This is a genomic window from Aliiroseovarius sp. S1123, from assembly GCF_023015885.1.
GTDB lineage: Bacteria > Pseudomonadota > Alphaproteobacteria > Rhodobacterales > Rhodobacteraceae > Aliiroseovarius.
In genome coordinates, this window is sequence record NZ_JALKBE010000010.1 from 1 (window position 1) to 57,671 (window position 57,671).

The following is a 57,671-nucleotide window of genomic DNA, read 5'->3' on the forward strand; positions in this document are numbered from 1 at the left end:
GGAAAGGATCAAACAAAAGACACTCGAAACGCGACGCTTGCATCACCGCCACCACGCCGCATAATGAAACCAACCAGATGAGCCAAACTCTCTATTAGTTTACGCAGCCATTGGTTCCAAAAACCCTGACGACGGACACTTCTGTTAATATGATAAGTCGACACCGCGGAGAATTTTAAGATGAATAGTGAAAAAAGCGCGAATAAGCGTTTATTTGATCGAATTGATGTAACCGGCGCCATCTCGGTCGCCGGTAAACATTATCCAATCAATGACCTATCGGTGGGCGGTATGGCGGTTCAGGGACCCCTTCTTGAACATGAGCCTGGTGATATTATGCGAGTCCAATTTGCGATTCGTCATGGAAAGCTCTATGTTAGCGGCACAATGAATTGTCTGTATATCGGCAGCAACTTTAACTCCATTGCTAGACTAAAATTTGTAGATCCCGACGAGGACCTCACGGAATTCCTCCGAGCCGCGACCCTGCGCAGCGTTTCTGGCTCAGAATACAGCGTGGGCTGGCTAGCCGAAACCTCGGCACAGGTACCCGTGTCCCAAGTCAAACCGCGCCGCATCTTTTTGAGCCGCTTTCTGTCCTTGCCCGTGCTACTTGCGGTGATGATCGTATTCTTGTTCGGCGTATTCCTGCTACGTACCACCAAGGCGGAAGCCGTCTGGGAAATGTATTATTACGAAGTTGTGTCCCCGGTGGGAGGACAGGTTAAATCGCTTAAATCGCCGCCGTTTGCTGCGGGGGAGCCCGTGTCGGAAGTCAGCGTGATTGCTGCCAACGGCGAGCCGCTGACAATACCTATTAAAACGAATGTGGCTTCCGTAGCCGTTGAGTGGAGCGTCAGCTTGGGTGATTATGTCGAGGTGGGCAACAAGCTAGGGCGCTTGTACAACATTCCGCAAAACTACGGTAGTGTTCGGGCTATTGTGACCATGAATGGCCTTTTCACCAGCCTACGCACCGGTGACAGTATTGTGTTAGAAACCGAACTCGGAGAGCTCCTTGTAGGCAAGGTAACCCAGTCGCTTAACTCGCGGCAGATTATCGAACACAATCTTGTCAATAGTAATGTTAATCTGAACAAAAAGTACTTTTTCGCCGAGTTTGATGCGGATGTGGCTAAGATAACAGGCCGTCCGGAAATCAAGGTTTTCGACACTCTTCTTAAGAATCTTGTTCGCAAAGAATGACCATTCCTGTAATCATTGAAAAATACAACGATCCGCGTGACCTGTCATGGTCATTTAGTTGGATTAATACCCTACTCTTAAACATTTGCCTGTTGGTGCTGCTCGTTACGTGGTCTTCGTATATAGCCAGCAACAGCGGCACAAATGCGATCATCCTCGGTTTGGGTGTTGTGGGCATCTGGCGCTATTCTTGGGGTCTCATCAATTTTTTTCGTGCGACTTACTTCATTCGCAGCTCAAAAAATGCCGCAAAACCTATCGCGGTTGGCAGCTATAGCTTGTCGATCATTTTGCCAGTTTATGACCAGACCGAAGGGCAATTACGCGCGGTGGGCGCTGGAATAGTGAACAGCATCCGTATGGTGCCAGGGCGCGTTCTGATCGTCTGCGCATATCGTGACGAAGCCCAGAAAGAAATGCTGTCGGAGCTTATCGAGAACGAACACGCTGTTGTGATGCACTTTGTCCGGCAGCGTGGAATGGGGAAACGAGAGGCCCTTGCCGATGCACTTAACATCGTTAAAGCATCAATACCAAATGGGCCAAAGGAATTTGTCCTCTTGATGGATGGCGATACAATTCTGACACCGGAGGCCATAGTCCGCAGTATCGGTGAACTGCAAACAAATGCCCAGACCGGTGCCATTTGCGTAAATGAAGTGCCGCTGGTGAAGGGGACCAAGCTCTTCGTCGCCTGGCGTTGGCTGCGTAGCCTCCAGCGCAACCAAACAATGTCTTCCTTCGCTTTGTCAGGTCGTGTCTTGGTGCTTACAGGTCGCTTCGCCATGTATCGGTCTGACATCCTGCTACGGCCCGAATTTATCAACCGGATCCGCAAAGATTATCTTTTACACAAGGGTGCATATATCTCGCTTTTGACCGGAGACGATAAAACAACCTGGCTGGAGGTGCTGCTAAGAGGTTTTGACGTTTGCTATCTGCCGGATGTCTTCATCTATCCCATCGAAGAGCAGAAGGAGGAGGATAGTTTTATAAAGGAAACTATAGCACTGACTAAACGTTATAGCGGCAACATGGCGCGTGCAAACCTTCATCCCGACGCTTGGCGTGGCGCTGCAGGCAAGCTGCATTTTAGATACGGGCTGCTGGACCAGCGTGTTTCAATGTGGACCAGCCTTTTGACGCCGGTCGTGCTGATATTGTTAATACTATTTGATGACTTCGACATATTCATCCTATTTTTAACCTACACATTGATTATCAAGAATCTTCAAGCGATAGCGTATTCTGGATCAAACTATAACCCAGTGTTTCCTTACCTGATATTTTACAATCAGGTAATGAGTTCGCTGGTGAAAATATTTACCTTTGCATTTCTGCATCGCCAGAAGTGGAATAACCAGAACATCAGCGTCACGGACAATCCAGCCATGCTTGCATTGGATAAGAATGCCCGATTGTCCATTCTGACCCGCTTGGGGCTGTTTGTGACTCTCTTTACGCTCGTTTATTCAGTGTTAAGGTAACAGTATGCGTCAGTTTTTAGTAATATTCGCAGCGGTCTTTTTTCATGGCACCGTAATTCAGGGACAAACATCTGCTCTGATGCAAGAAGAGATGTTTTGCGACTATGTCGGGGTGTTTGCGAAGCAGATCGCCAGAAACAAAGTGCGCGGGCTGCCTTTTTCACGCATTAATGAATTTGATTATTTCGACAGCGAGCGGGGTGCTTTTCTATCTAAAACCGCGCAGGAAATTTACCAGTTGGACCCGGAAATTCTGCGCACGACGCTGGGCATCATTTCAAGAGAGAAATTAGAGGATTGCCGCCGTGTTTTTGAGTCTGATTAAACGGTTCCTACTGATCGCGGGCCTCTCATTTGTCCCGACGTTGGGCGTTGCTTGCATCTGGTCAGACGCCCCCAGCGGGAGTGATGCGGGCATTAATATCACGTCTGGTGACTGTAGCTTTGATCAGCTTGCTGATAGCCGTTATATAACGTTGTCCGACCGTATCGCGATGCTTGCCGCCACGATACGTGTGAGCCGTGGCGCCAGCTTGCTGATTGACAACACAATTATCAAAGAACTGCGACTGCTGAGCACGCCTGAAACCCAAGCTCACATCATTGTCGAGGCGGGAACGTTGCGTATCTTGGATGTGACGATCTTGTCCTACGACCCTGCCACTGGAGGCCCGGATTTAGACATGTCTGATGGGCGTGCCTTCTTACGCGTTGAATCTTTCGTGGACAAAGCCGGACAGGCGGCCAATGGTCGGCTGGAGATGGAGCGCAGTACGATTTCATATCTCGGTTATGATTCCCGAGTTGCCGACATGGAATTTTTATCACCTTATGGAATCTCCTTAAAGGTCACTTCCGAATCTGACCTCACGAAGGCCTTTGTCACCGGCTATATCCGCGACTCGACGCTTAGCTACAACTTCCGTGGCTTCTATTCTTATGGTGCAAAAAATTTCAAAATCAGCGGCAGCAAAGTACATGATAATACGGATTATGGAGTGGATGGCCATGACGATACTGACCAATTTATTGTAACTGAAAACATCATCTATTCGAACGGGGGTACCGGGTTGATGTGCTCGCGCCGTTGCAGCGATAATATATTTTCCAGCAACATTGTTTATGGCAACGGCGCAAACGGAATCATGCTGCACGACCTCTCTTTGGGGGGGCAGATTATCAACAACACATCCTACGATAATAAGCTGGACGGAATTGTTGTCCACGACACTTACGGAACACTCATCGCCAATAACGAAATTTATGGCAATCGGTACGGGTTAAGAATTTTTGCGGGAAGCTCTTTGACAAGTGTAGAAGCCAACCGTTTCGGTGCAAATAAGACGGATATCTTCCTTAAACACGGCAATCTGGAAGCGCTTGATGACTTGTCAGACTACAATGAGGGTACTGAATGGAATGGCCAGAATATCTCGCGTCACACAGATTCACGCATATGGGGTGTCGAGGTTGTCGGTAACACCTTTGATAAACCGGCCACAATTTCGGTGCGCGGAGCCAAATTTCTGAGTTTTACAGAAAATTTATATCCTGAAGGCGTCGTCTTTGATATTAGATCTAGTGACCGCGTAATCCTTGATGGCGCGAAGGCCAAAGGCCCTGTCATCTACACTTTGCGCTCGACCAAGGATGCACCAGCTACCTACAAAATAGCACCGAGTTTAGGCGCATCTTTATCAATGACTGAAAATGATCGTGTGGTGCTTCTTGGAGACCAAAATATAGTGTCGATCGAAGCAAACGACTTTCAGCTTTATATCGATAATATTGAGCCGCCGGTATTGACACTGGCGCTAGGTGAAAGGCCGAAAATTCGTTCGGGAACTCTGATTGATTTACCTCTTGAGGTGGTTTCTGGCACAGCGGCCATCTTAAACTTCGAGAATATATCAACGTTAAAGCGTGTTTTTGCGTTCACTCTGATAAGCGCCACTTGGAAGGGCGTTAGCCTAAGAGACACACTTAGAGAATGTATGGTTGTTGGGTGGGCATTTGACACTAATTTCTCCAATAAAATAGTGCGGTATACCGTTAGCGGAGACGCGGTGTTGGTTCCCGAGGAATTGGGCGATGAAATTCCTGCCATTCTGACCTGTTTAGTGGAGAATTCAAATTAAGCCCCAAGGCTGAACTCTCAAAACTATCAAGCAAAAATAGAGTGTTACGAGGCGAGCAGCTATCAAAAGTGGTCCCGAAAGCGGTCCTGATTGTATTGGCTGGTTTCCGTTACATCTGAGCGCCAGCTGCACCATCGCAATGCCCAGTTCGTTCTGATCTGGTGCGCATGACTTCACCGCCTCACAGTCATGGACACAGCTGTGCGAATACTTGGTGTTTATTTGGCGGCGTTGATGCAGTATGTGTTTAAAAGGCGAATACCTGAACGCAGCTTTAAGGCAGCTTTGTTATTTTATGAACCTACTTTTCATGCCACATCAATCTTCTGCAGCCGATCCAGACGCTATCTTGCCCGTATATAAGGCCATCATTGCGGTCGTCACATTCGGCGTTTGGTTGCTGGGGTTCGTGGACGTTTTTGGCCAGGGTCTGTTTTCAGCTGAGCTCCATCCCGGCTTTGGGTTTTATCCTGCTTCATTTTATTTGTTCACGCTCGTTGTTGGGCTTGCGGCACTCCGGCGTGGTTATGGCCCGACCTGGCTTGAAGGTGTTGCTTCTAGGAAGGTCACTCTAGGCGTTACAGTTGTGTTATGGCTGTTGACCATCCTGCGCATGGAAGAACAGCTTTTTGAGCTTCCATATCTTGCATTTTTGGATGGTGTGTTTGGCGCGCCGACAGAGGCTTCGTTTACCTCGTTTTGGCTCATTGCCTTTTTTACGCTGCTTCACAGCCTTGATGCGCATGTCGTTCGCCGCAGGTCATCGCGCTTAGCTTGGCTGTCCTATGGCCTCTTGTGCGCCATAGTCATGCTGGCCCTACATCAAGTTGGGGACTTAGTTCTGGCCATTGGCCATCCTGACCTGGAGGGGCTCTCACTTATAGCCAGCGTCATGATTTGTAGCTTCGCTGGGTTTATTGCCTCTGAGGCACCTGCTGTTGGCTTGCTGTACGATGAGCGTACACCCAAGACCAATGCGTTTGGCCTGGCAGTCCTGGTTGTCGTTCTGGTGTGTGTTTTTGTCGTCGGTATGATCGTTGAAAGCACTTTGTATGTTTTGTCCGCAGGCGCTTTGGTCTTGGTGGGACTTCCGTTCGAGCTTTCCGCTCTTCGGTCATCGGAGCTGCAAAAGCGCATTGCGGCGGGCGATATGACACCTGAGGGGGTACTGACCAAGTTTGTCCCAGAGCGGCGTTATTTTGGGAATACTTACACTCCATCAGGCGTCTTCGGGCGTCTAACCGCCTATGCGGTCTTTGACGCACCTGAGTGGCAACGCTATGCGTTCCAAGCTGTTGTCACCTTCGCACTCGCCTTTGGCGCCATTGCCTTTGGGCGCATGGCCGACACGCCTATCGCTGTTATCTGGTGGGCCAATGGTTACCTCGCGTACTGTCTGGTGTTGCGCCCCAAAACACAGTGGTCAGCGTCAATTGCGTTGTTTTACGCCACGATCCTCTTTGTCAATCTTCTGGCGGGGAACCCGTTTGTCGCGTCCAGCCTATTGTCTGGCGTCAATGCTGTTGAAGGCGTTGTTATTGCAAACTTGACTGTCGCAATCTTTGGCTTGCGGGTTCACGGACGACAGCTCTCATCAATGCGGATATCTGTGAGCACTTACACCGCGTTAATTTTGGCGGTCATATTGGTGCATGTATTTGGCAGCCTTATTGGCGGCGGTCTTGTGACGTTTCTATTTGAGGGAAGCCTTGCGCTGAATATGGTGACTTGGGGGGCCGGGGGACTGATAGGGTCAGGCACCATTTTGATGCTCTTCTCAGGTAAAATATTGGAACAGCATTTAGGATTTAAGCGGCTCGAGCCAAGAATCCAGCGATTTGGTCTCATCGCTTGCCTTTATGTCGGCACTATCTTTGCGTTTTATGCCTTCGTGCCTGTGAACGCGCTTTTGGCAATGCCACATGTTGTCTTTGTCCTTCTCAGTTTGCCACTGGTGCTTTTGTCGTCCCTCTACCAGGCAGGAAGAGTGTTTGTCGTAACGAGCTCTATTTATTTTTATCTTCTACTGAGCCGTTTGGGCTTGGATGGATGGCTGACCCAGGTCAAGCTCACATTAGCCATCACAATTATTGCAAGTATCATAACCTTGGTTCTGGTTGCGCGTTATGTTTCTGCCAATGGGCGTGAGGCTGACAGGCGCGCGCAGGACTTGGCCCCGAATGCGCTGGTCACGCTCGATGCGCAGCGGCGTGTCCTCACGATATCGAAAAACGCACAAGAGTGGTTTGACGCCTCTGAAGCCAAGCTGGAGGGCAGGCATTTTGACGATTTATTCGAAGATTTTACGCCGCATGCTCAAGCGGTCACAGACCTGTTCCAAGCAAACCCAAGGGCAAGTTATACCGCTCAGGTGACGCGGACTTTGGCCTCTGGCGTAACTCTCAGCCTCGAGGTCACATTCCAGGGCACTGGCGATGTCTCGCTGCCCTACGCTTATGTGGCATCGCTTGCGGATGTGACTGACCTCGAGACGAGCCTTAGAGCGCTAGAAACGAAGAACCTTGAGGCCGAAGGTGCCCGTGTTGAAGCCGAAGCCTGGCTTCAGGTTCTGGAAAGAAGCCCTTCCGCAACTTTGCTGCTAGACAGTAGCTATATTATTCGGAACGCATCTCTTGGCTGGACGCGGCTGACAGGCTTTAGCCGTGATGAGACGATCGGCAGGGATTTCGTGTCCTTTTTGGCTGAAGAGGAACAAGACCGGGCCAGGGAAGCTCGGCAGGAAGCGGAGAAAGCAATACAAACAGGAGGCGATGAAGCCGTCAATACGTGGACACTACGAACTAACTCTGGCGCCAAGTTGCAAGTGACTATTATGGCCAATGCCGTTGCAGGGTCGACTGTAGAGGAGACCATGTTTGTTTCGTCCGTTACGAATATCACAGAGCTTGCGACGCAGAAGGCCTTGGCCGACACGCTCTTGAACCGCAATGCAGCGATGATCATTTCTCAATCGGACGACTGGAAGATCCAAACGTGCTCGGATGCCTGGATAAATCAATTAGGCTATACCCGTGAGGAAACCGTTGGACAGGACCTGACGGAGTTCATGGAGCCGGAAGACGCGGTGATCAGCAAGGAGTTTCGCGAAACCTTAAAGTCACAGAAAGCTTCCAAAAATATGGTCCGCAATACCCTGCGCTTCAGGACCAAAGCCGGGGAACTGCGTCAAATTGAGCTGCAATCCGTCGTCGAAGAGCTCGCAGGAAGCTTGAGCAATATCATTACGCTTGTGGATGTCACAGACATGATGCGGACCCAACATCAGCTTCAGATGCTTGTGAGCCACGATGAGCTGACAGGCCTTCACTCACGTCGTGGTCTGAAGGAACAACGTGGCGATGGAACCCGTAAAAAAGATGCTGGCGTTTACATCTTCGACCTCGACCATTTTAAGTCTGTGAACGACAGCTACGGCCACGAGGCTGGTGATGCGCTGTTGAGCGCTATCGGGCAAACCATGATGCGCTTGACGGAAACAGTCGGTTGCGCGGCCCGTCTTGGTGGGGAGGAGTTTGCAATCATCCGGCCTTGGCAGGGGTGGGAGGAAGCCAAGGAATTTGGCGAGGCACTCCGCGTGGCCTTAGAGCAGACGGTCGTCGTGAGTGGTGGGCGCACTATCAGCCGAACGGCGAGTATCGGCATCGCTAAACTGGGCACATCTGAGGTCTTATCAGATGCGATGCGTCTGGCTGACGATTTCGCCCGTGAAGCGAAGATGCGTGGACGCAATATGGTGTGTGCCGGGGAGGAAGACGCGCTGCTTGCTTTGACGTTGCGCGGGACGTTCATTACACCGGTAGAAGTACAGCTCGGCTTGGAGGCAGGTGAGTTTTATTATGCAGTGCAGCCGATTTGGAATGCCGAGCATCGGCACATCGAAGGGTTTGAGGCGCTCATTCGCTGGCAAAAAGCAGATGGACCGGCCTTACAACCGAGTCAATTTGTAAAGCTCTTTGATGAAGTAACGCGTGACCCTGCCTTTGCCGCGTTAAACACCGCTATGCGTAAGGATGTCCTCGCGAAGCTTGCGGATTTCCCGGATGCTTATGTCAGCTTCAATTACCAGCTTGAGAAATTGGCTTACGCTGGAGCCGCAGAAGAGTTGGTTGGCATTTATGAACTCACAAAGAATTTTGCCGACCGCGTCATCATGATTGAGCTCTCCGAAACGGCTTTATCGCAGCGTGCCAACTTCGACGTGCTCCGGGCGGAACTTAGTATCCTCGCCGAGTACGGCTTTATTATCGCGCTCGACGACTTTGGGATGGAATCGAGCAACCTCAACCGTCTAAAAGAACTACCCATTCATGTGGTAAAGTTTGACAAGGGTCTCATTGATGATTTGGAAACGTCGGAAGCGACACGCGAGATACTCAAAGGCCAAGCTCTGACCCTCAGGAATTTGGAGGTAAAAGCGATTGTGGAGGGTGTCGAGACAGCTCAACAAGCGCAGCTGCTCGTGCAGTATCAGCTGTTCAGACAACAAGGTTATCTGCATGCCAGGCCGATGCGGCCTGAGGAGGTTGCGGGGCAGCTCTCCAATATTGGCGCGGAAGTGGCAATGGGAGAGAGTGCCGCAAATGTTCAGGACATTTTGTAGCCTCACTGGCCATAAGCTCATACAGGAGGGGGCATGCATGGAACCTCATGATCGTGTATACTTCTTTGTGCGATGCAATAGATGTGAGTGTGAAGTGGTCCGGCAAATTCGGACAGCGTGCTAAGATGTATCCAACTTGATTGAATGGATACAAGAATGACAAAGCGACGGAATTTTTCAGACAAGTTTAAAGCGACTGTGGCCCTTGAAGCATTGCGCGGAGACAAGACGGTGCAGGAGATTGCATCGAAGCGCCAGCTGCACCCTACGCAGGTGAGCACGTGGAAACGGCAGGCGATTGAAGGCATGGCCAACGGTTTCTCGGACAAGGTCAAAAAGGCTGAGAACAAAGACGGCGAGATCAAAGAGCTTCATGCCAAGATTGGTCAGCTGGCGGTGGAAAATGGTACGGGGGCTTACGCGGCCCCGCCGGGGCCACGGTCCCCGTAGCTTTGTCACAAGGGCTGAAGCGATGAGCCCGTCCACTGCCCGGCAGTCGATACGCAGTATCGATGAGAGGGGGAACGCCGCGAGATGATCCGCAAGGACAACACCGACCTTAGCCTGACGCGCCAGTGTAAGCTGCTCAAGATCAGCCGTTCCTCAATCTATTACACGCCTGTTGGCTTTGATCAGGCGACGATTGATCTGATGCATGAGATTGACCGGATATTTACGAAGTATCCGTTCTTTGGCAGCCGCCAGATCGCGGCATATCTGCCCCAATCAGGGTACTGCGGCTCTCCAGGGCAGGGAACTCAGTACTTTCAAGCACGATGCCAACCAACGTGGAGCTCAACCGGCATATCGCGTTGGAGAAAACCGGTTCCTTATCCTGGACAGGTCGGTCGTACCCGTCGTGGATGTAATTGCGCGGCATGCGAAGGGAACAGAGGGTGAAAGGAGAGATTTTCTTGAAAACGCGGATCGTATCGTTGCTGACGCCATCGAGCAGGCCCTAATTGATGATGGGCGATTAAATGAGCTTATTCCGTCCACCGACCAAGTTGAAACGGTTGAGATGGAATTTGAGAAGGCATGGGCAGAAACACAGGAATGGACTGACCGTGTCATCGAAATCAGGAAGTGGACCAAACCAGAAATCGAAGTCCTTGAAGGGTCGGGTACATCGTGGTTGCCAGATGACGTCGATGCGATCGTTGGCGAGATCTTAGGCACCATCCCTGAAGAGGAGTTGGAGTTCGTACTGCAGAAACTCCAGAAAGCTCAGGAGAATGGGGACAATGAGATCCAGCTGGAGCAGGGCATTGTTCCAGTTACGGCTTTGGTAATCCAAGCAGTAGAGCGGCGCCTCGAGCTCTATCTTAATCGGAGCATTCAGAATCAAGGCGAGGACGCAGAAGTTACGGCCTTCCTGCCCGTAACGCATGATAACTTTTGGGAACTCGAGTTCCGCGAAAGGTTGCACGAAAGGGTTTTCGCGACGGATAAAGGGTTGCCCGCTACACTGAAGACATCTTTGCATCCGCATCAGAAATCCGCATTTGATTGGCAAGTTTCGGCATGGGAAACGGGCCTTCCCGGCATCCTAAATGCCGATGAACAAGGCCTTGGAAAGACCGTTCAAACTCTTTCCTTCTTGGCTTGGTTGAATGAGCGAATGACGAATGGTGAGCTGCCCATCAAGCCGTTTCTCATCGTCGCTCCCACATCGTTGTTGAGGAATTGGGAAGATGAAGCCAGGAAGCACCTTTTCCCGGGTGTTTTCGGAGAACCGGTCCGTCTCTATGGCCGGGAGCTCAAGGCATGGCGCGTACAGGGCGCACGCGGACGTGACATTCAGGACGGACGCTCGAAACTGGACCTCTCTGATCTGATCGACTGCTCAGAGCCACGCCTCGTGATTACAACCTATCAAACCTTGGCAAACTACGCGGTGACCTTTGCCCAAACGCCTTTCGAGGTTGCCGTGTTCGATGAGATCCAGAATCTAAAGAACCCATCAACCTTGCGTTCGAATGCTGCGAAGGCGGTCAATGCAGAATTTCGCATCGGTTTGACTGGTACACCCGTTGAAAATGCTACCCGGGATATCTGGGCAGTCATGGATCAACTCTTCCCAGGTGCGCTTGGGTCACTCAACGATTTTCGGATTGCTTTCGACGTTCCCAAGCGAGGGAATATGCAAGAGCTACATCGCGCGGTTTTTTCTTCAAACAAAGGGTATCCGGCGCTGGGAATACGGCGAACCAAAGAGGAGGCTGCTTCGGATCTACCTCCGAAAGTAAGGGTGCTTCATCCGCGCATTATGCCTGAGATCCAAGCTCTCCGATACGACGAAGCTCGCAAACCTGGGCAATCGCTTTTCGGATTGTTGCACCATAGGAGCGAGAGTATTGCGGATGTCTTGTTGGTCGATCTCCTCGATCGGAACCCGCCCAAGTTTCGGTAGCACGTGTATATTTAGGGGAGACAACCATCGCCCAGCTATACCGCCACCTTTGAGTTCAGCCTGACGGGCTTTGAATGCTGCTTCTGTTACGCTGGCTAAAGTGTGGTCACCCCGATCCGCTTCTTTGCGAATTCGAGCACGCTCTTTGATGGGATCTTTGTTTGATCGGACCACTGAGCGCCAACGATCCGCTTCTTCCCGGGCTTCAGCGAGGGACACATTGTATAGACCGCCAAGCCCCATCTCGCGGCGGCGACCGTGTACCGTGACGCGAAGGAACCATTGTCCCGCTCCACCATCTCGTTTGTGCAGCCACAATCCTCCCCCATCATTGTACTTGCCAGGTCCTAGACTTTTGATTTGGGTTACTGTGAGTTTGTTTCTGACGCCCATTCTATCCACCGAAATATCCACCTTTAGTAAGTAGATGCTATCGGACTGCATGAGAAGAGATCAGAGGAGAGTTTCGTCTAATGATCAGAAAACATGTGGAAAAAAGGATGATATTGGATGGTATCAGACTAGTCGAGGATGCTGTGTGGGGGCACCATTTTCAGACAGAATTAATCCTGTGCGAGTGTCGATGGCGTGACTGCTGACCGTTGATAGATTCAGGGACATATCGCAGGCAGGTTTAGAGCTTTAGCGCACGCGATACGGTCATGTGAGATATTCGACTAGTCGTGGATCGAACCGCCCCGCCATCAATCATGTCGGTTTGGCATAGCATTCACACAAGCGATCACCAGCCACGATTTCGTTTTTCAAGCAGAGTTATTCCTGTCGTGGAAAGCTATCCGCTGATCTCTGCCTTGTAGGCAGAGGGCGTAATGCCAAACTTGTTTTTGAAGAGACGAGAGAATTGCGCTTGGTCCGAAAACCCAAACCGATACGAGACTTCCGCGATCGGAAGCCCTGGCGCCGTCGCCAGACGATCCCGCGCTGCGATCAGGCGTTGATCGCGGATCTGCTGGCTGACCGTGCCATTCACATCCTTGAACAGGTCATGCAGATACCGTTTCGAAATCCCGCAGCTTTCGGCGATCAGATCGGGGGACAAGTTCGGGTTCTTAAGGTTCTCGCGAATGAATTTCTCGACGCGGGAAATATGCGCGGTACGAACTGCAGAGAGGTTGCTTGAGCTCGCGTCGACCGTCTCGTCAAGGGCAAGTCCGAGCAGTTCCAACAGCTGGCGCCCCACGGTTTCACCCGCGGCCGCCCCGAAATCCGAAAACTTCGACTGGGCCTGATCCACCATCGAGGCAAACAACCCGGCAGTGCCGGACGTTGCATTGTACACCCTCGCGCAAAACCGGTCAGGCTGGCGGACCCGCTCTTCCAAGGCTTTGCGCCCGACCTTCAGGACGAACAGGTCATTAGGGTTCTCATAGAGGAACCGATAGGGCTCGTCGCCACGTTCAAGAATGAAACCGCCCGGATCACACCGCACTTCGCGCCCCAGCTGGCGGAACTCGACAGAAGTCGCGCGTGGCAGGGTGATCAGATATTCCTCTTCCCGCGCCTCGCGGATATGCGCGCGCCGCCGTTCATAGCTGAGCGGATCAGACGTCAGCCGGGACAGACCCACATGCCCCATCGACATCCGGCTTAGCTGCCCATTGAAATGAATGGGATCACGGAACTGAAGTTCCAGCGGAAAATACGCATCATTTACCACCGCGTTCCATTTGCTGGAGCGGTGCTGCGGCTCTGTCGTAGCCGTCGAGAATGTGAACTCGGCGGTCATATGCGTCTCCTCCCAAGCCTGACCATAGCCAAGCATCCCAATAAAACAAAGGAATTTGGGTGTTCTGCACTCTGCTGCAAACAGTTCTGCGCTGAACGGCAAATTGTTCTGCGCAAAGATGCAAACGCTTCTGCACTCAGCGCCAAGACCATCCCGGCAAGCCGCGACAAGGTGGGATTACAAGTTCGATGTGCAGGAGGAGCACGCCGGATCGAGAGGAAAATCGCTCTTATCAGGCGGCCCCTTTGCGCCCATGCAAAGGACCAGAACGAATGGCTAATAGACAAGTTGACCCCATCACGCTTTCCGTGGTGCGCGGAGTATTGGAAACCACACAGCGCGAAATGACGCTGGCCCTGGAAAAGACCGCGCGAAGCTCGGTTTTCAACTTGGCGCATGATTATTCAACGGCGCTTTTCAACCACACGCCCGAGATGATCCTGCAAGGTCAGGATATTCCGATCCACCTCGGCTCGCTGATCCCGGCGATGAAATCGGTCGCAAATTTCTTCGAGGGCGACATCCACGAAGGCGATCTGATTTTGCACAATGACCCTGCCTATGGCGGCAGCCACATCATCGACACCTGCATGTACTACCCGGTGTTCTATGAAGGCGAGCTGGTGTTCTGGACGGTCTGCAAGGGTCACCTGACGGACATCGGCGGGCCGGTGCCTGCGGGCTACAATCCCGAAGCCAAAGAGATCTTTGCAGAAGGGCTGCGCATTCCGCCAATCAAGCTGTGGGACAAGGGCGTTCCGCGTGACGACATCATGAACATGCTGCTGACCAACATGCGTGCACGCCGCGACCAGGAAGGCGACTTCAATGCGCTGATTGGGGCTTGCCAGGTAGGCGCCCGCAACCTGACCGCATTGATGGACAAATACGGTAAGGACGTGGTGCAGGACTGCATTGCCGAACTGCTGGAAATGGCGAATGCCCACATGAACGGTCTGATCAGCCAGGTGCCCGACGGAACCTATTCGGGGACCGCCATTCTGGAAGATGCAGGTCACGGCTTTGGTGATTTCGACATTACCGCGACCGTCACCATCAAAGGTGACAGCTGTCATATCGAAATCGAAAGCCCGCCACAGATTCCGTATTTCATCAACTCTTACGAGGGGAACAGCTACTCAGGTGTTTACTTGGGCCTGATGATGTTCGCCCAGTTGCCGCCGCCCTATAACGAAGGGCTGTATCGCAACGTGACGGTCGACATGGGCAAGAAGGGCACATTGTGCAATGCGCAGTCGCCCGCGCCGCACATGAACTGCACCACCACCCCGATGGAAACGCTGACCGATGCGGTGCGGCTGGCCTTTGAACAGGCCGCGCCCGATAAAGTCTCGGCCAGCTGGGGCCATGCCAACGGCTGCAACATCGCCGGGTGGGACAGTCGCCATGACGAGGAATACGTCACCATGGTGCTGGCCTCGATCATTTCGGGGGCAGGGGCCACGGCCAGTCAGGACGGTTGGCATGCCTGCGGACCTGAGTGCTGCTTCGGCGCGCTGACCTCGGGCGACATTGAGATGCTCGAGCACTCTTATCCGATCATCATCCACGAATACGGGCTGATGGAAGACAGCGGCGGCGCGGGCAAATTCCGTGGGGGATCCGGCACGCGCTGGGCGGTCGAGCCGCTGGACACCGACATGACGCTGGTCACCTTTGGCGAAGGCCGCCGCATTCCGGCCATGGGGGCCGCTGGGGCGAAATCCGAAATGGTGCACAAGAAGGTCGGCCGTCTTGAAATCACCCGCGACGGCGAAACCCAGATCATCACCGACAACGTGATCGAAACCATCAAACCCGGCGAAATTGCAGCGAACCTCAATCCCGGTGGTGGTGGGTTCGGCAACCCGTTCGAACGCGACCCGCTGAAGGTGGTCGAAGATGTGCGCAATGGCCTCGTGTCAATCGAAGGCGCGCGGTTGGACTACGGCGTGATCATTGCCGACGCCGACACCCTGACCATCGACGAAGCCGCCACGGCTGCCGCCCGCGCGGCTGCTTGATCCCCTGATTTGAAAGGAAATACCATGCGTACCCAATATCGTCTGGGCATTGATGCCGGCGGCACATTTACCGACTTCATCCTCGCTGACAAAAAAGGCAGCACGCAGATCTTCAAGGTGCTGTCCACACCAACCGAACCGACCAAGGCCATCAAGAACGGGCTTGCTTTGATCACCGAGGAAACCGGGCTGACGGCTCAGGAAATCGTTTCGAACTCGGACCTGTGCATCAACGGCACCACGGTGGGTCTGAACGCGCTGATCACCCACACCGGGGCCAAGACCGGCCTGATCGCCACCAAGGGGCACGAGGATTCCATCGAGATCCGTCTGGGTCACAAGGAAGACGGCTATCGTTATGATCCGGACTATCCCCCCGCGACCATGCTGGTGCCGCGTCACTTGCGCAAAGGGGTCAGCGAGCGGGTGATCTCGGACGGGACGGTCAAGACACCGATCAACGAGGAAGACGTGCGCGCGGCCTGCCGTTACTTCATCGCCGAAGGCGTTGAATCGGTTGCCATCAGCTTTGTCTGGTCGGTGCTGCACCCCGACCACGAAAATCGTGCCGCCGAGATTGTGCGCGAGATGATGCCCGACGTGCGTTTGACAGTCGGCAACCAGCTGTATCCGCAGGTCCGCGAATACACCCGCACCTCGACCGCCATCGTGAACGCCTATCTGGCACCGATCCTGCAGCGCTATGTCGAAGCGATTGACGCCTATTTCCGTGAACTCGGTTCGCAGCATCCGGTGCGCTACTTCCAGTCGAACGGTGGTTTGGCGCTGGGCAAAGTGGTCAGCGACCAGTCGGTTTACGCCATCAACTCCGGCCCGGCATCTGCACCACAGGCGGCGCTTGATGTGGCCGAGCCCTGGGGTGACAAGAACATCATCACTTGTGACATGGGCGGCACCTCGTTCGACATCACCCTGACCAAGGACGGGCAGGCCAACGTCAACAAGAACATCGACTTCCTGCGCTATCGTATCGGCATTCCGATGATCCAGGTGGAAACACTGGGCGCCGGTGGCGGCTCGATCGGTTGGATCGACTCGATGGGTCTGATGCAGATGGGGCCGCAATCGGCTGGATCGGAACCCGGACCGGCCTGCTATGGCCAGGGCGGTGAAAATCCGACGACGACCGACGCCAACCTTGTGCTGGGATATCTGAACGCCGATGGCTTGGTCGGCGGGCGTCTTCCGCTGGACGTCGACAAGGCGCGCGCGGCGATTAAAGCGAACCTTGCCGACCCGCTGGGCATTTCCATCGAGAAAGCCGCCTATGGTATGTTCACCATCGTCAACAACAACATGGTCAACGCCATCCGCCGGGTGTCTGTCGAACGGGGCTATGACCCGCGTGATTTCGTGCTGATGGGTGCCGGTGGCGCCACTGGTGCACATATCACGGCATTGGCCCGCGAGATGGGGATCTCGAAGGTGCTGATCTCGAAACTGGCCTCTGGCCTATGCGCCTACGGGCAGATCATTTCGGACGTCAAATACAACTACATGGCGCCCGCACCGATCCGTCTGGAAGGGGGGGCGGCTGCAAAGAAACTGGATGACCTGTTCACCTCGCTTGAGGCGCGCGGCAGGGTTGATCTGGCGGGCGATGGGTTCGCCGAGGACCGCATCTCGATCCGTCGGTCGCTTGATATGCGCTATGTCGGTCAGGTGCATGAATGCACGGTTGAGATTGACCCGTTCGAAGTCACCGAAGCCACGATTGAAGACATCAAGGCCGCATTCCACGCTCGCCACAAAGAGCTATACACCTATGACGAACCGCATAACGCGGTCGAGATCGTCAACGTGGAAAGCACCATTGCTGGCCATGTGGACAAGCCCGAGCGCATGAAAATCGCCGCAGGCAAGGGGGCGCATGAAACCCTGAAGGGCACCCGCCCGATGGTGTTCAATGCCGATGGCATCGCGCAGGACACGCCAGTTTATGACGGGTCCGCGATGGGCGCCGGGGACACGCTGCACGGACCCGCCGTGATCGAAGAGGTCACGACCACCATCGTGGTTGAACCGGGCTGGACCGTCAGTTTGCACGACACGGGTGTGTATGTGGTGACTGCGGATGCCGCTGCCGCGCAAGACCAGAGCGTTCAGCAAAAAGAACTGGCCGAGGTCTGATGATGGCGCGGCGGAACGAAACGGTTTCCTCCCTGGCGGCGTCCGGGGTGACGGTGGCCTTCGGTGGGTTCAAAGCCCTAACCGATGTCACGCTAAAGATCACTCCGGGCGCTGTTCATGGGCTGATCGGGCCAAACGGGGCTGGTAAGACCACAATGGTCAACACGTTGACCGGGTTTCAGGCACCGACCACGGGCACCGTGACGCTTGGAGGCAGGAATGTCGGCACTTTGCCGCCGCACCAATTGCGTCGGGCCGGATTGGCCCGAACCTTCCAGGCAGGCCGGTTGTTCACCGGTCTGGATGTTCTGGACAACCTTGCCGTCACCGGCGTTGGGCTGGGGCACTCTCGCGCGGCTTCAGAAGCCGAGGCGTTGCGGTTGCTTGACTGGATGGGGGTGTCCCATCTGGCCGAGCAACCTGCGGCAGGGCTTCCCTATACGGATGAGCGCCGCGTTGGCATTGCCCGCGCGCTCATGTTTACCCCTGACTTCCTTCTGCTGGACGAACCGGCGGCGGGAATGTCCGAAGCCGAGGCTGCCGATCTGGCCGCGCTGATCAAACGCGTCGCCGAGGAATTGAACATCGGTGTTCTGCTGATCGAGCACAATGTTGGGTTGGTTCTTGCTGTCTCGCACCACGTCTATGTGCTCGATGCCGGACAGGTGATCGAGGAAGGCGACCGTGAGCTTATTCTGGCCAGCCGAAAAGTACGCGATGCCTATCTTGGCGCCGATAGCGAGGCCGCGTGATGACCAAGCTTGGAGTATTTGACCTTGAGGTGCGCTATGGCAAAGTTCCGGCGCTTGGCGGAGTGACGCTGCACCTTCAGGAAGGCGAACGTCTGTTCGTGTCGGGCCCCAATGGCGCTGGCAAGTCCTCGCTGCTCAAGGCCATCGCGGGCGCTGTGTCCAGCAGCCACGGGCGGGTCGAGCTGGACGGCGACATCATCACCGGAAAAAGCGCCGAGGCGATTGCGCGATACGGCCTGTCGATGGTGCCTGAAGGGCGCGATATCTTCAGCACCCTGACCGTCGAGGAAAACCTTCGCGTCGGCACCGGTATCCGCGCCGACAAACAGGCCATTGAAGGTGACATTGCCGAAATTTACGACGCCTTTCCCATCTTGGGTGAACGCCGCCATGCCAATGCCGGGGCGCTGTCGGGCGGGCAGCAACAGATGCTGGCCATCGGGCGTGGGCTGATGACCAACCCGAAACTCATGATGGTGGACGAGCCCTCGCTGGGGCTTGCGCCGAACATCGTCGACCAAGTCTATGACACGCTTGTCGCCCTGCAAAAGGAACGCGGTCTGACGCTGTTGATCGTGGAACAAAGCTCGGCCCGGGCCGCGCGGGTTGGCGGGCGCATGGTGCTTTTGCGTGGAGGTCAGGTTGTGGGCGACGGTGACGCGTCCGAGTTTGCCGAGCGCGACCTTCTGAAAGAGGCCTATTTCGGTCAAGCCGATCAATCCAAATCTACGGAGCAAGTCCAATGAATGCTGTACCTCAGCTGTTCTTCGATGCGGCCTCGCTGGGTGGGATCTATGCCATGGCGGCACTGGGCATCGCACTGATCTTCGGCGTGATGAACTTGGTGAATTTTGCCCACGGTGAATACATCGCCTTTTGCGTCTTTGCCTTGATCGTGCCGTCGTCGGATGCGGTGGCCGTGATGTTCTTGGGCAAGGCACCGGCAATCCTGCTTATTCCTGTCCTGCTGGCGCTTGGGGCGCTGATCGCGGTGGCCTCGGAGTACATCGTCTTTCGACAATTGCGTAACGCCAATCCGGTCGCGATGATGATCTCGTCCTTCGCCCTTGGTTTCGTTATCCAGAACACCTTGTTGGCTGTCTACGGCAGCCGGCCCAAGGCGATCAGCCTATGGCCTGACCTCAACACCCCGATCTCGGTGGCCGGAGCCTCGGTCCCGCTGTTGCAGCTGATTGTCATCATCACCACGCTTCTGGTGGTCAGCGCGCTGGCGCTGTTGCTGAAGAAAACCCGCGTCGGCCTTGAAATGCGTGCCGCAGCCGAGAACTTCACCATGGCACGGCTTTTGGGGGTGCGCGCAAACGTCGTGATCACCGGAGCCTTTGCCCTATCTGGCGCCTTGGCGGCGGCCGTGGCGATGATCATGGTCACTCAGACCGGTGTGGCGGATGTCCGCATGGGCGGGCAGATCATGCTTGTGGCCTTCATCGCAACGGTGGTCGGCGGTCTGGGGTCTCTGCCCGGCGCGGTTGCGGCGGGTTTTCTGATCGGGGCCATTTCAGTCGTATTGCAAGCCGCATTGCCGCTTGAGGCACGGCCGTTTCGCGATGCTTTCCTTTACACGCTGGTGGTCGTCATCTTGCTGGTCCGCCCGCAAGGCTTGTTCGCATCGGCCTCTGCCAAACCGAGGGTTTAATCATGATGGACGCACATCGACAGAACCGACTTCGCGCATTGACCACTCCTGTAGTCCTCATTGCGATCCTGCTGATCTTTGTCCTGATCGTGACAGCCACGGGCGACAAATCCTTGGCGCGAATGGCAGCACAAACCCTGATCCGGGTGATCTTCGTGGTCGGGTTGTGGATCTTCGTCGGCAACTCCGGTGTGGTCAGCTTTGGCCATGCAGGCTTCATGGCGATCGGGGCCTATTGCTCTGCCTGGTTGACGCTGCGCCCACAGATGAAGGGCATGTTCCTGCCCGATCTGCCGCATTGGCTGGCCTCGGCCGAATGGCCGCATCTGCCTGCGACGGTGGTCTCTGGCCTGCTGGCGGCACTGATTGCCCTGATCGTGGGTGCCGCGATCCTGCGCCTTTCGGGCATTGCCGCCTCAATCGCGACCTTCGCATTTCTCGCCATCGTCAATACCGTTTATTCGAACTGGGAGGGCGTGACAGGCGCGACATCCTCGGTCGTGGGTTTGGACCGCTACGCAGACGAATGGGTTACGCTGGTCTGGGCCAGCGTTGCGGTACTTGTCGCCACACTCCACGCCAATTCGGCCTCGGGACTGGCGCTTCGTGCAACCCGCGAAGATGAGGTCGCCGCAGCAGCGTCGGGCGTGAACATGTATCGTCACCGACTTTTGTCGCTGGTGATCTCGGGCTTCTTTACCGGCGTCTCTGGCGTCCTTCTGGGCCATTCATTGGGCGTCTTGAATCCCAACAGCTTCTACCTTGGCATCACCTTTATCACCCTCGCGATGCTGGTCGTCGGCGGCATTGGCAGCCTATCGGGCGCAGTGATTGGCGTCTTGGTCCTGTCGGTGCTGATCGAAGGCCTCGTCCGTTTCGAGCGCGGGGTCGAAATCGGTGGCGCCAGCTTTGCGCTGCCCAGCGGGGCTCAGGAAATCCTGATTGGCATCATCATGATCCTGGTGCTGATCATACGCCCGTCCGGCTTGACCGGCGGTCGCGAGCTTCGCCTGCCGGTACTTGGGGGGCGGGTACGACATTCCAAACAAGAACCACAATCTACCAACTGAGGAGAAAACTGATGAAACGATTAGCGACTGCGATTGCTATGAGCCTCGCAACGGCTGGTGCAGGTCTGGCAGATGATATTACCGTCGGCTTTGCCATTGCCAAATCAGGCTGGCTTGAAGCCTATGATACGCCTGCCACTACGGCGGCCCGTATTCGAATTGACGAAATTAACGCCGCGGGTGGTTTGCTTGGTCGACAGATCAACTGGATTGAAGCCGACACGAAATCCGATCAGGCCCAGTCCGCCAGCGCAGGTCTGCAACTGATTGACGAAGGCGCCGATATGTTGATCGTCAACTGCGACTATGACTTTGGCGCACCGGCAGCCTTGGCAGCAGAAGGGGCTGGATTGAATTCGTTCTTCCTGTGCGCTGAAGACATCAAGGCGGGCATTCAAGGCGTCGGCCCGAACAGCTTCTCAGCCTCAGTGCTGGCAGCAGTCCAAGGCGCGACCATGGCCGAGTGGTCCTTGGGCGAACGTGGGGCGAAAACGGGATATGTGCTGCTGGATACCACAATCGAATACAACAAAGGCATCTGTACCGGCTTTGACTGGATGTTCCCCAATGCCGGTGGCGACATCGTTGGTCGTGACACCTTTAAGAACGGTGATGCCTCGATCGCCAGCCAGATCACCCGGATCAAGGCGCTTGAGACCGAGCCGGACGTGATCATGCTGTGCAGCTATATTCCCGGTGCAGCCTCGGCCGTACGGCAGATCCGTGCTGCCGGGATCAACTCGCTGATCCTGAATGGTTCGGCGGTCGATGGATCCTATTGGCTGAACGCCACGCCGAACCTGTCAGGTTTCGTGGTGCCCGTGCAGGGCTCGATCTACGGAGATGATCCGCGCGCGGACGTCGAAGCCTTCAACATGGCTTATGAGAAAGCGACCGGCAGCCGCCCTGCCAGTCAATACGCCTATCCCGGCTATATCCTGATCGACCTGTGGGCCAAAGCGGTCGAGCGAGCTGGTAGCCTTGATGGGGCCGCGGTCACAGCAGAGCTTGAAAAGATGCGTGACGAGCCCACGGCATTCGGCCCGCGCAGCTTCTCGGATGAAATCCACCATCAGAACTCGGCCGAGATGCAGATCATCGAGATTACCGATGGAACGCCTGGGGTGGCTGGGAACTGGAGGATCAGCACCCCCGTCCCGTTGGACGTCCTGCTGAACTAACCTGACTTCGTGTTTCAGGTGAGAAACTCAGACGTCCCTTGCGTGAAGCGAGGGGCGTCTTTTTGCTGGAAGTAATCAGATTTGGTGCCCTCGCGAGGCAATGTCGTCGGGGTTATCCGTCGTTACGCGGCCTTGTCTGAGTGTTCAGACCGCGTCGCACGGCCGGGACAAGAACGACGCCGGCAATCATCAGCAACAGTGCAACAGATTGTGGTCTGGCCAGTAGGAAGCCAAGGATATCGTCGTCAGATATCAGGCGCACCTGATGAAAGGATCGCTCGGCAGTTTCTCCGAGGATCAGCGCAACGGCCATGGGTAAGATTGGAAATCTGAACGTCAGGAATACAAATCCGATAACCCCAAGGGCGACAGCGACCAACACATCGCCGAATTGCTCGGCGATTGCGTAGACACCGCAGAGCGCCAGCACGATTACGAAGGGAACAATCAGGCGGGTGTCGATCCTGGTCAGCACGATAAGACCGCGTGACAGGACTAGTCCAAGCAATGAGGCGCCGATGGCCGACAGTGTAACCGCGACGATCAACCCGTAAATCGCGGATGTTTCATCCCGAAGCATCATTGGTCCCGGCTCGATCCCATGAAGGACGAGTATGGACAGGAATACTGCAGATTCTGCGCTTCCGGGTATGCCGAAGGCTAGGGTTGGAACCAGTGATCCACCATCCTTCGCGTTGTTGGCACTTTCGGGCGCAATGACACCGATGATGTTGCCGGTGCCAAAGCTTTCGGGTTCGTGCGACACGGATTTGGCAGCAGAGTACGCCAGCAACGAAGCGACCGTGCCCCCGACGCCAGGCAGGATGCCGATGGCCGTGCCGATAAAGGACCCGCGCAGTACGACGGGCCAATGCCCGAAGGTCGACCTGATCCCTTGTTTAAGGCCCGAGACACGCTGGTTCGCGGCGCCCGATGAACGATCGATCCTGCCAGGGGTACCCGCCAGCCAAAACATTTGCGCAAGGACGAAGAGCCCCGTCAGGGCAGGGACCATCGGGATGCCATCCCACAAGTAGGTGTTGCCAAAGGTGAACCGCTCGTCGCCTGTGATGACATCAAACCCGATGGTTGCCAACAGCAGGCCAAACCCGGCCGAAATGAAGGCGCGCAGCAGCTTGTCGCCCGAGGCCGCAGCAATGGCGGCAAAGGCCAAGATGGCCAGCAGCAGTTGCTCGCCCGGGCCGAATGCCAGAATGATCTGCTTGGAAAAGGGGATGATGGCGCACAGCGTCACAAGGCCGATCAGGCCCCCAAGGGTCGATGCTGTGGCTGATGCTCCAATCGCCTCGCCTGCGCGTCCTGCACGTGCCATGGGGAAGCCGTCGAATGTTGTGGCCGCGTTTGGGGCGGTTCCGGGCACCTTCAGAAGAATGGCCGAGATCGACCCACCAAACGATGTTGCCCCCATGATGCCACCTGCAAGATAGATCGCATCCAATGGCTCCATCACATAGGTGAATGGAAGCACCAAGGCTAACGCGATCACGCCGCCAAGCCCGGGAATGACACCAAAGGTGAATCCGATGACGATCCCAAGGCAGATGTGGATCATAGCCCCTGGGCTGGCAGCGGCAGCAAAGGCGTCAAGCAGGTGGTCGAACCCCACGGAAAGCTCCCCCATTCATCTGGCCGGCTGTTCTGTTTTCAACAAGAGCCGTCGACCCGTTTCGCGTGCGTCTACTGGAACGCGGATGCGAAGCTTTGCATCACGTCGAACTGTTCATTGATGGCCCGAGCCGAGCTGTCAGCATCCATGTAGGTGACTGGACGTTTCGTCGAGGCAGACCATTCGGCAATCGACGCGCTGGTTGCGGCAGCTTGAAACGCAGCATCCAGCTTCGCGAGGATCTCGCTTGGGGTGCCGGGGGGGGCACCGATCATCCGAAGCTGCGCCAACGATGACAGCCGGTTTTGCCCGATCTCGGTGGTTGTCGGCACACCGTCAAAAAGCGTCGTGGTGCTGAAGGTCAGCCCGATGCGAATATCGCCGGACTCGATGAACTTTCGCGCGGTATCCACGCTTGCAAACATCCCGTCCACTTCCCCTCGGATTACGGCAAGTGTCGTTTCGGTTGATCCCTTGTAGCCAGGCACGACGGTGTACGCACAGCCAAGGCTTTCCATCAGGATCACCGCGATGGTGTGGCTAGAGGATCCGGCCCCGGTCGTGGCCAATTTGGCAGGCCTGCCCAACGCGCAAAGATCATCGGCCGAGGTCAATCCGCCAGATGCGGACAACACAAGCGTATAGGGCGAACGGGTCAAGTTCGAGACCCACGCGATGTCGCGCAGATCTACATCCGGCCATTTCCCGGTCACCCCTGCGATGACCATGCCGGGAATGTTGAACATGCCGATAGTATATCCGTCGGCGTCGGATTTCATCATGGTCTCGATCCCGCGGCGTCCGCCTGCGCCTGGAATGTTGTCGACAATGATGTCTGTCCCCAACGCCTTCTCTAACTCGGGTGCGAACAATCTGGCAAAAGTGTCGAACCCCCCACCAGGGCTATAGGGTACGATTAAGCGAACTGGTTTTTCGGGCCAGTCAGCCTGTGCGGGTGTGCCGATCAGCGTCATGGCACCTATCAGAAGCAGCGTTGCCCATGTCGCAAATTTGGTATTCAACATACGTTATTTCCCTATTTATGACTATCTTTATGGCGTTCCGCTTAGAACCACATTCCCCGGAATAGCCTGACCCCCAAGCCTTGCTCGAAGAAGCCATACAGGATCAGGGCGGTCAGCGCGGCGGTCAGTGCCGCCGCCGTTGAACTGCGTCGCCCGATCCAGATGCTGTGCGCCATGACAAATACGACGATTGCAGTCAGTAGGCCAAGCAGCGCTGCAATCGCAGCCGCGCAGAGTGTCAAAAAAAGCGTCTTCCATCGGGCATGAGGCACCTCAGGTGCGTCTGCCGTGCGGCTGTCCAAGACCGGATTGCGTAGGCTAAAAACGGCTTCGAATAGGCAAAATCCGATCACCAGCATTACAACACTTCCCGGCCAACGACCTGAGGTCTCACTCAGGCCAAGCGACAGCACACCAATCACGCAGGCAAACGCAGCTATCAAGAGCGGCAGAAAAACCTTTGACATGATTGGGTGTTGCAAAATGTGTCCCTCGAGCGTGACGCTGTCTGCATGCGCAATACCGCAGACACGCCGTTGGGGCATCTTGTCTGCCGATGCGACCAAAGGCAATTCCTAACTGGGCATCTACCCCGGGTGGGGGCACGCGAATTCGGAAGTTTGATTATTATGTGCGCTTGTTCCATCACCTGTGCTAATAGCTTGCCCCGTAGGGAAAACTTCTATTCTTTTGCACCATGACCCTGACCAGCCCCGAACGCTTCGACCCTGACCCGACCACCCTTGGTCAGTTGATCCGAACTCACGCAGCGCTCTATCCCGACGCGCCCGCTTTGCTGACGCGGGATGCGCCAGCCATGACCTATGCCGAGCTCGCGGATCAGATCCGGGACATTCGTGCAGCGCTGAACGATTTGGGCGTTGGTCGGACAAACCGTGTGGCACTTGTCTGTCATAAAGTGGCAGATGCGGTCGGGGCGTTTCTTGGGATTATCGATACGGCGTCCGTCGCGCCCCTGAACCCGAAATTATCGCCTTATGAATTCCGCGCCGCTCTGAACCGGATCCCGTTCGATGCTGTCATCGTGCATGAAGATCTGACAGAGGTGGCCGCGCTGATCCGGTCGGAAGGATATCCTCTGATCAGCTTGGCATCGGTGCCGAAAGGTATCACGGGCCAGGTCACCTTGTCGGGGCAAGTGATCGGGCCATGTAATGCGCCTGGGGCTGTTCAGCCCGAGGACGAAGGCACCGTCCAGATGACCACGGGCACAACCGGCAAGCCGAAAGGGGCTATCTCGACCCAAGCCGTGATGGCCGGACGGGCACAAGTTCAGGCCGCAGCAAAAGGAGAGGCAGCGCATACGGTGGGCATCTTGTTTTCGCCGCCTTATGTCTCGGCCCTGTTCAACCGCGTTGCCGGGGCGCTGGTCGCCGGTGGTGCACTGGTCCTGCCCAACGGGTTCGATCCTGACCGGGTTTTGCAGGACATGGTCGATTTCAAGGTCGGCTGGGTTGCCGGGGGGCCAACCTTCCTGCGCGAACTCGTCCGGTTGGCCCACGAGGATCCTGAAACCGCCAAGCATCATGCGCTGCGCATCGTGATCTCATCGACGACCAAGCTGCCCTTGCCGTTGCATAAGCAGATCGAAGAGACCTTCGGTGTTCCATGCCTCGAACAATATGCTTCGACCGAAACTGGGTTGATCACCATCTCGCCGCTTCCCCCGGCACGCCGCATTCCGGGCAAGGTGGGCTTGTCGCTGCATTACGCGCTTCAGATCCATGACGATGCGGGCCATGCCCTACCGCCCAATACCCTGGGCCAGATTGCCGTGCGTGGGTCCAATCTGTTCTCGGAGTATTACGATGATCCCGAAACGACCGCATCCTCCATCCGGAAGGGCTGGTTCTACACCGGCGATATGGGGCAGTTGGACGATGATGGGCAGCTGGAGCTGATCGGACGCAAGAAGGAACTGATCAACCGTGGCGGCGAAAAGATCTCGCCCTTCGAGATTGAAGAGGCGATTCGCTCCCACCCGGCCGTGCAGGACAGCATCTGCTTTGCCATGCCGCATCGGACGCTTGGGCAGGTTGCCGCGGCAGCCGTTGTGCCAACGCCCGGGCAGGACGTGACCGAAGACGACATCAAAGCCCATCTGCGCACCCGGCTGGCCGCGTTCAAACTGCCCACCCCGTTGTTCTTCGCTGAAGATATCCCGTTGGGGCGGACAACCAAACCCAACCGCATCGGGGCGCCCGAATACTATGGACTGCTGTCGGATACCGCCAATCCAGAATCCGCTACACAGTCAACAAGGTCACCGGAGTCAGGGCTCGAGCGCACAATTGCCACGCTTTGGGCCGAATGCCTTGGCGTAGACGCCGTGTCTCTCACAGAGAATTTCATCGAGGCGGGCGGGGATTCCCTACAGGCCATGCGGCTTCTTGGGGCGATCGAGGAAGTCACGGGGATCTGGCTGGCGACAGACGTGATTTTTGAGCAGGGTGCGACGGTAGCGGGGATGGCTGCGATGATCCGACAACAGCGCAAGGCAACTCTTACGCCTTCGCCCCTGCAACCCGCCCCGCGCTGGACGGCGAAGCGTGTGGCGAAGGGCGTGCTGAGACGGCTGCGCGCTGTTGGCAAGGCGGTGCGTTCCCCTGAGGACGCCAACGAAACGCAGCTCATCGCGGAAGGTGTCGGGCTTGAGGATATCATTCAGCGGCTCAATCTGATGACACGGGATTGGCCGGGCGAGCGGTTGTCTGACACGCTGCCGGTCTACGGGTTCAACCTGTCCGGATCGCGTGCGCCTTTGGTGTGGTGCTTCAACGACTCGCATGAACCCGTCGTTTTGACGGCGGGTTTGGACCCTGATCAGCCGCTGATCGCGCTGCGTTCATTGAATTTCGTTCTGGGCGAGAAGTCCCATCGACAGGGGTATCTGGATGATCTGGCCGCGCTTTATGTGCGCTGTCTGCGGGACGCAGGCCAAACTCAGATTGCCGGGTTCGGCGGGAATTGCGGTGCGGGACCCATAGCGGAAAGAATGGCGAGGATTTGGAATGCTGAGTGCGCCCAGCCGGTTAATCTGATTTTGCTGGAAGCAGAGCCGTCGCAGCCCTATGCGGGTCCGCTGCACATGATCTTTGGCCGTGACAGCCATCGGTTTAATCCGTTTTTCACTCGGGATGATCCGGTCTCAGAGTGGCAGAAAGTTCACAAATCCCCCAGTTTCGACATCATTCCCGGCGACCACGGCGAGTATTTCGAACCTGATACTGTGGGCGATTTGGCGGGTTCGATCGACGCGGCGCTGAGGGTGCGCGGGGCGCAAGCAATAGTTACTTTTTCTCAAAAACAATGATGGCCTCGCCAATGCGCACTCCGTATCGCGAAACGTAGGCGCGGTTCAGCACGCGATCATCACTCAGCATCCACATCCAGTCATCGAAATCGACACGCATCGTGCCCTTTCTGACAGGTAGATCAATACGATAGGCCCAGTTGAACGTATCACCATTTTCGCGACCCGTTGCTGTGCCAATGACCCCCGGAGCGGTGCCTTGCCATGTCTCTTCACCAGTCTTTTCAAGCGTCCAGATGCGCTGCTCGGTTTCGCCGTCGTCATAGGTGAAATCCTCGACCAAGGTCAGCGTCTGGCCATCCCAGTCGCCTGTGATCTCAACATCGAACCGGCGTTGCACCGTCCCAAACAGGTCTTGAAACTGACCGCGGGCGACGGATTTCCCCTCAAAGAACTCCTCAAGATTAAGCTCGCGCTCCGAGAGCGGGGGATCTTGCAGTTTCGGTCGCCCCGCGCAGGCAGACAAGGTCACAGCTGCCACGGCCAGCGCTGCGAATATGCGTTTCTTTCTCGTCAGCATGGTCTTGTCCTCTTGCTTCGCTTGGGATCAACGGGTTGGGTCAGGTCGCATGGTCGCGACAAGTTCGGCAACCTTGATGCCGAACTTGCGCATTTCAGAGCGGTTTAGGATCACGCCGCTATCGGTCATGTAGAGCCAGTCGGTGACGCTAAGCGTATGGCCCCCGGCCTCGGCAGGCAGGACGATGTCATAGGTCATCTTGATCGTCGACCCGGACACCGTACCTTGTGCTGTGCCGACGATGTCATCGGCGGTCGCGGTGAAGGTGGTGTCGTCTATCTGTGTGAGGAACCATTTGCGCGCCTGAGTACGACCGTTGGAATAGGTGAAATCTTCGGTCAGGGTGCCGTTGCGACCCTCCCACTGGCCGACCATGCGGGCGGTGAAACTGTTGGTGACGCGGCCTGTGGGGCCATAGATCAGCCCCTCGGACAGGATTTCGCCGGACAGGTGTTCAGTGAGCGAAAAGGCGGGGCCGGTGTCGGCATAGTCCGCAGGCGTCTGCGCCTTGAAGCTGAAGAACATGTGGCGGGTCAAGGTGGCCACAACGAATAGGGCAAGGATGGCTGTGACGAGTTTCATTGGGATTGGTCCTCTGTAGGCAGCGCAAGGACCATGGCCAGAGCGCCGAGTTTCAGAATGCAGGGGATGATGGCGTATGAGATGTTGAGCGCAGCAAGGGCGTCTGAGCTGTTGGTGCCACCGGGGGTAAAGCCGTTTCGTTCAAGCAGCGGCAGGGTTGCGAAGGCCGCCAGCGCAAGGCCGAGCTTTCCGGCAAATGACCAGATGCCGAAGGCAAGCGAGGGTTTCAGCCCCGCGCGCGTCAGCACGACCGAGAACATGGCAGGCAGGATCACCATATCCGCGCCAAGGGCCGCACCGGAGGCCACGCAGATCACCGCGAACCCGATCAGGTTTCCGGGCGCCAGAAACGCCGCACCGATAAAGCCCAGAATGGCCAGCGGCATGGCGATCAGCAGCGTGCGTTTCGGGCCGACGGCATGGGCGATGCGGGTCCAGAGCGGCACGCTGACCCCGGCGCTGAGGAAGAACAGGATCAAGAGTGGTCCGGCCCGGTCAGGAAGCTGCAGGCGGTCTTCGACAAAGAACAGAAACAGCGTGGATGTGATTGCGACAGGCAGGCTGTTGACCAAGGCCAGCGCAAGCAGTTTCAGCGCGCCCGCCTGACCAAGACCCTGAAGGCTTAGGCGGTCGCCCGGAAGGGGCGTGCGGCGCCAGATTGGAAGGGTCAGAAGCGCGGTTGCGATGGCCAGCGCGCCCAGAAACACGCCGAAACTGGGATAGCCCTGCGCGCGGGCACCCATTGCGGCAAGAAGCGCCGGGGCCATTGCCGCAAGGATCACGCCGCCCAGCATGCCGACCTCTCGGTACGCGGCCAGCGTCATCAGGGCGCGCGGGGTTGGGCTGTCTGCCAATGTCGCGCTTCGACCATACAGCAGGATCATTCCAAGGCTGTAGGCCGAAAACAGCAGGATCAAGATAAGGACAAGATCGGTCGTGACACTCGGGCCGGGGGTAAGGGTGAAGAGCAGGGGGAAGCCGATTGCAAGGCCAAGCGCGGCGGTTACGGCAAAGACGCTTTGCGCGCGCGGCCAGCGGTCTATGGCCCAGCCGATCAGCGGGTCTTGAACAAGGTCAACCAGACGGATCGCCAGCAGAATTGCCCCCACCGCCCCAAGCCCCAGCCCAAGGTTTACCGAGGCAAACCGGGGCAGGTGGATATAGAGCGGGATGCCAGCAGCGGCCAGCATCAGGGCATAAAGGCTGACGCGCGGATAGGTCATCCGTCGCTCCGAAGCAGGCTGGTGAAGCGACGCGAGCGTGTGTTGTCGCCCAGAAAGATCCCCATGAAACGGGCTGTGATCTGGGGGTGGGATAGGGTGCAGGTCCGGGTGTCATTGCGCCAGAAGGTTAGCTGATTGGGGCCATTCGCCACGGCGTTATAGCGATCCCCGTTGCGCACATCAAAGAAGCATCGGTTCAGCTGCGCGCGCACTGGCAGGGTGCCGCCGGTGCGCTCAAATTCTCGCATCGTGCCTTCAACAAGATCATAGGCCGTTAGGTCGCGCAGATAGGTCAGCTCCAGCGCGAAGTCCTTGCTCCAGTCAAGAGGTGCACCAGAGGGGGTGAATAGCCGCGCCTTATAGAGCGGAAAGCCAAGGAAACGCAGCGTGGCTTCACCCCGCAGTTCGGCATCCGGCAGGGCCGAGCTGACAGGGGACGCCTTGGCGGCGTGGCCCACCAGTATCAGCAGGCAAAGAAGCACGGGCCTAAGCATGGGCTAGCTCCACTTGGACGACATTCGTGTGACCCACGGCGAAAGAAGCCGCACAGATCTCGAGGTAATATTGCCAGTTGCGAAAGAACGCCTCGCCGTAGCCCAGTTCGGCGATCTTGTCCTTGCGTGCGACCAGACGTTCGGACCAGATGCGGCAGGTCCTGGCATAGTCTTGGCCAAAGGCGTGGTTGTCGTTGACCTTCAGGCCCGCGCGCCCGGCCTGGTTCGCGATCACCGAGTCAGACAGCAGCATACCACCCGGAAACACGTATTGGCGGATATAGTCCGAGGACGCCTTGTAGGTGTCAAAGAACGTGTCCTGCACGGTGATGGCTTGCAACAAAACGCGGCCACCGTCGGCAAGCTTGTTCTTCAGAACCGAGAAATAGCTGGGCCAATAGCGCGCGCCCACAGCTTCGATCATCTCGATCGAGACGATGTTGTCATATTGGCCGTCGATGTCGCGGTAGTCGCGCAGCTGGATATCCGCGCGCCCATCAAGGCGGCTGTCCGCGTAGTTGTGTTGATTGCGCGAGATGGTCACGCCGGTCACGTCACGGCCTGCATCGGCGGCAGCCTCGGCAAATCCACCCCAGCCGCAGCCGATTTCAAGTGTCCGTGCCCCATCGCTGAGACGTGACAGCGCGCGGTCATTCTTGTTCTTCTGGGCACGGGAAAGATCGTTGTCACCTTTGTCAAAAATGCCCGACGAATAGGTCATGCCCTCATCCAGCCACAGCGCGTAGAACTCGTTCCCGACATCGTAATGCGAGCGGATGTTCTTGCGCGATCCGCGGCGCGAGTTGGCGCGCATGATGGTGTCGACCAGACGGAATTTTGCCTGATTGAAGGGGCTGGCCTTGTCGAACGCGCCCAGTTGGTCGCGGTTGCGCATGGCCAGCGCCACAAGGCCCTCGACCGATGGTGTGTCCCACAAACCCTGCACATAGGCTTCGCCTAGCCCGACCTGACCATGCGCGGCCAAAGCGGACACAGCAGACCAGTCGCGGATCACCATCTCGGCCTCGGGGCCGGATGTGCCGAACTGGAAACGTTCGCCTTCCGGGGTGCGCAGGGTCAGCTGGCCGTCATGCAGACGCGCGCAGGTCGACAGGAATTGAGACTTCAGTTTCTTGTCCGCAAATCGCATGGGGCTCTCCTTTGGTGGTGTGGCGGTTGTTCAGGGCGCGCACGATGCGCATGGCGCTGGCGATGCCGTCTTCGTGGAACCCGTGACGGTTCCAGGCGCCGGCAAACCAGGTGTTGTTGTTGCCCTGCATGGCGCGGATGTCTTGCTGTGCCTTCAGCGCGGCGCGATCAAAGACGGGATGGGCGAACTCGACCTCGTCATAGATTGCGTCGGCGGGGATCTCGGTCGATGGGTTCAGAGTGACGAACAGCGGATCGTCTTCCGGGATGTTCTGCAGGCGGTTCATCCAATAGGTGACGCCGATGGCCCCATTCTGCGAGCGGTAGGCCCAGCTGGACCAGCAGTCGCGGCGGCGGGGCATCTGGGCGGGGTCACAATGCAGGACCGCTTTGTTGGGCTGATAGCGGATGGCGCCAAGGGCGGCGGCCTCGTCAGGGCGGGCGTCGCTGCCCAGAATGGCCAGTGCCTGATCCGAATGGCAGGACAGGATCAGTTCGTCGAAACTTTGCGCGGGTGCGTTTTGTGCGACAAGGCTGACGCCAAAGGCGCTGCGCGTCACGCTCTCCACTGGGGTGCCGGTGCGCAAGGTGACACCGCGCGCGATCAATGCAGCCTCAAGCCTACGGACATATTCGATGCTGCCACCTTTGACGGTCCACCACTGATGCTCGCCTGCGCCCGCCAGAAGTGCGTGGTTGCGGAAGAAGCGGACCAGCGATTTCGCGGGGAATTCGTTGACCTCGGCCACGGGCGTTGACCAGATCGCACCGCACATGGGCATTAAGTAGTCGTCGCGAAAGGTCCGGCTCAGGCCCAGTTCGTCCACCAGATCCCCGATGGTTTTGTCGTCGTCGGTCGCGGCGGCCTCGGCACGTTTGCCGAAGCGCAAGATGTCGACGATCATGCGATAATAGCGGGGGCGCAGGAGGTTGCTTTTCTGTGCAGTGATGGCGCGCAGGGTGTTCAGACCGTATTCCAAACGCCCATTGTCAATACTGGCCCCAAAGCTCATCTCGCTTTTGATGACGGGGACGTCGAGTTCGCGGAACAGCTGGGTCAGGAAGGGATAGGTGGCGTAGTTGAACACGATAAAGCCGGTATCGACCGGTTGATCTCCGTTCTTGCCGGCCATGACTGTGCGGGCATGACCGCCAAGGCGTGGGGCGGCCTCGAAAAGGGTGACGTCGTGATAGGGGGACAGATAATACGCGGCAGAGAGGCCCGAAATGCCACCCCCGACGATTGCAATTCTTTTCCGTGGTCCCTGTGTTTGATCGAACATGCCAACCCCTTTTTCGCGTTTGTTATGCAGGGATTACGGCCGGGGCGCGGGGCTGGATCACAAAAAGCTGCAATGTTCTTGGATTAAAGTGATCCGACGCGTTTTCGCGCGCGTAGAAGAAGTACCATGATTAGTCACATCCAAGCCAAAACCCATCACGCCCGCAGGGGCTCTTTGAAGAACGCATTCACCTATGGGGTGGACTTTGTTCTGACGGACCTGTCGGACACGGGCACGCCGTGGCTTTTGTCGCGCAACCGCTGGAACCTCTGGTCGATCTGGGATCGCCGCCACGGCGGACCGCGCGATGACGGGCGTGGTGTCGCGTGGTTTCGCGAGGTGCTAAAGGGGCGTGGATTTGATCCCGAGGGGGCCGAGCTTCTGCTTCTCACCCAGCCCAGCTTTCTGTGGTTCCATTTCAACCCGGTCAGCTTCTGGGTCGCGCTGGTCGACGGCACGCCCCGCGCGTTTGTTGCCGAGGTCAACAGCACCTTTGGGCAGCGCCACTGCTATGTCTGCGCGCACGAGGATTTCGGGCCGATTGACGCGAAAGATCGCCTGACGGCGCGCAAATTGATGCATGTCTCGCCCTTCCAGAAGATCGAGGGGCAGTATCACTTCAATTTCGGCCTGACCGAGGACGCGGTGAACATCCGGATCGACTATCGGAACGGAGACCAAGGTGTGCTGGCGACCCTTGCTGGGAAGCGGAAGAAGGCCACCAGCGGGTCTTTGCTGTGGGCCGCATTGCGCCGTCCGTTTGGGGCGGCGCGGGTCGTGGCGCTGATCCATTGGCAGGCGGCTATCCTTTATCTGAAACGCGCGCCGTTCCTGAAGAAGCAACCGCCCGCAGAACAGCTTGTGTCTGATGGTAGAGCGCTGAACAAATGACCTGTTTTTCTGGCAAAACGTACTGGCTTGTTGGCGCAAGCGAGGGGTTGGGACGTGCACTGGCCCAGCAGCTCAGCGCCAAGGGTGCGCATCTTATCCTCTCGGCTCGCAATGAAGATCGGTTGGAAAGCCTTTGCGAAGGTCTTCCGAACGCGCGGGCCTTGCCGCTGGATGTCACAGACCTGACCGCCGTACGCGCCGCCGCGCTGCAGGCCGGGACGATTGATGGCGTGATCTACAACGCGGGTGCCTACGTGCCGATGCGCGCGACCGAGTGGGACAGCGCCACCGCGTTGACCATGTGTGACGTGAATTTCACCGGCGCGATGCGGGTTCTGGGGGAAGTTGTTCCCGACTTTGTGCAACGCGGCGCGGGGGACATCACCCTCGTGGGATCGCTTGCGGGCTATCGCGGCCTGCCCGCCGCCATCGGCTATGGCGCCAGCAAAGCGGCCCTCGTCAGTCTGGCCGAGACCATGCGTTTTGATCTGAAAGACACGGGCGTGATCGTGCGCCTAGTAAATCCTGGCTTCATCGAAACGCGCCTGACCGCGAAGAACAACTTCAATATGCCGATGCTGATGAAGGCCGAGGATGCTGCAACCCGTGTGCTGCGCGCCATGACCAAGCGGCGGTTCCGCACCGATTTCCCCGCGCCGTTTTCGTGGTTCATACGACTGTTGGCCTATCTTCCAGACATTCTGATCTACCGCGGAAAATAAAACGGGCACCTTGAGAACAAGGCGCCCGAAGCTTTGCGATAGGCCGGTTGGTTTTAGTGGCAAGCGGGGCGAGTGCCCGGCAGAAGAACCTTGTCGATCACGTGAATGACGCCATTTTCGGCCTGGATGTCGGCGATGATCACATTGGCCATCTCGCCCGTACCATCGGCAATCATCACGCCGTCAGAGCCTGCGGTGATGCACAGACGCTCGCTGGCCAGAACCGGTTTGAAGTAGTTCGACCCAGTCGGGATCATGCCTGCCGTCAGCTTGCGGTCATCAACGTGATACAGAAGCACGTTGGTCAGCTGTTCTTTGTTTTCGGGCTTCAGCAGGTTGTCCACGGTGCCTTTGGGAAGGGCCGCAAACGCATCGTTGACCGGAGCATAAACGGTGAAGGGGCCGGGGCCAGACAGGGTCTCGGCCAGACCAGCGGCTTGAACGGCAGCGACGAGGGTCGAGAAACGTTCGTCGCCAGCAGCGATGTCGACGACGGTATTGGCGGTGGCGGCACCGGCAGACAGGGCAATTGCGACGGCTGCGGCGGCAGATTTCAGGGCGGTTTTCATAAGGACTTCTCCATGTTGATGCGCGTGTGGCGCGTAGATGTATCTGTGGTTCGTATGGAGGTTACGCGGGGGAAGTATTGCCGGATCACGACCTCACGAATGCGTGAAGGATTGTGAGTTAAGCATTTGAAACAAAAAAAGAACCGCCGAAGTTCGGCGGTTCTTTCATACAGATTTTCTGGTCGCGTCAGATGCGGAAAATTGGCTGAAGAATACGTGGCAGGAAGGCATTGAAGCGCAGTCGTGCATCCGTTGCGGCAAGGCAGATACAAGGATCGCCTGCGTCAGCGATCGGGGTGTGCTCAAGATCTTCATCCGCGATTTCGACATCGCCGACCCCGAACCGCCCGGTTTCATCACTGAAGCTGCCCTGCAGCACCAAGGTCATCTCGAGCCCGTTATGGCCGTGATCCGGCACCGCCTGCCCGGGTGGGATATACAGCAGACGCACCGATCCATGCGCATCTTCGGTCAGTATGTCCTGACGTACGCCCATCCCAAGCGTCTTCCATTTCAGCGCACGACCTTTAAGCGCCTCCATCACCGGGCCGGGATAGATGCCCGAGCGATCATAGACGGGTTCGGGGACGAAAGGCGCGTCCAACTGGGCAAACAGGTTGTCCTTCAGCGACGACGACACCGGCACGGCGTCACTGTCTTCCAGGACAACACCGCCCACAGTTTGATGCGCAGCAAGTGCCACGCGGCAGTGGTCGCAAAGCGAAACATGGCTGGCAACGACCACGGCGAAAGCATGGGGAAGCGTACCGGCGGCATAGGCGGCCAGCATCGCGTCGGGGATATGATGGGTCACGGCGCTCATTGTTTTAAGTCCTTCAGCTCGTGTCTCAGTCGTTCCATTCCAAGTCGTATTCGTGATTTTATGGTTCCCAGTGGCAGGCCGGTTTCGGCGCTGATTTCTTGATGCGTCAGCTCGCCCAGATAGGCCTTTTCGATGATTTCGCGCTGTTCCGGCTTGAGATTGGCAAGGGCCTGTCGCAGCAGTCCTGCCTCTTGTTCAAGCCCGACAACTTGACTGGCATCAGCCTCGCTTCCCGGATCTTCCTTCAGCTCTTCGGGGACGGGCCGGCTTTCCTTGCGCGTGATGTCGATCTGGCGGTTCCGCGTAATCTGATAGATCCACGCCGAGACCTGTGCCCGATGCGGATCAAACTGCGCGGCCTTGCGCCAGACCGTCAGCATCACATCCTGTACGATCTCTTCGGCCTGTGCCGCACCGATCCCGGACTTCATGATGAAACCCTTCAGGCGCGGTGCGAAGTAATCAAACAGCTTTGCGAATGCCTCGCGGTCCTGATGGTCGCGGATGGCGATCATCCAATGGGTTTGGTCGGAATAACCGATACATTCTGGCGGCACAGATTTTGCCTCGTTAAAACGCGCGCCAGTCGCCGGCGCGCTTGATGTCGTGAGTTCTATGATTTCCTGTACCATAACACGCTTACGCGCGCGCACTCTATTTGGATCTCTTTTTTTTGGCGAGCGTGTTCTGTGTGGCGATGAGGCCCGGCGGGCCTAGTGAAAATCCCGGCTGGGGAACAGGCGTTTGGCCTGATCGCGCGGGTGCATGGCACGCGAGGGATAGCGGGACTGTTTCGGCGTGTCGTCGGTGCGCGCGCCCTCGGTCGTTAGGGCTTCGGGCATCGGGTGGCCCAACTCGTAGAGCTTATAGGACAGGTCGGTGATCTCTTGTGCGATCAGGTGCACGACGATGCCTTCGCGTTGCAGATAGCCCGTGACCTGCAATAGCCGCGCCCCCATGACGATGCGGCGGTGGCGTTCATAGACCTTGGGCCAGACCACCACGTTGCTGACGCCGGTTTCGTCCTCCAGCGTCAGGAAAATCACCCCGGACGCGGTGCCGGGACGCTGACGGGTGATAACAAGGCCGCAGACCGCATGGCGGCCCAGCGGCACCTGTTGCAGGGTGTCATGGCGGGTCAGGCCGGGGATCTTGGGGCGCAAAAGCTCCATCGGGTGGGCGCGCAGGGTCAGGCGGGTGGCGACATAATCTTCGACGACCTCTTCGCCCAGATGCATCGCGGGCAGTGTGACCTGTGGTTCATTGATGCTTTCGCCGTCAATCGGGTCATTGAACAGGGGCAGGGGCTTGGGGCTTTGGATCGCTTTGACCTGCCACAGCGCGTCGCGCCGGGTCAGGCCCATATCGGCGAAGGCGTCGGCCTCGGCCAGCCGTTCCAGCGCGGCGGGGATTAGGCCTGCGCGCAGCCACAGCGCCTGCGGGTCCGGGTATCCGTTGCCGCGTGCCGCTACGACCCAACCCGCGTCTTCCTCGCGAAAGCCTTTGATCTGGCGGAACCCCAGCCGCAGCGCCAGCGTGCCGTCGGGACGGCGTTCCAGCCGATTGTCCCAGTCCGAGTGGTTCACGCAGATGGGCCGCGTTTCCACCCCATGTTCGCGCGCATCCCGCACGATTTGCGCAGGCGCATAGAACCCCATGGGTTGCGAGTTCAATAGTGCGCAGGCAAAGACCGCCGGGTGGTGGCATTTCATCCAAGCCGAGACATAGGCGAGCATCGCAAAGGCGGCTGCGTGGCTTTCGGGGAAGCCGTAATCGGCAAAGCCTTCGATCTGGCCAAAACAGCGTTCTGCGACGTCTGTGCTGTAGCCGTTTTTCAGCATCCCGGTGATGAACTTGTCGCGGTACTGACCGATGGTGCCCATCCGCCGGAACGAGGCCAGCGAGCGGCGCAGGTGGTCGGCCTCTTCCGCGGTGAAGCCCGCGCCGACGACAGCGATCTGCATCGCCTGTTCCTGAAACAGCGGTACACCAAGGGTGCGGCGTGTCACCTCTTCCAGTTCGGGGCCGAAGGGTTCGGGTTGTTCAAGTCCTTGGCGTCGCTTGATAAAAGGTTGAACCATGCCGCCCTGAATGGGGCCGGGGCGGACGATGGCGACCTCGATCACCAGATCATAGAAGGTCTGCGGCTTCATCCGGGGCAGGAAGTTCATCTGGGCGCGGCTTTCGACCTGAAACACCCCGACCGCATCGGCGGCACAGAGCATGTCATAGGTGGTTTGGTCTTCCTGTGGGACGGTGGCGATGCCCAGATCCTGCCCTTCAAATTCACTGAGTAGGGCAAAGCTTTTGCGCAGGCAGCTGAGCATCCCCAGCCCCAGAATATCCACCTTCAGGATGCCCAACGCGTCGATGTCATCCTTATCCCAGCAGATGACGGTGCGGTCCTCCATCGCGGCGTTTTCGATCGGGGCCAGCTCGTCCAGCCGCCCGCGGGTGATGATAAACCCGCCCACATGCTGAGACAGGTGGCGGGGAAAGCCGATGACCTCGCGGATCAGATGAATGGTTTGCATCAGACGGCGGTCTTCGGGATCAAGGCCAACCTCGCGGATACGGTCGGGATCGACGCCACCATTGCTCATTCCCCAGATTTGGCCGGATAGACTGGCGGTCACGTCCTGCGATAGGCCCATCACCTTGCCGACCTCGCGGATTGCGGCGCGGCTGCGGAAGTGGATGACCGTGGCGCAGAGCCCGGCGCGATGGCGGCCGTATTTCTGATAGATCCACTGGATCACCTCTTCACGGCGCTCATGTTCGAAATCCACGTCGATATCCGGCGGCTCGCCCCGGTATTTCGAGATGAAACGCTCAAACACCATCGAGATCATGTCGGGGCTGACATCGGTGATGCCCAGTAGGTAGCAAAGGATCGAGTTCGCTGCCGACCCGCGCCCCTGACACAGGATGCCCTGCGATTTGGCGAACTGCACAATGTCATGGACGGTCAGGAAATAGGCTGGGAAATCCAGCTCTTTCACCACGGCCAGCTCTTTGGCCATGAGCGTGCGCGCGCGGTCCGGCACACCGTTAGGATAGCGCCGCGCCAGCCCTTCCTGCGCCAGCCGTTCCAACCGGGTAAATGGGGTCTCGTCCTCGTCCTCTTCATGCGGGTATTCATAGGACAGTTCGCTCAGATCAAAGCTGCACCGGTCGGCAATCTCAAGCGTGCGACGGATCGCGCCGGGGTGGTTGCGAAACAGGCGGATCATATCGTGGGCGGGCTTGATGCGGCGTTCGGCGTTGGGAAGCGCGCGGGTGCCGATCTGGTCGATGGTGATATGCTCGCGCATGCAGGTCAGCACATCCGCCAGCTGTCGGCGGCTGGCGTGATGCATCAGTACATCCCCCACGGCCACCATCGGGGCCGAGGCCCGGTGCGCGAGATCGGCACAGGCCGTCAGATAGGCCTGATCGCTTCCGTCATAGCGGGGCGCGGCCCCCAGAAAGACGTGATCGGGAAAACAGCGGCGCATCTGCTGGATCTCGGACACGGCCTGCCGCATCCCTTTCTGGGGTAGGGCGATCAGGATCATGCCCTTGCACGCCTCCAGCAGGTCCTTGGTGTAAAGGATGCACTGCCCTTTCTCGGCCCGGCGCTTGCCCAAAGTCAGCAGGCGCGTCAGGCGTTGATAGGCGGCGCGGTCGCGGGGCAGGGCGACCCAGTCCACCGTGCTGTCTTGCAAGATCAAGCGGCATCCGGCGATCAGCTTGGGCAGCTGGAGGGCATCCGGCTTGGCAATCGGCGTCTCGGGACCGGTTTTCTGCCGCGAGGACGCATCCACCCGTTGCTGAGACTGGATCGTCACCGCCGCGTCGGCCTCTTGCCGCAGTTGCTTCAGGGCAGACCACGCGCGCACCACCCCGGCCAGCGAGTTGTGGTCGGTGATGGCGATGGCCGACAGCCCAAGCTCGGCCGCGCGGACGATCAATTCCTCAGGATGCGAGGCGCCCGTTAGGAAGGTGAAATTCGTGGTGACGCAAAGCTCGGCATAGGCGTTTCCCTGTGTGTGCAAGCTACGCAAATGGGGCGGCGGCGGGGTCATGCGAATTCCCCCTGTACGAACCAGCCGGGGTTTTGCGGCGTATGGAACAGCCAAAGCCGCCGCCCTTGCGTGGTCTCGACCCGCCAGTAATCGCGCAGGCCCGCGCGCCAGTTTTCGTCCTGAAACCACCATTCCGGCGCGATGCGTTCCGGTCCCGTGGCGCGTCCTGTGGTCAGCGACATGCGCCGCCAGCGAAAGCGTTTGGGGGGCTGGGGGCCGTGGGCGGAAATGGGTTCGGGCGGGAAGAGCGTCAGGGGGCGGGGTTGCGAGCAGGCCCATGTGCCGCCGCGCGGGACCTCGGAATAGGCGACGGGGGCGATCAGGAAACTGCGTTCGGGGATGTGGCTGTCGGCGGGCAGGAAGCGTTGAATGTTCTCAAGCCCAATGCGCGCGCCGATCCGGGTGACCAGATCCTCAAGCTGCCCCGCGCTGCCGTTTTGCGTGGTCGAGGCATGGGTGATCTGCTGGGCGCGCAGGGGCTCGACTTGCGTGGCCTGCAGGCGAAGCTGGTCAATGCCAAAACCCGCGTCAACCTCGGCCAACCCACGTTCAAAGAGCGGCAGGATGCGTTGGGGGTCATGCAGGGCGCGGGCCAGCCGGAGTTCCACGTCCTGACTGTCCTGATCCACCCGGCGCACCGTGACTGTCAGCACCCGCGCGCCCATCTCGTGCGTTTGCAGCTTGGCGCAAAGCTGATCCAGCAGGCGCGAGACGCCCGCCATCACGTCCCCGATCAGGCCAATGGGTTCGGGCAGGGTCATGCGGACCCCGAAATGGGGCGGGTCGGCCAGTGGGGTGATGTCCTCGGGCTGATGGCCAAGGGCTTGGTCCAGCCGCATCAGCACATCCGTCCCAAAGCGTCGCGCAAGGGGCGCGCGGGCGGTGCTGGCCAGATCACCGATCTTGCGCAGGCCCAGCCGTTCCAACGCGGTGGTGGTCTTGTCCCCCAGCCGCAGCGCCGCCACGGGCAGCGTTTGAAGCACGGGTAAGGGATCGCCCACAGGGGCCACGCCTTCGCCAAAGTGCGCCAAAGCCCAAGACGCCCCCCGCGTGTCCGCCAGCCCAATCTGCACCGATAGCCCCGCGCGCATCAGGCGCATCCGCATGTCGGCCAGCATCCGGTCTTCGCCGCCGAACAGATGGGTCGCGCCGGTGACATCCAGCACCAGCCCATCACGCCCCTCAAGCCCGACCCACGGGCAATAGCGCGTGGCCCAGCGGCGCAGCAGATGTAGGAAGCGCTCGTCCTGCGGCAGGTCCACTGGGGTCGTTTGCAGATCAGGGCAAAAGGCGCGCGCGTCGGAATAGGGCATGCCCACGTGCAGCCCCTGTTTCAGCGCCTGATGGTTCAGGCAATACAGCCGATCCGTGTTGCTGATTTTCTGGGTCAGGGCAAAGGGGCCATCCAGCGGGCAGCGGCGCAGAACCCGGTCACTTGCCAGCCGGGGGAACCACAACGATACGACGCGACGCCCGATCCCATCGAACATACCAAACACCCAATGTTCCTGATTTGTTCTTTTTAAGCTCCCACCGATGCAGAGTCGAGTCTTCGCCGCCATATTCCGGATCAAAAACTGGCGCGCAGTGCCAGCGTGTCTCGGCCGCATTGCTGCCCATGTCTTCGGAAATCAGCGCCAAGCCGGTGGACTTCCCATCGCGGGCGGCTAGTTGCAGGCGACGGCCCTCGGTCAGGCCAAGGGGCTTGTGCAGCGCCATCACGACAAGCGGTACAGCACCGTCGCGCAGCGCCTCTTCCGCGACGGCCAGCGATTGCATCTGGTCCTTGGTGTTGCACAAAGCGAAATCAGCCGGGTCGATGAAGGGGGCAAAGCCGTTGGGGTTGATCTGGGCTGCATCCCATCCGCCGCGCACCCACAGGCATGGCCCGCCCAGCCGCGCGGCCAGCGCGAAGGCGAAGACCGGCGCGCCGGGGCCGTACACTTCATGCGTACGGGTCTTGGCAGGTGGGAAGTGAGGCGGGCCGAGAATCTGCATAGAGGCAGAATAGCATCACGTCGCTGAAAGGAACATACGAAGAACAAAACCGCCCGCGGCACGGGGTGCAGCGGGCGGAAAATGTGTCAGCGGTGATCAGCGTGGATCAGTCCAGGAACGCCTTCTCGACCACATATTGCGCAGGCTTAGAGTTCGCGCCTTCCTCAAGCCCGTATTCCTCGAACATCTCTTTCAGTTCCAGGTTAAAGGCCAGATTGCCGCAGATCATCGCGCGGTCGGTGTCGGGGTTCAGAGGCTCAACGCCCAGATCCGCAAACGCCTCGCCCGAGCGCATCAGGTCGGTGATGCGGCCCATCTTGGGGCTCTCTTCGCGGGTGGTGGTCGGGTAATACTTGATCTTCTTCCAGAAGCCTTCGCCGATCACTTCGTTCAGCAGCTCGTCTTCTTTCAGGCTTTCGATCAGGTTCGCACCATAGGTCAGCTCGCCCACTTCGCGGCAGGTGTGGGTGATGATGACCTCGTCATAATCTTCGTAGGTCTGCGGTTCGCGCAGAAGCGAGGCGAAGGGGGCAAAGCCCGTACCAGTGGCGAAGAACCAAATGCGTTTGCCCGGGATCAGCGCGTCATGCACCAGTGTGCCCACGGGTTTCGGGCGCAGGATGATCTCGTCGCCCACTTCCAAGTGCTGCAGCTTCGAGGTCAGCGGCCCGTCCGGCACTTTGATCGAGTAGAACTCCAGCTCTTCATCCCAGCTGGGCGAGGCAATCGAATAGGCGCGCAGAAGAGGCTTCTGTTTACCGGTCTTCGGATCCGGGTCGCCCATCAGGCCGATCATCACAAACTCGCCCGAGCGGAAGCGCAGGCTGGCAGGGCGCGTGCAGCGGAAACGGAACAGGCGGTCGGTATAATGTTCAACTTCGGTCACCGTCTGCGCGTCGGGCAGGGTCGGGACCGGTTTTACTTTGGTTTCAGCATCCATAACGGGCGTCACTTCATTCATCAGCGTAAAGCGAGGCACGGTGCCTCGCCCTTTCTTGTCTGTGTGTATAGGAGGGTTGCGAAGGGCGGTCTAGCCGGTCATCCGCGACCTATAGTCATAGGCTTTCCAGTCCGCCCGGTACTGCCAGTCACCTTCCGGCTGACGCTGGGCCAGCTCGTCCGAGATCTCGACCTCGTCAAAGCCCGACCGGCGCGCCATCGCGTATTGGTCCGAGATCACATGGCCATGGGCACGCAGGCGACCCTCAAAGCCCAGAAGGCGCAGCTGACGGCCCAGCGTGAAGCCGCGGCCATCCGCGAAAGACGGGAAGTCGATGCGGATGGCGGGCACGCCCACCATCAGATCGGCCAGAGCCGCCGGATCGGTGTCCGAGGCAATGTGCAGCCCACGCGTGTCATTGGCCGCGCGCTCTTCGGGGGTTGCGAACCCTTCGGTCCAGTCGTCACGGGCAAAGCCGTTATCGGTTACAATCACGCTCATGCTTCTGCTCCTACGCGAACCATTTTCCCGTCGACAAAGTGAATGCCGCATTCCGTCTTCTCGGCCCCGCGCCAGCGTCCGGCGCGCGGATCTTCACCGGGTTTCACGGCCGATGTACACGGCGCACAGCCGATCGACGGGAAGCCGCGTGCGACCAGCGGGTGCTTGGGCAGGCGGTTGTTGATCAGGTAATCCTGCACGTCCGAGGCCGCCCAATGGGCCAACGGATTGACCTTAAGAAGACCGTCTTCAGCTTCGAAGAACTCCAGATCCACGCGCTTGCCGCCCTGAAAGCGTTTGCGCCCGGTGATCCAGCCGTCAAATCCGTTCAATGCACGGTCCAGCGGCTCGACCTTGCGCAATTCGCAGCAGGCATCGGTGTCAGCCAGATGCAGGATGTTGTCCGGATCGCGGGCGAACAGGTCTTCCGCGTCCGGGTGAATAACCCGCACGTCCGTCAGGCCCAGTTTTTCGGCCACTTCGACCTGATAGTCGAGCGTTTCCTGAAACAGCATCTGCGTGTCCAGGAAGATCACCGGAACGGTGCGGTCGACCTTGGCCACCAGATGCAGCAGCACGACGCTTTCCGCGCCAAAGCTCGAGACCAGAGCAAGCGAGCCGATGGTGCTGTCCGACAGCGCCCGTTCCACGACCGCGGTCGCGGAATGGTGCTTATAGCGATCGTTCAGACCGGCCGCGCGTTCTTCCGCGGGGGGAAGGGGGATTTCAAGCGGCATTGGTCTTATCCTCTTCCGGATACAGGGCAGCCTTGAACGGCGCTTCGCCCAGACGGCGATAGGCGTCGATGAAGGTCTCGCCCTCGTCCTCGCGCAGCTCAAGATAAGCGTGCACAAGGCGTTCGATGGCCGGTACGATCTGGTCATAGGCAAAGCCGGGACCTGCCCGTTTGCCAATCACAGTGTCCGGGCCGGCGTCACCACCCAAGGTGATCTGATAGTTTTCGACGCCCGCACGATCCAGACCCAGAATGCCGATATGGCCCAGGTGGTGGTGCCCACAGGCGTTGATGCAGCCCGAGATCTTGATCTGTAGATGGCCGATATCGTGCTCGATCTTCAACTCGTCGAAACGCTCGGCAATCTCTTGCGCGACCGGGATCGAGCGGGCTGTGGCCAGTGCGCAGTAATCCATGCCGGGGCAGGCGATGATGTCCGAGATCAGACCAGCGTTCGCAGTGGCCATGCCATGCGCACGCAGCGCTGCGAAGATCGCGGGCAGGTCCGAACGGTGGACATGCGGGAAGATCACGTTCTGCTCGTGGCTGATGCGAATGTCGCCGTGGCCGAACTCTTCTGCCAGATCGGCAAGCACGCGCATCTGGTCCGAGCTCGCGTCGCCCGGCGTGGCCCCATGCGCCTTCATCGAGATCGTGACGATCCCGTAGCCGTCCGCGCGGTGGTCATCCACGTTGGTGTCGCTCCACGACCGGAAGATCGGGTCGGCGTCGCGTGCGGCGTGGTAGCCGTCCAGTGAGGCGGTCTTGAACTCCGGCGCTGTGAAGTCGGCAGCGATGCTGGCGAAATGCTCTTGATCCACACCCGAGAAGAGCGGGCGCAGTTGCGCAAAACGTGCCTCGACCAGATCGTGGATCTTGTCGATCCCGTTCTCCATCGTGGTGATCTTGATGCGCGCCTTATACTTGTTATCGCGGCGGCCCAGCGTGTTGTAGACGCTGACGACGGCCTCGACATAAGGCAGCAGATCTTCGCGCGGCAGGAAGTCTTTCAGGACCTGACCCACAACCGGCGTCCGGCCAAGGCCGCCACCGACGAGGATCTGGTAACCAACCACTCCGGCCGCGTTCTTCACGATGCGGATGCCGATGTCGTGCGCCTTGGTGACAGCACGGTCGGCCTTCGATCCGGTCACCGCCAGTTTGAACTTGCGCGGCAGGAACTGGAATTCCGGGTGGTCGGTGGACCACTGGCGCAGAAGCTCGGCAGTGGGGCGCGGGTCTTCCACCTCGTCCGCGGCAGCGCCGGCGAAGTGATCAGCGGTCACGTTGCGGATTGTGTTGCCCGAGGTCTGGATGGCGTGCATGCCCACATCTGCCAGCGCGTCCAGCATGTCCGGGATGTCCGACAGGCGCGGCCAGTTGTACTGAATGTTCTGGCGCGTGGTCCAGTGGCCATAGCCCTTGTCCCAGCGTTCGCCGATCATCGCCAGCTGGCGCATCTGATTGGGGTTGAGCGAGCCATAGGGGATCGCGACCCGCAGCATATAAGCGTGCAGCTGCAGATAGACGCCATTCATCAGGCGCAGCGGTTTGAACTCGTCTTCGGTCAGCGCGCCCGAGATGCGGCGGCCGACTTGCTCGCGGAATTGAGCGACGCGGTTGCGCACGAAGCTTTCGTCGAAATGGTTGTAATCATACATTGGCCACGGCCTCCGGTGCCGATTGCTGTGTCTGTTTGCCATGGAAGCGGTTCGACGGGCCGGTGGCACGGAACGCTTCGCGGAAATGGGTGGGGATCGGGCCGGTCGGACCTGCGGCGGCATCCGCCAGATAGGGTCCAACGGCGATGCCGGGTTCGTCCGTGGCACGCGCCAGCTGGGCGTTTGCCTCGGCCTCGTCGTCGATCAGCCAGGCCATACACATGTCGCGTACCCACGACCCGTTACGGGCCATATAGATCACGTCACCTTCGATCAGATCGTTGGCGGTTACCACTTTGGGGCTAAAAGGGCGGGGCATGGCATGTCCTTTCCGGTTGCGTTCGTGCTCTATATAGGACATTTTCCCATTATTCCGCGAGGTGTCGCGGCAAATAAGGAATGTTGTTTCGGTTTGCGCGTCAGTTGGAACGCTTGGACCAGAAGAGGGGAAAAAGCGGAATGTCTGTTCGGCTGGATGAGATCGATCGGAAAATCCTGCGCGAGCTTCAGCGCGATGCGGGGCAGTCTTTGGATGTGATTGCCAAGAAAGTGGGGTCGTCAAAGACCCCTGTCTGGAACCGGATTCGCAAAATGCGCGAAAACGGGGTGATCGGGCAGAACACGATGGTGATGGATGCCGAAAGCCTTGGATTTGAAGCCTGTTTCTTCGTTCTGATCCGCACGTCCGAGCACGAAGCCGACTGGCAGGAGAAGTTCTTGTCCGCCCTTCGCGCGCGCCCCGAGGTGATGGAAGCGCACCGGTTGGCGGGCGAGATCGACTATATCCTGAAGGTCCGCGTCGAGAACGCCCGCGCCTATGACGAGTTCTATCAGGCACTGATTTCCGAAGTGAAAATCTTCAACGTGACCGCGCTGTTGTCGATGGAAGAGATCAAGTTCTCGACCGAACTGCCGATCTGAAGTGCTTTCGGTGGCTCACGTCGTGAGCCTCAGGGGCTTTGCCCCTTGCGCCAAATCTGCGATTTGACGCTACCCCAAGATATTTTCGGCAAGAGGAAGGTGTTAGGTCTTTACCATCAAGGCGGACAGCCCGTGGAAGTGATAGACATTTCCATATTTCGGCGGCGCAGTGATGGTCAGGTTCGGGCAACGGTCGAACAGGATTGGAAGGGCGTGTTTCAGCTCTAGTCGGGCCAGAGGTGCGCCAATGCAGAAATGCACCCCGGCACCGAAGGCGGTGTTCTGTTGGGTGCGACGGGTCGGATCAAAGGTGTTGGGATCGTCCCACATATCCGGGTCGCGATTGGCCGCGCCCAGCAGCAGTCCAATCTCGTCTCCGCGCTTGAAAGCCTGCCCATAAAGTGTCGTGTCTTCATAGACATGGCGGGTGAACATGTGCAGCGGCGGGTCGAAGCGGAGGGTTTCCTCGATTGTTGCGTCAATGGCGTCTGGGGACAGCGCGGTTACGGGAGTGCCTTGTTCCAGAAGGGTTTTTATAGCTATCGCCATGGCGTGTACGGTGGCTTCATGGCCCGCGTTTAAAAGCAGGATACAGGTCGAAATTAGCTCGTCGGTGGATAGTTTCTCACCTTCTTCCTCGGCTTGTATCAGCTCGGTAATCAGATCGTCGCGCGGGTCTCCGCGCCGCTGGTCCACGTAGTCGCGCATGAAGGCGACGAAGGCTTCGGTGGCGGCAATCGCCTCGTCCTCGACCGCGCGGGTGCGGCGGGCTTGATACATCGAGACCATGGCATTGGACCAGCGCAGCAGGTCATCGGCGCGGGTCTCGGGGACGCCCAGAAGGCGGCAGATGATGATCACAGGGATACGGGTGGCAAAGGTGGGCAACAGGTCGAATTCGCCTGCGGGGAAGGCGTCAATTAAGTCGTGGGTAAGGGTTTCAATCTCGGGGCCTAGCGCTGCAATCCGGCGGGAGGTGAAGGCGCGCAGGACCAGCTTGCGCAGACGTGTGTGGCGGGGGGCTTCCAGTTCCAGCATCGAATGGGCCTCGACCGCGTAGAACGGGGCCAGATGGTCGGGGAATTGTCGCGGCTCGACCGGCTCGCGTCCGAAGCGACGGTCGCGCAGCAGCGCGTTCACGGCGCGAAAGCTGACCGCCATGGGCAAGTCGTAATCTTTCCAGAAAAACAGGTCGCCTTCCGCGCGGGCGCGATCATAGAAGGCATAGGGGGTCTGGATGAATTCGGGATCCGTGGGGGATTGGGTCAGTCGCTTCATGGGCGCATGTTCCTTAAAGCGGCTGGTCAATGCAAGAGGCCTTTCCTATGCTGACCTCATGTTGCGATTTCTGCATACGAAGTGGATTTTTCCCTTTCTTCTTGGGACGCTGGTGATCAGTGCCGGGGTCTGGGCGGTGGCGTGGCGGGCGGCATTGACACCGCTGTCCGAGCAAGCCTCGTCTGAGTTGGAACTGGCCTCGGACCAATTGACCCGCCATCTTTTTCGGTATCGCGAGCTGGCCGTCATATTGGCCCGCCACCCTGTGCTGCAGGCACGGTTAAGTGGAGAGATCACAGAGCCGCAAACGGCGGATGGTCTGTTGCGGGCCATGGCCGATATGACCGGCGCGCATCAGCTTTTGCTGGTGGACGGCAGCGGGCGCGTGTTGGCTGCGTCCCATCAGACCCAGCAGAAATTGGACCCTACAAGTGCGATGCTCCACCGTGCTCTGACAGGTGCCTTGGGATCAGAAGCCGAGTTTCAACCTGCGGGCAACGGCAGTCTGCGCCGCGTGTTTTCCTTTGCGGCACCTGTTCTGGATAAAGGAGATCAGAGGCAGGGTGCGGTGATCGCGCGCACCAACCTTTTGGATTTTGAAGAGAATTGGCCCTCGACTGCGTCAGCGTTGTTTTTCACACTGAATGGCGAGCGGGTCTTTGTCTCGAACCGCTTGGATCTGGTCAGCGTCTCCCGCCCGGCCGAGCGGTTTTTGAACAGCAGCGCCAGCCACTGGGCGGGGCACGAGGTTTGGACGATCGCGGGAGGGCCCTATCTTCCTGACCGCGCACTCCATCTAACCCGTGATCTGTCGACCGTTGGGTTGAGCGGTGAGATCCTGCTGGACACGGCGCCAGCTGAACGCAGCGCGGCCCTTCTGGCGGCCATCGCTGCTGCGATATGTCTGGGAATCGGGGGACTGCTTTTGGCGGTCGGTGAACGGAGGCGAGCGCTTGATGAGCGGTTGCGGATTGAAGCCGCCGCCAACGCACGGCTGGAGGCGCGCGTGGCAGAGCGCACACAGGCGCTGTCCGAGGCCAACCTTGATCTGCTGCGCGAAAACCGCGAACGGCGCGAGGCTGAGGCTGCATTGAAGAAGGCACAGGATGATCTGGTGCAGGCAGGCAAACTGTCGGCGTTGGGGCAGATGTCTGCGGGCATCAGTCACGAATTGAACCAGCCGCTGATGGCGATCCGCAGCTTCTCGGAAAACGCTTCGTTGTTTTTGCAGCGTGGGCAAGCTGAACAGGCCGGGCAAAACCTGACCCGGATTTCCGAGCTATCGCACCGCATGGCGCGGATCATCAAGAACCTGCGCGCCTTTGCGCGAAACGAGAACGAGCCAACCGGCAAGGTTGATCTGGGGCAGGTGGTGTCGACGGCCGTGGAACTGACGGAACCGCGGCTCAAGGCAGATCGGGTCACGCTGGACTGGGTGCCTCCGGCGACGCCAGTTTATGCCAAGGCGGGCGAGGTGCGGTTGTCTCAGGTCTTTGTGAACCTGATCAACAATGCAGCCGACGCTATGATCGGGCAAGAGGATCGGCACATTCAAATTGCCGTCAATGCCGGAAAAACTCTGTCCGTGATGGTGCAGGATAGCGGGCCGGGCATCGAAGACCCCGACCGAATTTTTGAGCCCTTCTTCTCGACCAAGCAGGTGGGGGACGAGGGCATGGGGCTGGGGCTGTCGATCTCATACGGGCTTGTGCAAAGCTTCGGGGGTGATATTCGCGGGCGCAACTGTGAAAGCGGGGCGATGTTCACGGTCGAGCTGCCCTATTGGAAGGACGCGGAATGACACAGACGGTGTTGTTGGTCGATGACGACATGATGGTGCGTGAAGCGCTGGGCCAGACGTTGGAGCTGAACGGCCTGAGGGTGACTGCGGCGGGCAGCTATGTCGAGGCCAAGGACCACATCCAGCCCGACTTTCCGGGCGTCATTCTGTCGGACATTCGCATGCCCGGTAAGGATGGCTTTGCGCTGTTGCAGCAGGCGCAAGAGGTTGATCCGGATTTGCCGGTAATTTTGTTGACAGGCGAGGGGGACATCCCGACGGCTGTACGCGGCATGACCGAGGGCGCTTTTGACTTTCTGGAAAAGCCCTGTGACCCCAACACGCTTCTGTCGGTGATTGGGCGGGCGCTGCAGACCCGGGCGCTGGTGTTGGAAAACCGGGCTCTTCGCGCCAAAGCGCAGACCGGCGATGCGGCAGCGCGGCTTTTGATCGGGGAAAGCACACTGGCAGAAGAGTTGCGTGCGCAGGTTCGCGCGGCAGCCACCACCAATGCCGAGGTCCTGATCTGTGGCGAGCCGGGCTCGGGCACGTCGAAGGTGGCCGAGGTTCTGCACCTTCTGTCCGGCGATGCCACGCGGCCTTTCGTCAAACTGGCGGCGGCCGGGTTATCCGCAGAGGACCTTCTGGCCGGCGTAGACCGGGCCGAAGGTGGGACGTTGTTCCTGGACGAGGTCGGTGCGCTGGATGCAGCGGTACAATACCAACTGTTGGACCTGCTCGAACAACCCGGCAATTGGCGCTTGGCCGCTGGAAGCTATCGTGACCTTGAAGCCGAGCATCAGGCGGACCGCTTCAATGCGGACCTCTACTACAAGCTGGATCTCTTCCGCATCCGCATCCCAGCCCTGCGCGAACGGAAAGAAGACATCCCGCTTCTGTTCCGTCACTATGTTTCGATCTCGTCCGAACAGGCGGCTCTGACGCCGCCTGAAATAGGGCAGGATGCGATTGCGCAGCTTATGGCGCAGGACTGGCCGGGCAATGCACGTGCGTTGATGAATGCAGCCATGCGTTTTTCCATGGGGCTTGGCTTGGGGCAGATGGACAGCCCTCAAGATGACGCGGGTCTGGGTCTGGCCGAGCAATTGGCGCAGGTCGAGCGGTCGCTGCTGATGGACGCTCTGAAGCGTCACGGCGGCGGGGCCAGTGCGGCGGCAAAAGAGCTGAAACTGCCGCGAAAGACCTTCTATGACAAGCTGGCGCGGCACGGGATTCGGCCCGAGGCGTTTCGCAGTTGACTGTGCGGAATTCCGCACAAACCCCACATTCACCTGTGTGACTTTCCGCCCATGCTGCAAGTGCAATGCGGTTATGCTTGCAGCGTAACACGCGGCAACATGCAGTAAACAAACGAAAAACCCAACATTTGTTGAGTTTTCATCTGTTCCCCTTGGCGACGTCACGAACCCGTGAGCCTATAGGGCAGTTGCCCATTTTGCGGCGCTTACTCTATCTGTCTGGGAGGACACCACATGAAATTCCTGACCATTGCGGCTTCGGCCCTGGCCATTGCAGCCTCTGTCACCACCGCGCAGGCGGCCTGTGACGACGGCGAGATCGTGATCAAGTTCAGCCACGTGACCAACACTGACAAGCACCCCAAGGGGATTGCTGCGTCGCTCTTGGAACAGCGCGTGAATGACGAGATGAACGGCAAAGCCTGTATGGAGGTTTTCCCGAACTCGACGCTCTACAACGACAACAAAGTTCTGGAAGCAATGCTGCAGGGCGACGTTCAGTTGGCTGCACCGTCGCTGTCAAAGTTCGAGAAGTTCACCAAGAAGTTCCGCATCTTTGACCTGCCCTTCATGTTCAATGACATCGATGCGGTCGATGCATTCCAAGCTTCGGAAAGCGGCCAAGCGCTTCTCGACAGCATGCAGCGCCGTGGCCTTCAGGGGCTGGCCTATTGGCACAACGGTATGAAGCAGATGTCGGCCAACAAGCCGCTGGTTCTTCCGACCGATGCCGCAGGCCTGAAGTTCCGTGTTCAGTCGTCGGACGTGCTGGTTGCCCAGATGGAAGCCATCGGCGGCAGCCCGCAGAAAATGGCCTTCTCGGAAGTGTATGGCGGCCTGCAGCAGGGCGTTGTGGACGGTCAGGAAAACACCTGGTCGAACATCTACGGCAAGAAGTTCTTCGAAGTTCAGGACGGCATCACCGAGACCAACCACGGTGTTATTGACTATCTGGTTGTGACCAACATCGACTGGCTGGAAAGCCTTGATGCGGGCGTACGCGATCAGTTCCTGACCATCCTGTCGGAAGTGACCACCACGCGTAACGCTGAATCGACCGCCGTCAACGAAGCAGCCAAGCAGTCGATCATCGACGCTGGTGGTGAAGTCCGCCAGCTGGACGCAGCACAGCGTCAAGCTTGGGTGGATGCGATGAAGCCGGTATGGGCGCAGTTCTCGGACGATGTTGGCCAAGAAAACATCGACGCGGCACAAGCCATCAACGCTGGCTCGTAAGCCATAGAAAACTCTCCGGGACGCGCGAAAGCGTCCCGGAACACCACTGGTGTCGCGGTGCCCAAGGCGGGCCCGCATCTTTAGCAAAAATTCTGCGGGGACGAGGACATGCAACACAAGCACACCTTCGTGGACCGAATCGAGGAGACGCTGATAGCGACGCTCCTTGGGCTGATGACCGCGATTACATTCGCAAACGTCATTGCCCGTTTCGGGTTCAATTCAAATATTCTCTGGGCGCTGGAACTGACCGTGTTCCTGTTCGGTTGGCTGGTGCTGCTGGGCGCTTCTTATGCGGTAAAGAAACACAGCCACTTGGGCGTCGATGCGATCGTCAATATGGTACCGCCCGCCGTGGCGCGTGTTCTGGGACTGATTGCAGCGGCCGCATGTGTCCTGTTTTCTATTTTCATGGTGAAGGGCGCATATGACTACTGGGCCGTGTTCGCCGACCTGCCGCCCACCTCGGGCCGTTGGTTCCCGACGGGCTTCGAAGATAAGTTCCGCTCGCAATCCTTCTACGAAGTGCAAGATGTGCCGATGATTGGGCTCTTTGCGTTTCTGGAAGACCTGATCAACTACGGCGAAAGCTATGAAAAGCTACCGAAAGTCGTGCCTTACATTGTTCTGCCGATCTCGATGATCCTGTTGCTATTTAGGTTCCTGCAGGCCTCGCTTGCGATCTGGAGCGGAAAAACTGACCGGTTGGTCGCAAGCCACGAAGTCGAGGACGAGATCAAGGAAGTTCGTGAGCAATTGGGGGAGCATGACTAATGGAAGTCGTAATTCTATTTGCAATGGTGATCGGTCTTCTGCTGATCGGTGTGCCAATCGCAGTCAGTCTGGGCCTCAGCTCGATCCTGTTCCTGCTGTTCTATTCGGACGCCACACTGGCATCGGTTGCAGGCACGCTGTTCGAAGCCTTTGAAGGGCACTTCACCCTGCTGGCCATCCCGTTCTTCATTCTGGCATCAAGCTTCATGTCGACGGGTGGTGTGGCGCGACGGATCATCCGCTTCTCGATCGCATGTGTTGGCCACCTTCCGGGCGGTCTGGCGATTGCGGGTGTGTTCGCCTGTATGATGTTCGCCGCGCTGTCTGGCTCTTCGCCGGCAACCGTTGTGGCCATTGGTTCCATCGTGATCGCTGGGATGCGCCAAGTTGGTTATTCCAAGGAATTCGCCGCAGGTGTGATCTGTAACGCAGGTACGTTGGGCATTCTGATCCCACCGTCGATCGTGATGGTTGTTTATGCCGCTTCGGTTGAAGTTTCGGTCGGCCGGATGTTCCTTGCGGGTGTGATCCCCGGCCTTCTGGCTGGTTTCATGCTGATGGTGACGATCTATGTCATCGCGAAGGTCAAAAACCTGCCCAAAGGCGAATGGAAAGGCTGGGGCGAGATCATCGAGTCAGGTCGCGACGCCGGTTGGGGTCTGTTCCTGATCGTCATCATTCTAGGCGGTATCTATGGGGGTATCTTTACCCCAACCGAAGCCGCAGCCGTTGCCGCGGTCTATGCCTTCCTCATCGCGACCTTCGTCTACAAGGATATGGGTCCGCTCGCTGGGGCTGCCGCCGGGGTATCGGCTGGCAACCTCGAGGCTTCGACCGGTGAAAAGATCAGCCTGTTCAAGAAGCCGCAGGCGCTGATCACCTCGATGTTCCACCCGGACACCAAGCACACGCTGTTCGAAGCGGGTAAGCTGACCGTCACGCTGTTGTTCGTGATTGCCAACGCGCTGATCCTGAAGCACGTGCTGACTGAACAGCAAGTGCCGCAGCAGATTGCGGGGGCCATGCTGAACGCAGGCTTCGGTCCGGTCATGTTCCTGATCGTCGTCAACGTCATTCTGCTGATCGGTGGTCAGTTCATGGAGCCGTCGGGGCTGCTGGTCATCGTGGCACCCTTGGTGTTCCCGATTGCCATCGAGCTGGGCATCGACCCGATCCATCTGGGCATCATCATGGTGGTGAACATGGAGATCGGGATGATTACGCCACCTGTGGGTCTGAACCTCTTCGTGACCAGTGGTGTCGCGGGAATGCCGATGATGTCAGTGGTGCGCGCCGCACTGCCCTTCTTGGCCGTGCTCTTCGTCTTCCTGATCATGATCACCTACATACCGTGGCTATCGACCTTCCTGCCCAACACCTTCATGGGGCCGGAAATCATCACGAAATAAAAAAACAGCGCCGGGCCCCAAAAGGTCCGGCGCAAACTTATCCACTCGCTACTTCGACCTGTTTAAAGAGCGAGCGTTGAGATTTTCTGAAGAAAACCTGACTTAAGACTTAAGCTTGCAGGTATTGATCCCGAAGATCGAGTACACCGGGCAGGATCCCAGCGCACCGGTGGCCAGGGGGACAACGCCGATCAAAGCCCAGACCGGGCCGCCTGCGAAAAAGTACCACCCCAACAGGGCAAGACCTGCAACAACGCGCAGAATTCGATCCAGATTACCTTCGTTACGTTTGAGCATGATAAACTCCTTTCCTTATCTGACACCTTGCTAACAAGGTATCTGCGGAAAGGCATGTGACGTGGTCACATACGGTGATTAAAAAGCTGTTCCGCTGACGATTTTGTTCAGCGCCTTGCGATCCAGAACCGTCACAACCCCACGTTCATGCGCCACCGATCCGGCATGCGCCATCTTGTCTAACCTGCGCGAGATCACCTCGCGCGCGGTGCCAATCGCGGTGGCCATCTCGGCTTGCGTCATATGCAGACATCCGTCTGGGCCAGAGCGGTCGAGGATCAGCGCGGCTAGCCGTGCCTCCACGCTCATGAAGGACACGTTCTCGATCAGTTGCATCATCGACTGCATGCGTTCGGCGAAGGCGCCAAAAACCAGCCGTCGAAATCCGGGCGAGCTGTCCAGAAGCGCAAAGAACACGTCGCGTGGGATCAGGACCAGACGGGCGGGGGTCTCGGCCGTGGCTTCTGCGGTATAGGCGTCGCCACCTAAGAGCCCCAGCGTTGACTGGATGCAGCTTTGGCCCGGCGCCACGCGGTAGAGAAGAATATCGCGCCCGTTGGGGCCGATCAGGTTCACGTCGACCTGTCCTGACAGCATGACGACATAGCCTTTCACGGCCTCGCCGGGGCAAAACAGGATGGCGCCCTTGGGCACCTCCATCGGGGAAAGCGTATCCAGAAGCGCGCGGGCTGGAGCATCCAGCCCGGCGATTTGATCTGTGTGTTCGGTCCAACTCATGAGGGTAGGCTAGACCGAACGCGCCTTAGCTGCGACCGCGTTTTTCAAAACGCGGCAACATGGCCGAGAAATCCATGCCCAGACCATCTTCGTTCTCGACGAATTGGGTATAGAGCTCGGTTGCGGCCTGCCCCATCGGGGTATCGGCATCCGCCGCCTCAGCCGCTTGCTGGCTCAGACGCAGGTCTTTCAGCATCAGTTCCGCAGCAAAGCCGGGCTGGTAGTTGTTGTCGGCAGGCGATTGCGGACCCACACCGGGGGCTGGGCAATAGGCATTCATGGTCCAGCTGTACCCCGACGAGGTCGACACGACGTCGAACATCTTCTGGCGATCCAGACCCAGCTTGTCGGCTAGCGCGAAGGCTTCACAGGTGCCGATCATGGTGATGCCTAGGATCATGTTGTTGCAGATCTTGGCCGCTTGACCCGCTCCGCTGTCGCCGCAATGCACGGCTTTCTGACCCATGATGTCAAAGAGGGGCTCGGCCTTGGCAAAGGCTTCCTCCGAACCACCCGCCATGAAGGTCAGCGTGCCGCCCGATGCGCCGCCAACACCACCCGACACGGGGGCGTCTACGGGCAGCAGACCTGCTGCCGCGGCCTGTTCCGCCACCGCACGCGCGCTTTCGACGTCGACAGTCGAGCAATCGACGAACCCGGTTCCCTTGTCCATCGCCGGGACGATTTCATTGGCCACCGCGCGCAGGATCTGGCCGTTGGGCAGCATGGTCACAACAACATCTTTGCCAGCAGCCGCTTCGGTACTCGATGCGGCCAGCGCCACACCTTCGATCTGAACCGGGGCCATGTCAAAGCCGGTGACCTCGTGACCGGCCTTGGCCAAGTTTGCGGCCATCGGGCCACCCATGTTGCCCAGTCCGATAAATCCGATTTTCATGAGGTTCTCCCTAGAATGTCAGTTTCTTGTCGCCCAAAGGGGCAAGCATATGTTCGACTGCCTCTTGCGGCAGGTTTTCCATGTCGTACTCCCAGTTCGGGTTACGATCTTTGTCGATCACGGCGGCGCGAATGCCTTCCACCAGATCGGAGTGTTCCAGCGCACGATAGACGAAGCGGTACTCTAGTTCGAGCGACGTGCGCACGTCACGGGTTCCCGCCATCCGGTGCAGCATCTCGACCGTGCAGGCCATCGACAAGGGCGAGTTCCGGCCCAGAAGCTCAAGCGTGTTCTCGGCAAACTGGCTGTCTTCGGCGCGCAGAGACGCCACGATCTCGCCCAAACTTCCGCCGCCGAAATGGGCGTCGATCATCGGCTGCATCGCCGACAGGTTGCCCGGGATCGGCGGAATTGCGGCCTCGTCAATGTGGCTTGGGTCGCCAGTACGGATCAGGTCCGCCTTCAGCGCGTCCCATTCGGCCTGACGGA

At 58.2% G+C, this 57,671-nt stretch carries 49 protein-coding genes and 1 pseudogene (1 of these 50 running past the window's edge); 23 read left to right on the top strand and 27 right to left on the bottom strand.

Annotation, left to right across the window (positions count from 1 at the left end; translation table 11 throughout):
* Positions 1–180: 180 nt before the first annotated feature.
* The 7 genes from MWU53_RS14890 to MWU53_RS14920 all read left to right on the top strand — a co-directional run bounded on the left by MWU53_RS14890 (position 181) and on the right by MWU53_RS14920 (position 11,865).
* Positions 181–1,206, top strand: a complete 1,026-nt coding sequence (locus MWU53_RS14890; RefSeq protein ID WP_247094444.1) for a PilZ domain-containing protein — start codon at positions 181–183, stop codon at positions 1,204–1,206.
* Positions 1,203–2,693, top strand: a complete 1,491-nt coding sequence (locus MWU53_RS14895) for a glycosyltransferase (RefSeq protein ID WP_247094445.1) — start codon at positions 1,203–1,205, stop codon at positions 2,691–2,693. Before MWU53_RS14890 ends, MWU53_RS14895 begins: the two co-directional genes overlap by 4 nt.
* 4 nt (positions 2,694–2,697) lie before the next feature.
* Positions 2,698–3,018 (top strand): hypothetical protein, encoded by a 321-nt coding sequence (locus tag MWU53_RS14900; protein WP_247094446.1) that lies wholly within the window; start codon positions 2,698–2,700, stop codon positions 3,016–3,018.
* A complete protein-coding gene (locus tag MWU53_RS14905; RefSeq protein ID WP_247094447.1) occupies positions 2,999–4,831 on the top strand; it encodes a right-handed parallel beta-helix repeat-containing protein in 1,833 nt (610 codons plus the stop codon). Before MWU53_RS14900 ends, MWU53_RS14905 begins: the two co-directional genes overlap by 20 nt.
* Before the next feature lie 310 nt (positions 4,832–5,141).
* On the top strand, positions 5,142–9,452 hold the full coding sequence (locus tag MWU53_RS14910) for an EAL domain-containing protein (RefSeq protein ID WP_247094448.1): 4,311 nt from the start codon (positions 5,142–5,144) through the stop codon (positions 9,450–9,452).
* Positions 9,453–9,608: 156 nt separating this feature from the next.
* On the top strand, positions 9,609–9,902 hold the full coding sequence (locus MWU53_RS14915) for a transposase (protein WP_247094449.1): 294 nt from the start codon (positions 9,609–9,611) through the stop codon (positions 9,900–9,902).
* A gap of 205 nt (positions 9,903–10,107) precedes the next feature.
* Entirely contained in the window at positions 10,108–11,865 is a 1,758-nt protein-coding gene (locus tag MWU53_RS14920) for a DEAD/DEAH box helicase (RefSeq protein WP_247094450.1), read from the top strand.
* Between the two features lie 147 nt (positions 11,866–12,012).
* Here MWU53_RS14920 and MWU53_RS14925 read toward each other — a convergent pair.
* Positions 12,013–12,309 (bottom strand): annotated as a pseudogene (locus MWU53_RS14925) (Arm DNA-binding domain-containing protein); the annotation flags it as partial.
* A gap of 349 nt (positions 12,310–12,658) precedes the next feature.
* Positions 12,659–13,612 (bottom strand): helix-turn-helix domain-containing protein, encoded by a 954-nt coding sequence (locus tag MWU53_RS14930; protein WP_247094451.1) that lies wholly within the window; start codon positions 13,610–13,612, stop codon positions 12,659–12,661.
* Positions 13,613–13,884: 272 nt separating this feature from the next.
* Between MWU53_RS14930 and MWU53_RS14935 the strand changes: the two genes are divergently transcribed.
* The 7 genes from MWU53_RS14935 to MWU53_RS14965 are packed head-to-tail and all read left to right on the top strand — an operon-like array spanning position 13,885 to position 22,447.
* Positions 13,885–15,636 carry a hydantoinase B/oxoprolinase family protein gene (locus MWU53_RS14935; protein ID WP_247094452.1) on the top strand — a complete coding sequence of 584 codons (1,752 nt, stop codon included), beginning with the start codon at positions 13,885–13,887 and terminating at the stop codon, positions 15,634–15,636.
* 24 nt (positions 15,637–15,660) lie between these two features.
* Positions 15,661–17,787, top strand: a complete 2,127-nt coding sequence (locus tag MWU53_RS14940) for a hydantoinase/oxoprolinase family protein (protein WP_247094453.1) — start codon at positions 15,661–15,663, stop codon at positions 17,785–17,787.
* A 47-nt stretch (positions 17,788–17,834) separates the two neighbouring features.
* Positions 17,835–18,539 carry an ABC transporter ATP-binding protein gene (locus MWU53_RS14945; protein ID WP_247094454.1) on the top strand — a complete coding sequence of 235 codons (705 nt, stop codon included), beginning with the start codon at positions 17,835–17,837 and terminating at the stop codon, positions 18,537–18,539.
* Positions 18,539–19,285: an ABC transporter ATP-binding protein gene (locus MWU53_RS14950; protein WP_108856815.1), complete on the top strand. Its 747-nt coding sequence runs from the start codon at positions 18,539–18,541 to the stop codon at positions 19,283–19,285. Before MWU53_RS14945 ends, MWU53_RS14950 begins: the two co-directional genes overlap by 1 nt.
* On the top strand, positions 19,282–20,196 hold the full coding sequence (locus MWU53_RS14955) for a branched-chain amino acid ABC transporter permease (RefSeq protein ID WP_247094455.1): 915 nt from the start codon (positions 19,282–19,284) through the stop codon (positions 20,194–20,196). Before MWU53_RS14950 ends, MWU53_RS14955 begins: the two co-directional genes overlap by 4 nt.
* 2 nt (positions 20,197–20,198) lie before the next feature.
* The gene (locus MWU53_RS14960) at positions 20,199–21,266 is read left to right on the top strand and encodes a branched-chain amino acid ABC transporter permease (protein ID WP_247094456.1); all 1,068 of its coding nucleotides are present in this window, start codon (positions 20,199–20,201) and stop codon (positions 21,264–21,266) included.
* 11 nt (positions 21,267–21,277) lie between these two features.
* Positions 21,278–22,447 carry an ABC transporter substrate-binding protein gene (locus MWU53_RS14965; protein WP_247094457.1) on the top strand — a complete coding sequence of 390 codons (1,170 nt, stop codon included), beginning with the start codon at positions 21,278–21,280 and terminating at the stop codon, positions 22,445–22,447.
* A gap of 112 nt (positions 22,448–22,559) precedes the next feature.
* Here the strand turns inward: MWU53_RS14965 and MWU53_RS14970 are convergent, their stop codons facing one another.
* From MWU53_RS14970 to MWU53_RS14980, 3 genes are read right to left on the bottom strand one after another with little or no spacing between them, the layout of a single operon-like run.
* The gene (locus tag MWU53_RS14970) at positions 22,560–24,089 is read right to left on the bottom strand and encodes a tripartite tricarboxylate transporter permease (RefSeq protein WP_247094458.1); all 1,530 of its coding nucleotides are present in this window, start codon (positions 24,087–24,089) and stop codon (positions 22,560–22,562) included.
* Between the two features lie 56 nt (positions 24,090–24,145).
* Positions 24,146–25,099, bottom strand: coding sequence for a tripartite tricarboxylate transporter substrate binding protein (locus MWU53_RS14975; protein WP_247094459.1), 954 nt, complete (start codon positions 25,097–25,099; stop codon positions 24,146–24,148).
* A 41-nt stretch (positions 25,100–25,140) separates the two neighbouring features.
* A complete protein-coding gene (locus tag MWU53_RS14980; protein ID WP_247094460.1) occupies positions 25,141–25,566 on the bottom strand; it encodes a tripartite tricarboxylate transporter TctB family protein in 426 nt (141 codons plus the stop codon).
* Between the two features lie 230 nt (positions 25,567–25,796).
* On the opposite strand from MWU53_RS14980, the gene MWU53_RS14985 reads away from it, so the two are divergent.
* Positions 25,797–28,433: a non-ribosomal peptide synthetase gene (locus tag MWU53_RS14985; RefSeq protein ID WP_247094461.1), complete on the top strand. Its 2,637-nt coding sequence runs from the start codon at positions 25,797–25,799 to the stop codon at positions 28,431–28,433.
* Here MWU53_RS14985 and MWU53_RS14990 read toward each other — a convergent pair.
* The 6 genes from MWU53_RS14990 to MWU53_RS15015 are packed head-to-tail and all read right to left on the bottom strand — an operon-like array spanning position 28,411 to position 33,684.
* Entirely contained in the window at positions 28,411–28,953 is a 543-nt protein-coding gene (locus MWU53_RS14990) for a DUF3833 domain-containing protein (RefSeq protein WP_247094462.1), read from the bottom strand. The genes MWU53_RS14985 and MWU53_RS14990 overlap by 23 nt on opposite strands.
* Positions 28,954–28,980: 27 nt before the next feature.
* The gene (locus MWU53_RS14995; protein ID WP_247094463.1) at positions 28,981–29,535 is read right to left on the bottom strand and encodes a DUF3833 domain-containing protein; all 555 of its coding nucleotides are present in this window, start codon (positions 29,533–29,535) and stop codon (positions 28,981–28,983) included.
* Positions 29,532–30,758: an MFS transporter gene (locus tag MWU53_RS15000; RefSeq protein WP_247094464.1), complete on the bottom strand. Its 1,227-nt coding sequence runs from the start codon at positions 30,756–30,758 to the stop codon at positions 29,532–29,534. Before MWU53_RS15000 ends, MWU53_RS14995 begins: the two co-directional genes overlap by 4 nt.
* Complete coding sequence (locus MWU53_RS15005; RefSeq protein ID WP_247094465.1) at positions 30,755–31,252, bottom strand: hypothetical protein; 498 nt, start codon at positions 31,250–31,252, stop codon at positions 30,755–30,757. Before MWU53_RS15005 ends, MWU53_RS15000 begins: the two co-directional genes overlap by 4 nt.
* Positions 31,245–32,402, bottom strand: a complete 1,158-nt coding sequence (locus MWU53_RS15010) for a cyclopropane-fatty-acyl-phospholipid synthase family protein (RefSeq protein WP_247094466.1) — start codon at positions 32,400–32,402, stop codon at positions 31,245–31,247. Before MWU53_RS15010 ends, MWU53_RS15005 begins: the two co-directional genes overlap by 8 nt.
* Positions 32,341–33,684 (bottom strand): FAD-dependent oxidoreductase, encoded by a 1,344-nt coding sequence (locus MWU53_RS15015; RefSeq protein ID WP_247094467.1) that lies wholly within the window; start codon positions 33,682–33,684, stop codon positions 32,341–32,343. The genes MWU53_RS15010 and MWU53_RS15015 overlap by 62 nt, the downstream gene beginning before the upstream one ends.
* Before the next feature lie 126 nt (positions 33,685–33,810).
* Between MWU53_RS15015 and MWU53_RS15020 the strand changes: the two genes are divergently transcribed.
* Positions 33,811–34,575 carry a DUF1365 domain-containing protein gene (locus tag MWU53_RS15020; RefSeq protein ID WP_247094468.1) on the top strand — a complete coding sequence of 255 codons (765 nt, stop codon included), beginning with the start codon at positions 33,811–33,813 and terminating at the stop codon, positions 34,573–34,575.
* Entirely contained in the window at positions 34,572–35,297 is a 726-nt protein-coding gene (locus MWU53_RS15025; RefSeq protein ID WP_247094469.1) for an SDR family NAD(P)-dependent oxidoreductase, read from the top strand. The genes MWU53_RS15020 and MWU53_RS15025 overlap by 4 nt, the downstream gene beginning before the upstream one ends.
* A 53-nt stretch (positions 35,298–35,350) precedes the next feature.
* On the opposite strand, the gene MWU53_RS15030 is transcribed toward MWU53_RS15025, so the two are convergent.
* The 11 genes from MWU53_RS15030 to MWU53_RS15080 form a co-directional block, all read right to left on the bottom strand.
* On the bottom strand, positions 35,351–35,866 hold the full coding sequence (locus tag MWU53_RS15030; protein ID WP_247094470.1) for a fasciclin domain-containing protein: 516 nt from the start codon (positions 35,864–35,866) through the stop codon (positions 35,351–35,353).
* 187 nt (positions 35,867–36,053) lie between these two features.
* Complete coding sequence (locus MWU53_RS15035; RefSeq protein ID WP_247094471.1) at positions 36,054–36,689, bottom strand: ChrR family anti-sigma-E factor; 636 nt, start codon at positions 36,687–36,689, stop codon at positions 36,054–36,056.
* Entirely contained in the window at positions 36,686–37,204 is a 519-nt protein-coding gene (locus MWU53_RS15040) for a sigma-70 family RNA polymerase sigma factor (RefSeq protein ID WP_247094546.1), read from the bottom strand. Before MWU53_RS15040 ends, MWU53_RS15035 begins: the two co-directional genes overlap by 4 nt.
* Positions 37,205–37,402: 198 nt before the next feature.
* Positions 37,403–40,756 (bottom strand): error-prone DNA polymerase, encoded by a 3,354-nt coding sequence (locus MWU53_RS15045; protein WP_247094472.1) that lies wholly within the window; start codon positions 40,754–40,756, stop codon positions 37,403–37,405.
* The gene (locus MWU53_RS15050) at positions 40,753–42,246 is read right to left on the bottom strand and encodes a DNA polymerase Y family protein (RefSeq protein WP_247094473.1); all 1,494 of its coding nucleotides are present in this window, start codon (positions 42,244–42,246) and stop codon (positions 40,753–40,755) included. The genes MWU53_RS15045 and MWU53_RS15050 overlap by 4 nt, the downstream gene beginning before the upstream one ends.
* Complete coding sequence (locus tag MWU53_RS15055) at positions 42,188–42,754, bottom strand: hypothetical protein (RefSeq protein WP_247094474.1); 567 nt, start codon at positions 42,752–42,754, stop codon at positions 42,188–42,190. The genes MWU53_RS15050 and MWU53_RS15055 overlap by 59 nt, the downstream gene beginning before the upstream one ends.
* Positions 42,755–42,860: 106 nt before the next feature.
* Positions 42,861–43,715, bottom strand: a complete 855-nt coding sequence (locus MWU53_RS15060) for a ferredoxin--NADP reductase (protein WP_247094548.1) — start codon at positions 43,713–43,715, stop codon at positions 42,861–42,863.
* Positions 43,716–43,784: 69 nt separating this feature from the next.
* On the bottom strand, positions 43,785–44,195 hold the full coding sequence (locus tag MWU53_RS15065) for a DUF934 domain-containing protein (RefSeq protein WP_247094475.1): 411 nt from the start codon (positions 44,193–44,195) through the stop codon (positions 43,785–43,787).
* Entirely contained in the window at positions 44,192–44,932 is a 741-nt protein-coding gene (locus tag MWU53_RS15070) for a phosphoadenylyl-sulfate reductase (RefSeq protein ID WP_247094476.1), read from the bottom strand. The genes MWU53_RS15065 and MWU53_RS15070 overlap by 4 nt, the downstream gene beginning before the upstream one ends.
* Positions 44,922–46,592, bottom strand: coding sequence for a nitrite/sulfite reductase (locus MWU53_RS15075; RefSeq protein WP_247094477.1), 1,671 nt, complete (start codon positions 46,590–46,592; stop codon positions 44,922–44,924). Before MWU53_RS15075 ends, MWU53_RS15070 begins: the two co-directional genes overlap by 11 nt.
* Positions 46,585–46,911, bottom strand: coding sequence for a DUF2849 domain-containing protein (locus MWU53_RS15080; RefSeq protein ID WP_247094478.1), 327 nt, complete (start codon positions 46,909–46,911; stop codon positions 46,585–46,587). Before MWU53_RS15080 ends, MWU53_RS15075 begins: the two co-directional genes overlap by 8 nt.
* 140 nt (positions 46,912–47,051) lie before the next feature.
* On the opposite strand from MWU53_RS15080, the gene MWU53_RS15085 reads away from it, so the two are divergent.
* Positions 47,052–47,513 carry an Lrp/AsnC family transcriptional regulator gene (locus MWU53_RS15085; RefSeq protein ID WP_247094479.1) on the top strand — a complete coding sequence of 154 codons (462 nt, stop codon included), beginning with the start codon at positions 47,052–47,054 and terminating at the stop codon, positions 47,511–47,513.
* Positions 47,514–47,615: 102 nt separating this feature from the next.
* On the opposite strand, the gene MWU53_RS15090 is transcribed toward MWU53_RS15085, so the two are convergent.
* Positions 47,616–48,791, bottom strand: a complete 1,176-nt coding sequence (locus tag MWU53_RS15090) for a cytochrome P450 (RefSeq protein WP_247094480.1) — start codon at positions 48,789–48,791, stop codon at positions 47,616–47,618.
* Between the two features lie 58 nt (positions 48,792–48,849).
* Between MWU53_RS15090 and MWU53_RS15095 the strand changes: the two genes are divergently transcribed.
* The 5 genes from MWU53_RS15095 to MWU53_RS15115 all read left to right on the top strand — a co-directional run bounded on the left by MWU53_RS15095 (position 48,850) and on the right by MWU53_RS15115 (position 55,249).
* On the top strand, positions 48,850–50,592 hold the full coding sequence (locus MWU53_RS15095) for an ATP-binding protein (RefSeq protein ID WP_247094481.1): 1,743 nt from the start codon (positions 48,850–48,852) through the stop codon (positions 50,590–50,592).
* The gene (locus MWU53_RS15100; RefSeq protein WP_247094482.1) at positions 50,589–51,830 is read left to right on the top strand and encodes a sigma-54 dependent transcriptional regulator; all 1,242 of its coding nucleotides are present in this window, start codon (positions 50,589–50,591) and stop codon (positions 51,828–51,830) included. Before MWU53_RS15095 ends, MWU53_RS15100 begins: the two co-directional genes overlap by 4 nt.
* A 234-nt stretch (positions 51,831–52,064) precedes the next feature.
* Positions 52,065–53,066, top strand: coding sequence for a DctP family TRAP transporter solute-binding subunit (locus MWU53_RS15105; protein WP_247094483.1), 1,002 nt, complete (start codon positions 52,065–52,067; stop codon positions 53,064–53,066).
* A 108-nt stretch (positions 53,067–53,174) separates the two neighbouring features.
* Positions 53,175–53,840 (top strand): TRAP transporter small permease, encoded by a 666-nt coding sequence (locus MWU53_RS15110; protein ID WP_247094484.1) that lies wholly within the window; start codon positions 53,175–53,177, stop codon positions 53,838–53,840.
* Positions 53,840–55,249, top strand: coding sequence for a TRAP transporter large permease (locus MWU53_RS15115; protein WP_247094485.1), 1,410 nt, complete (start codon positions 53,840–53,842; stop codon positions 55,247–55,249). Before MWU53_RS15110 ends, MWU53_RS15115 begins: the two co-directional genes overlap by 1 nt.
* Before the next feature lie 102 nt (positions 55,250–55,351).
* Here the strand turns inward: MWU53_RS15115 and MWU53_RS15120 are convergent, their stop codons facing one another.
* The 4 genes from MWU53_RS15120 to MWU53_RS15135 form a co-directional block, all read right to left on the bottom strand.
* Positions 55,352–55,546 carry a DUF2892 domain-containing protein gene (locus MWU53_RS15120; protein ID WP_133487978.1) on the bottom strand — a complete coding sequence of 65 codons (195 nt, stop codon included), beginning with the start codon at positions 55,544–55,546 and terminating at the stop codon, positions 55,352–55,354.
* A 78-nt stretch (positions 55,547–55,624) separates the two neighbouring features.
* Positions 55,625–56,284, bottom strand: a complete 660-nt coding sequence (locus MWU53_RS15125; RefSeq protein ID WP_247094486.1) for a Crp/Fnr family transcriptional regulator — start codon at positions 56,282–56,284, stop codon at positions 55,625–55,627.
* A 25-nt stretch (positions 56,285–56,309) separates the two neighbouring features.
* On the bottom strand, positions 56,310–57,182 hold the full coding sequence (gene mmsB, locus MWU53_RS15130; RefSeq protein ID WP_247094487.1) for a 3-hydroxyisobutyrate dehydrogenase: 873 nt from the start codon (positions 57,180–57,182) through the stop codon (positions 56,310–56,312).
* A 10-nt stretch (positions 57,183–57,192) separates the two neighbouring features.
* Positions 57,193–57,671, bottom strand: partial view of an enoyl-CoA hydratase/isomerase family protein gene (locus MWU53_RS15135; RefSeq protein ID WP_247094488.1) — the final stretch only. The gene runs 550 nt beyond the window's last position; the window shows 479 of its 1,029 coding nt (coding positions 551–1,029); the start codon falls outside the window, past its right edge; it ends in the stop codon at positions 57,193–57,195.

Excerpts from the sequence above, each read along its gene's own strand:
- MWU53_RS14975 (WP_247094459.1), bottom strand. The coding sequence starts at position 25,099 with ATGTTGAATACCAAATTTGCGACATGGGCAACGCTGCTTCTGATAGGT.
- MWU53_RS15075 (WP_247094477.1), bottom strand. The coding sequence starts at position 46,592 with ATGTATGATTACAACCATTTCGACGAAAGCTTCGTGCGCAACCGCGTC.
- MWU53_RS15060 (WP_247094548.1), bottom strand. The coding sequence starts at position 43,715 with ATGAATGAAGTGACGCCCGTTATGGATGCTGAAACCAAAGTAAAACCG.
- MWU53_RS15090 (WP_247094480.1), bottom strand. The coding sequence starts at position 48,791 with ATGAAGCGACTGACCCAATCCCCCACGGATCCCGAATTCATCCAGACC.
- MWU53_RS15065 (WP_247094475.1), bottom strand. The coding sequence starts at position 44,195 with ATGAGCGTGATTGTAACCGATAACGGCTTTGCCCGTGACGACTGGACC.
- MWU53_RS14935 (WP_247094452.1), top strand. The coding sequence starts at position 13,885 with ATGGCTAATAGACAAGTTGACCCCATCACGCTTTCCGTGGTGCGCGGA.
- MWU53_RS15015 (WP_247094467.1), bottom strand. The coding sequence starts at position 33,684 with ATGTTCGATCAAACACAGGGACCACGGAAAAGAATTGCAATCGTCGGG.
- MWU53_RS14900 (WP_247094446.1), top strand. The coding sequence starts at position 2,698 with ATGCGTCAGTTTTTAGTAATATTCGCAGCGGTCTTTTTTCATGGCACC.
- MWU53_RS14940 (WP_247094453.1), top strand. The coding sequence starts at position 15,661 with ATGCGTACCCAATATCGTCTGGGCATTGATGCCGGCGGCACATTTACC.
- MWU53_RS14910 (WP_247094448.1), top strand. The coding sequence starts at position 5,142 with ATGCCACATCAATCTTCTGCAGCCGATCCAGACGCTATCTTGCCCGTA.
- MWU53_RS15000 (WP_247094464.1), bottom strand. The coding sequence starts at position 30,758 with ATGACCTATCCGCGCGTCAGCCTTTATGCCCTGATGCTGGCCGCTGCT.
- MWU53_RS15120 (WP_133487978.1), bottom strand. The coding sequence starts at position 55,546 with ATGCTCAAACGTAACGAAGGTAATCTGGATCGAATTCTGCGCGTTGTT.
- MWU53_RS15055 (WP_247094474.1), bottom strand. The coding sequence starts at position 42,754 with ATGCAGATTCTCGGCCCGCCTCACTTCCCACCTGCCAAGACCCGTACG.
- MWU53_RS14985 (WP_247094461.1), top strand. The coding sequence starts at position 25,797 with ATGACCCTGACCAGCCCCGAACGCTTCGACCCTGACCCGACCACCCTT.
- MWU53_RS14890 (WP_247094444.1), top strand. The coding sequence starts at position 181 with ATGAATAGTGAAAAAAGCGCGAATAAGCGTTTATTTGATCGAATTGAT.
- MWU53_RS15070 (WP_247094476.1), bottom strand. The coding sequence starts at position 44,932 with ATGCCGCTTGAAATCCCCCTTCCCCCCGCGGAAGAACGCGCGGCCGGT.
- MWU53_RS14920 (WP_247094450.1), top strand. The coding sequence starts at position 10,108 with ATGAGATTGACCGGATATTTACGAAGTATCCGTTCTTTGGCAGCCGCC.
- MWU53_RS15020 (WP_247094468.1), top strand. The coding sequence starts at position 33,811 with ATGATTAGTCACATCCAAGCCAAAACCCATCACGCCCGCAGGGGCTCT.
- MWU53_RS15040 (WP_247094546.1), bottom strand. The coding sequence starts at position 37,204 with ATGATCGCCATCCGCGACCATCAGGACCGCGAGGCATTCGCAAAGCTG.
- MWU53_RS15035 (WP_247094471.1), bottom strand. The coding sequence starts at position 36,689 with ATGAGCGCCGTGACCCATCATATCCCCGACGCGATGCTGGCCGCCTAT.
- MWU53_RS14995 (WP_247094463.1), bottom strand. The coding sequence starts at position 29,535 with ATGAAACTCGTCACAGCCATCCTTGCCCTATTCGTTGTGGCCACCTTG.
- MWU53_RS15105 (WP_247094483.1), top strand. The coding sequence starts at position 52,065 with ATGAAATTCCTGACCATTGCGGCTTCGGCCCTGGCCATTGCAGCCTCT.
- MWU53_RS15030 (WP_247094470.1), bottom strand. The coding sequence starts at position 35,866 with ATGAAAACCGCCCTGAAATCTGCCGCCGCAGCCGTCGCAATTGCCCTG.
- MWU53_RS14955 (WP_247094455.1), top strand. The coding sequence starts at position 19,282 with ATGAATGCTGTACCTCAGCTGTTCTTCGATGCGGCCTCGCTGGGTGGG.
- MWU53_RS14960 (WP_247094456.1), top strand. The coding sequence starts at position 20,199 with ATGATGGACGCACATCGACAGAACCGACTTCGCGCATTGACCACTCCT.
- MWU53_RS14965 (WP_247094457.1), top strand. The coding sequence starts at position 21,278 with ATGAAACGATTAGCGACTGCGATTGCTATGAGCCTCGCAACGGCTGGT.
- MWU53_RS15010 (WP_247094466.1), bottom strand. The coding sequence starts at position 32,402 with ATGCGATTTGCGGACAAGAAACTGAAGTCTCAATTCCTGTCGACCTGC.
- MWU53_RS15085 (WP_247094479.1), top strand. The coding sequence starts at position 47,052 with ATGTCTGTTCGGCTGGATGAGATCGATCGGAAAATCCTGCGCGAGCTT.
- MWU53_RS15100 (WP_247094482.1), top strand. The coding sequence starts at position 50,589 with ATGACACAGACGGTGTTGTTGGTCGATGACGACATGATGGTGCGTGAA.
- MWU53_RS15110 (WP_247094484.1), top strand. The coding sequence starts at position 53,175 with ATGCAACACAAGCACACCTTCGTGGACCGAATCGAGGAGACGCTGATA.
- MWU53_RS15045 (WP_247094472.1), bottom strand. The coding sequence starts at position 40,756 with ATGACCCCGCCGCCGCCCCATTTGCGTAGCTTGCACACACAGGGAAAC.
- MWU53_RS15095 (WP_247094481.1), top strand. The coding sequence starts at position 48,850 with ATGTTGCGATTTCTGCATACGAAGTGGATTTTTCCCTTTCTTCTTGGG.
- MWU53_RS15005 (WP_247094465.1), bottom strand. The coding sequence starts at position 31,252 with ATGCTTAGGCCCGTGCTTCTTTGCCTGCTGATACTGGTGGGCCACGCC.
- mmsB (WP_247094487.1), bottom strand. The coding sequence starts at position 57,182 with ATGAAAATCGGATTTATCGGACTGGGCAACATGGGTGGCCCGATGGCC.
- MWU53_RS14970 (WP_247094458.1), bottom strand. The coding sequence starts at position 24,089 with ATGGGGGAGCTTTCCGTGGGGTTCGACCACCTGCTTGACGCCTTTGCT.
- MWU53_RS14895 (WP_247094445.1), top strand. The coding sequence starts at position 1,203 with ATGACCATTCCTGTAATCATTGAAAAATACAACGATCCGCGTGACCTG.
- MWU53_RS15115 (WP_247094485.1), top strand. The coding sequence starts at position 53,840 with ATGGAAGTCGTAATTCTATTTGCAATGGTGATCGGTCTTCTGCTGATC.
- MWU53_RS14980 (WP_247094460.1), bottom strand. The coding sequence starts at position 25,566 with ATGTCAAAGGTTTTTCTGCCGCTCTTGATAGCTGCGTTTGCCTGCGTG.
- MWU53_RS14990 (WP_247094462.1), bottom strand. The coding sequence starts at position 28,953 with ATGCTGACGAGAAAGAAACGCATATTCGCAGCGCTGGCCGTGGCAGCT.
- MWU53_RS15025 (WP_247094469.1), top strand. The coding sequence starts at position 34,572 with ATGACCTGTTTTTCTGGCAAAACGTACTGGCTTGTTGGCGCAAGCGAG.
- MWU53_RS15050 (WP_247094473.1), bottom strand. The coding sequence starts at position 42,246 with ATGTTCGATGGGATCGGGCGTCGCGTCGTATCGTTGTGGTTCCCCCGG.
- MWU53_RS14915 (WP_247094449.1), top strand. The coding sequence starts at position 9,609 with ATGACAAAGCGACGGAATTTTTCAGACAAGTTTAAAGCGACTGTGGCC.
- MWU53_RS15125 (WP_247094486.1), bottom strand. The coding sequence starts at position 56,284 with ATGAGTTGGACCGAACACACAGATCAAATCGCCGGGCTGGATGCTCCA.
- MWU53_RS14950 (WP_108856815.1), top strand. The coding sequence starts at position 18,539 with ATGACCAAGCTTGGAGTATTTGACCTTGAGGTGCGCTATGGCAAAGTT.
- MWU53_RS14930 (WP_247094451.1), bottom strand. The coding sequence starts at position 13,612 with ATGACCGCCGAGTTCACATTCTCGACGGCTACGACAGAGCCGCAGCAC.
- MWU53_RS15080 (WP_247094478.1), bottom strand. The coding sequence starts at position 46,911 with ATGCCCCGCCCTTTTAGCCCCAAAGTGGTAACCGCCAACGATCTGATC.